The following is a 49,132-nucleotide window of genomic DNA, read 5'->3' as shown; positions in this document are numbered from 1 at the left end:
CCCGACCTCCCACAAGCCGCCGCACCACCACCACCCGGACTGCCCGCCGGATCACCACAAGCCGCATGGGCACCACCACCATCACCACGAGCCGCAGCTGGCGCACACCGGCGCGGACGCCAACATGGGTCTGGCCGGCGGGGCCAGCGCCGCGATGGTGCTCGGTGGCGCCCTGCTGATGCGCCGTACCCGCGCCTCGAAGGGCTGACCCGCACCACGAAGACAAGAAGCACGAATCACAGAGGTCCGTCGGTACAGCAAGTGCTGTACCGACGGACCTCTGCGGTTTCGCTCAGGTCCGGGACAGGCCCGCCCGGTCCAGGCAGGCCGCGATCGCGGCGGTCTCGGCCTCGTCGAGTCGTCGCATCGGCGGGCTCATCACATTGGTGGCGACGACCCCGCGCAGCATGAGGGCCGTCTTGAACGCGCCGAGCCCCGCGGCCGTGGCGGACGCCGTACCTGGGCGGGCCGCGCGCACCGTCGTCGCCGCTGAAGTCCTTCACCCCGGCCAGCACGCCGTCCGCGGCAAGTGGCAGGAGCAGTTCCGGGTCCAGCTTGCTGTGCACGCAGACCGGCACGTCGTAGGCGAGCACCGGTACGTCGAGGGCGGCGGCGATGTCACGGAAGTGGCGGTCGATCTCGGTGTCGTGGGTGCGGGTGTAGAACGGCGCCGTGACGACGACGGCGGCGGCGCCTAGCGCCTGGGCCGCGCGGGCCCGCTCGATCGCGCGGCCGGTGGTGGTCTCGATCGCTCCGACGAGGACGGGTACCTGGCTTGCGGAGGCCGCCGTGACGATCTTGATGACCTCGTCCTGCCGGGCCGGCGTGACATAGGCGGTCTCGCCGGAGCTGCTGAGGGCGAACAGTCCGTCGGCCCCGCCGTCGAGGAGGTGTTCCACGACCCGTTCCGGAGAGAGCTGGTCGATCTCTCCGTCCGCGGTGAGCGGGGTGACGACGGGCGGGATCACTCCGGAGTAACGCGGAGTCCGGGCGGTCATGCGGTGCTCCTTGCGGACGGTACGGGGGTCGGGTCCCCGGTGGAGGGGGCGGGGTTCTGGGGGTGGACGCAGTGCCACCGGTGCTCGTCCGGGCCCGAGGTCCGGGCGGGAAAGGCCGTGGCGCAGGCGTCGTCCGCCTTCCAGCAGCGGGTGCGGAAGGGGCAGCCGGACGGCGGGTTGGTGGCCGAGGCACCGGTCCGGTGAGCACGATCCGTTCGGTGGTCTCCAGCAGGCTGGGGGTCGCGGAGAGCAGTGCCTCGGTGTACGGGTGCGCGGGGGTACCGGCGACGTCCTTCGCACGTCCCTCTTCGACGATCCGGCCGAGGTGGAGAACGGCGACGCGGTCGGCGGTGACCAGCGAGCCGCCGTGGAAGGTGGCGCCCTTGCGGAGTGCGGCCCGGTAGGTGGTGGCGTTGATCTTCTTCGGCATCTCGGTGGCGAGCGCGGGGCGGGCCACGAGCGTCGCCGGGTCGAGGTCCACGAGGCCCTCGAAGAGGTGCATGTTGGCGGCGTACGGGGTCGCGCCGGAGGTGATCACGGGGTCGAGGAGCGCATCGGGGGAGCGCATCGGGGAACGCGGGGTCGAGAGATGCGTGGGGCCCACTGGACCCGAACATAAGACGTCAGATGTCTGATGCCTTGATAGCGTGGGAACGTAGCTTGACAATCGAGAAGGGTCAAGAGGTGGGGAGTTCACACATGTCCGGTACGAGGCCCGGCCGGCAGCTGCTCCGGCAGGAGGTCGTCGAGGGCATCAAGCGCTACATCCTCGCGGAGCGACTCCGCCCCGGGGACCCGCTACCCACCGAGCCGGCCCTGTGCGAGGCGCTCGGCGCCAGCCGTTCCAGCGTCCGTGAGGCGGTCAAGATCCTCAACGCGCTGGACATCGTCGAGGTGCGTCACGGGCACGGCACCTATGTGGGCAGGCTGAGCCTGTCCGCCCTGGTGGAGAGCCTGACCTTTCGCGGACTGCTCTCCCCCGACGACGACTTCCAGGTGATGGCCGACCTCGTCGACGTACGCGAACTCTTCGAACGCGGAATGGCCGACCGGATCGTCTCGCTGCTCACCGCGGGGCAGCTCGACGCACTGGACGGCCTGGTCGCCACCATGCGCGAGACCGGCTCGCAGGACGGGCACGGCTTCGTCGAGGCGGACCGGGCATTCCACGCGCTGCTGGTGGCACCCCTGGGCAATGAGCTGATCGGCCAGCTCTCGATGGCCTTCTGGGACGTGTACGCGATCGTCGCCCCGCATCTGGACGGCTTCACGCACGCCGACGAGATGGCCACGATCACGGCGCACCAGAACATCGTGGACACCGCGCGGGCCGGGGACACACCCGGTTTCATGAAGGCGCTGGGTGAGCACTATGCCCCCGTCAGGCGCCGGATCTCCGAGGCGCGCGCCCGCGACGCCGGCCGGGACTGACCCACCCGCGGACCCTCCCGAGGCACCGGATTCCGGCCCCTCCGGCATCTCCCTCCTCCCGACAGGGGCCTTGATGCTTGCCGCGAGCGCTGTCCAGGGTCCGCGTGCCGCAGGACATCTGACGTCTTCTGTCCTAAGAGTCGGCGTTCAGTATCCCGGTCACACCCAGGAGGGCACCTCCATGCCGTTGACGGATCTCCCGCTCGCGGACTGCCGCACCTATCGGCCCGATTTGCCGGTTCCAGCCGGTTTCGATGCCTTCTGGTCCGACACTCTGAGCCAGGTCACCGCAGGCGGCCAGGATCCGGTGGAGAAGCCGGTGTACACCCCTGTCGACACCGGGCTCCCGCAGATCCGTACGTACGATGTGACATTGTCGGGCTTCGCCGGGCGACCGGTCCGCGGCTGGCTGCGTCTGCCGGCCGCGGCCATCGAACCGCTCGGCTGCGTCGTCGAGTTCCTGGGGTACGGGCGCGGACGCGGCCTCGCCCACGAGAACCTGCTCTGGGCGTCCGCCGGCCACGCACACCTCGTCATGGACACCCGCGGTCAGGGCTGGTCGGCCGCGGAGGGCGCCACTGCCGACACGGACGCCGGTGCGGCAGGCGCCGTCCCCGGCTTCCTCACCTGCGGCATCGAGAGCCCCGAAACGTACTACTACCGGCGGGTGTTCACCGACGCGGTGCGGTGCGTCGAGGCGATGCGCACCCATCCCGAGGTGGATCCGGGCCGGATCGTCGTCACCGGCGTCAGTCAGGGCGGCGGCATCGCGCTGGCGGTCTTCGGTCTCGTGCCGGGGCTGGCCGGGGTGATGCCGGACGTGCCGTTCCTCTGCAACTTCCGTCGGGCCGCGGAGATTTCGGGCCTTCCGCCGTACACCTGCTTCACCGCCTACAACCACTACGCGGGCCCCAAGGACGTACGGGTCTACCCGTTCAACGGGCACGAGGGCGGCGCGGCGTATCAGCAGCGGGAGCAACTGGCCTGGGTGCGCTCCCTGTTCGCAGGCCCGCCGCCGGGGCTGGCCGGCCATTGGTCCGCAAGGATGCAGCCCCCAAGGGATACGGCGACCCCAGCCTGCTCGTCGACCGCGTGACCGGCCGGATCTCCCTCTCCTACGCGGCCTCTGTGAGCCAGGGGTTCTTCGGCTCGGGCACCGGCAACGACGAGGCCGATCCGGACATCATCCAGGCCGACTACAGCTACTCCGACGACGACGGGCCGACCTGGGCCCATCGCCGTATCACCAAGCAGATCAAGGACCCTGCCTGGGCGGGCATGTTCGCGGCCTCCGGGGAGGGCATCCAGGTGCGGCACGGCGCGTACAAGGGCCGGCTGGTCCAGCAGTACGCCGTCCGCATCAACGGCGCCAACTACGCGGCCGGCGCCTACAGCGACGACCACGGCGAGACCTGGAAAATGGGCCACCCGGTCGGTCCCGGCGGCGACGAGAACAAGACCGTGGAGCTCTCGGACGGCAGGGTGGTGCTCAACAACCGTTCCAAGCCGTACCGGACGATCGCGTACTCCACCGACGGCGGGGTCGGCTACACCCCGTTCGTCCAGGACACACAGCTCACCGACCCGGCGAACAACGCCTCGGTGATGCGGTACGACCCCCATGCCGCGCCGTCGGATCCGCACTCGTCGTGGCTGCTGTTCAGCAACACCGAGGACCCGGCGGCACGGCGGAACCTCACGGTGAAGATGTCCTGCGACAACGGGAGGACCTGGCCGATCAGGAAGGCCGTCGACCCGGGCGCCGCCGCCGGCAGGCGTCCGGCAGGCGTCCGGTAGGCGTCCGGCAGCAGGACGGTGACCGTGACTCCGTGACCGGCCCGGACCTCCGGGTGTGCCCTGTGCCTACCGGAGGTGCGGCGCGCCCCGGGAGGCGCCGAGTGCACGGGGAACGGAGCGCCGAGTGCCCCGGGAACGGATGGCCGTACGTCTCCTTCCGGCACCGGACCGGGTGCACGGTGCGACGATGAGGACGGTCAGTACCTCCCGGAGCCGAGAACAGGTGGTAGCACCGTGGCAGTGACAGGGTTACGCATCGGGGTGGTCGGCGGCAGCATCGCCGGCTGCGCCGCGGCGATCGCGGGAGCCAGGGCCGGGGCGGACGTCAGCGTCCACGAGCGCAGCGGCGCGGCGTTGCAGGACCGGGGGTTCGGCATCGTCATCCCGCCGTCGCTGCACCGGGAACTGGTGACGGGCGGCTACCTGGGGCCGGACATGCCGACCGCGCCCGTGGCCACCCGTATCTGGCTCACCCGGGTGTCCGGTGGGCGGTCGTCGCGTGAGCTGGCCCGGCAGGAAGCCCCGGTGACATCGTGCAACTGGGGTTTGTTGTGGCGGGCGTTGCGGGCGAACGTCGGGGAGAGCGTCTACCGCCGCGGGCTGCCCGTCGACTCCGTCGGCCGGACCCCCTCCGGGCGGGCCCTGATCCGTACCGAGGACGGGGAGGAGGAGTACGACATCGTCGTCGGGGCGGACGGACACCGGTCCGTCACCCGCGGTCTGATCGCACCGGACGTCCGGCCGGTGCCCGCCGGGTATCTGGTGTGGCGGGGCACGATTCCGCTGAGCGCGCTCCGCGACCATCCGAAGCCGCTGGAACTCCTGCGGAGCTCCTGGATCACGCTGGGGTTCCCGGGCGGACACGGCGTCTTCTACCTGATTCCGGGGACCGTTCCCGGATCGCGGCTGCTGGCCTACGCCATCTACGGGTTTCCCCCGAAGCCGACGGAGTCTCAGGTCCCGGTCTCCACCGCGTATGTGCGGTACATCGCCGAGGAACACTTTCCGGCGGAGTGGGCCGACATCGTCGCCCGTGGTGAGCACGCTGCCCAGGCGCTCCACCCGGTCGCCGATTTCGTCGTCCCCCGGGCCGCCGAGGCGCCGTTCCTGCTGGCGGGCGACGCGGCGAGCGTCACCAGACCGCACACCGCCAGCGGCGCGGTCAAGGCGCTGGGGGACGCGCTGTGTCTGGAGCGGGCACTGCGCGGCTCCTCGTCGGCGGCCGAGGCGCTGGCCCGGTACGCCGACGAGCGCTCCGCCGAGGGGGCCCGCCTGGTGGAGCTGGGCCGCAGGCTGGGGCGCGAGCTGGTGGAGTGCACGCCCGACTGGCCGGCGATGGGGCCCGCCGACGTGGACGCGTGGAGCCGTGGCACATTGAACGGTGCCAGGAGCTATCTGTACGGCAGCATGCATCGACGATGACGGGTCCTGTCACCCCTCTTTCAGCGACCGGTGACGGGGCCTGTTGCCGCCTTTCAGTAGCTGGCGACAGGACCCCTTACCCCCTTTTTCAGCGGCCGGTGACGAGTCCTGTCGGCGGCCCTTTCAGTGGCCGGGCCGCGCGGGCGGAGACGCGACGGCGGTCAGCCGGGCCAGGTCCACGATCCGGCCGGCAGCCTCTGCCACGGCCGGGTCGTGGGTGGCGACCACCGTGATGCAGTTGCCCCGGTGGGTGTGTTCGGCGAGGAGGGCGGTCACCGCGATCACGGGGGCAATCACGGAAGGGTGACCGGGGCCGGCCGGGGCGAGCCAAAGCGGGCCGGGGCCGGGCAGGACGGGCCGGGGCGGGGCAGACCGGGGCGAGCTAAAGCGGGCCGGGCAGGAGCGGGCGAGCACCGATCGGAGCAGGGCGGGCGGGGGCAGGCCGGAGCGGGCCGGGGTGACCGGAGGGCGTGGAGCCCCGGCCCCGCCTCCCCTCAGCCCGTCGCGTACGCGGTCACAGGGCCGGACCCGGTTCGAGGCGGGTGCGGATGCCGTCGAAGTGGGTACGCATGGCCCGCACCGCGCGGTCTCCGTCGGCGGCCGCGACCGCTTCGACGATCTCGCGGTGCTGGGCACAGGTCGTCACGGGGTCCTGATGGTCGTCGTCGAGGTCTTCGCGCACCCGGTCCATGGCCGCCCAGAATGCGTCCAGCACCTCGCTGAGCAGGTGGTTGTCGAGCGAGGCGTAGAGCGCGAGGTGGAAGGCCCGGTCGGTGCCGCGCGCCACCCGGCCGCCGTCGCGGGCCTCGGCCTCCATCGCCGCGACGAGGCCGCGCAGCACTTCGAGGTCCTCGTCCGGGATGCCGGCCGTGACGGCGCCGACGAGTCCCGCCTCCAGTGCCTCCCGCACCTTCATCAGCTCGAAGAGCCCAGGCTCGCCCTGCCGGTGCCGGACAGCGGCCCGGAAGGCGAGCCCCTCGGCGAAGGGTGACAGGGAGAGCGACCCGACGAAGGTGCCGAAGCCGCGGCGGATCTCCACGACATTCACGGCCTGGAGCGCCTTCAGTGCCTCGCGCACCGACACCCGGCCGACCCCGAAGAGCTCCATCAGCTCCGCCTCGGTGGGCAACGCGGCACCGGGGGCGAGTCTGCGTTCCAGGATCAGTTCCTTGAGCCGGCGCTCTATGTCCTGAGCCATGGTGGGGCGCGCCACAACGTCCTCCTGAGGTGCCATTGCCCCTTGACCGGTCGCAGGAGCATCTGTTTAAGGTGAGGTCAGACATAGGACATCTTACGTCTCATGTCTTGATCCGTGCAGTCGTCCCGCGCGCATGGATCGGCGCATCAACCGAGCTGGAGCCCTCACCATGTCTCTGACCGCACCGCTGCACGGCGTCGTCCCGCCGGTCTGCACCCCGCTCGACTGCCGGGGGGAGGTCGACACCCCGTCCCTCACCCGCCTCGTCGAGCACCTCATCGGCGGTGGTGTGCACGGCCTGTTCGCACTCGGCTCCACCAGCGAGGTCGCGTACCTCACCGACGAGCAGCGCGCCACAACACTGGAAACCGTGGTCGATGTGACCGACGGCAGGGTTCCGGTGCTCGCCGGTGTCATCGACACCACCACCGCACGCGTCGTCGAGCACGCCAGGTCCGCCGCCGCACTGGGCGCGGACGCCCTGGTGGCGACCGCGCCGTTCTACACCCGCACCCACGGCAAGGAGATCGCCCAGCACTTCCGGCGGCTGGGCGCGGCGGTCGACCTGCCGCTGTTCGCGTACGACATCCCGGTCGCCGTGCACAGCAAGCTCTCCACCGCGCTGGTGCGCGAACTGGCCGAGGACGGCACACTGGCCGGCCTCAAGGACAGCAGCGGCGACGAGGGCGGACTGCGCCGACTGCTGGTGGAGCTGGGTGGCCGCGAGGGCCGCAAGGTCGGTCCCGCACCGCGGTTCAGCGTGCTCACGGGATCCGAACTCACCGTGGACGCTGCCCTGTTGGCCGGTGTCGACGGTGTCGTACCGGGCATCGGCAACGTCGACCCGGCCGGATATGTCCGGCTGTACGACGCCGCGCGGGCCGGAAACTGGGAGCTGGCCGCGAAGGAGCAGGAGCGGCTCGTCGAGCTGTTCGCCATGGTCGACGTCGGGCCCGAGGCGGACATGGGCCGCAGCTCCTCGGCGCTCGGCTCGTTCAAGGCGGCGCTCCAGCTGCTCGGCGTCATCGATTGCGGTGACACCGCCTTCCCGCAGATCCAGCTGAGTGCCGAATCCATCGCCCTGGTTTCCCGGCGCCTGCGCGCCGCCGGTCTGCCGCCCGTCCGATGAACGCCCCCTCGCAGCCGACGGCCGACGGTGCCGGAAGAGAGGCCGACGTCGCCCCGGTCCATGGCCGATGCACCCCGGTGACGTGGGTGGATGCCGCACCGCACTGAGCACCGGCCTCGCGGACCGCACCGGTCTCCCGGTGGCCTGCGACAACGACGTACGGGCCACGGCCGGTCCGGAACTGGCCGCGCTGCGCGCCCCGAAGACGGATCGCGGCTCGGCGGAAGCGGCCGGTCAGAGCCGTACGGCACCGCCCCCACACGGCCCGGACCCCTCGGTACCGAGCACACACGGCCCGGCCTCCTCAGTTCCGAGACCGAGCACACACGGCCCGGCCCCCTCGACACCGAGCACACACGGTCCGCACTCCTCGGCCCCGAGCACACATGGCGAGGCGGGCCGCGGGTCGTTGCCGTACGTGGCACGGAGCAGAGTCCTGGACATCGTCCGAGGGGTGCCGTGGCCCCGCCGCTGCACCGCCCGAACCCTGTCCGACGCGTTCCTGGACCGCTGGCGCGGCGCCTCGCAGAGCACCATGCGCCGCACCTCCCGGGGCGCGGCACCCGCCGGACGCAGCGGCGCCGACTCGCGGCGGCACTGCTCGGCGGCGAAGGCCAGGAACTCACCTCATCCGGTGGGGCGAGTCCCGGTGTTCAGCCCCGGTCTCGACACGGGCGCGCGTGGTCTCGTCCGCCGAGGTTTCCACCGCAATGGTCCTGCTCCGGTTTCACCGACCGCCACTGGTCTCGATATGGAACCTCGTCAGCGCAAACACGATCACGAGGTCGAGTGTCATCATCGGGATGGCCCACGCCGGGTAGTACGGAACGAACATGAACTGGGTGATCAGGCTGATCCCCGCTACCGCTGCGCCGGCCCCGCGACCCCAGCTCTTGTTTGCCAGGACTCCCAGGCCGGCAACAACGAGCGCCACTCCGACCACGAGGTGAATCACGCCCCAAGAGGTTAGGCCGAACCGGTAGGCGTAGTGGGACGAGGAGGAGAACAAGGTGTCCTTTGCGATGCCGGAAGCGCCCATAAGAATGCTGAGTGGCCCGCTGAGCATCAGCGCGGCCCCGGCGAACATGGACACACCGCTGACCTTTTCGCTGTCGGGCTCACCGTGCCCCAGCCGTGTCTTGTCCGGCATCGCTGCCATGGCCGTCGCCTTCCTGTACAGCGCGGTCACCGACGCACGCTGCCCGTGCGAGGCCGGCCACGCTCCCCTGCCAGGATCACCGCAATCCTTCGTCGCCGCGACTGCAAACCGCCGCTGAGGAGACAGCGGACGGAGGGTGATCGATGACATGCTCCTGCGGCTGCGGACCGGCGTCCCGTGGCGACGTCCACCCTCCCGGTTCGATGCCCTCACATCACTTCGAGCCGTGGCGGCCCGCTGCGACGAGCGGACCTACGTCTTTCACGGCACCGTGACGATCGCTGCCCTCCGCCCTCTGGCTGCATCGGTGAGCCGCCAGGCACGCTGCACCGCGGCCCGTGCCGGCGGCAAGTAGGAGACGGTGACGGCCGCGAGTAGAGGGCCCCACAGGACCAGCGGTTGGTAGAGGATGCCGACCACGAGGTCGCCCGCGTCCGTCATGTCATCGTGCGGGTATGTCCACCGCCAGGGAACATTGGCCCACATCACGGTCAGTGCCACCGCACCGAGGGCCGCTGGGACGACGGCGGCCATCGGACGCACGGTGCGCCTTCCGATGAGCGGTGTCCAGCGCGGCACGACCTCGCCCCAGGGCCGCACCAGACCGATCGTCGGAACGGCGAGAAGCTCGCAGACCACGCTCAGCGTCAGCATCCAGACCTTCGCGCCGAGCGTCTCGAAGGCCGCGAAGGTCTCGTCCAGGTAGCCGGCCGGACAGCCGAGCACCAGGACGATCCGCCGCAGCCCGCTCGGCAGTACAACCAATGCGGTCGGATGCGCGGCCCAGACCGCCCAACGGGGCGGCGGTGCAACGGAGTTTGCGGAAGTGGCGGCGGCCGGAGTGCTCATGCGGCTTTCGGCCGCCGGGAGCAGCACGCTCGGCGGCCGGCCGTCCTCGGTGAGGGTCATGCGCTCGCCGGTCTCCACCACGAGAGCGACCGGGCGGGCGAAGTCCTCGCCGTCGTCGCTCAGTTCAACACTGTTCGTGAACGTCGACGCTACCGACCGTCGGGCCCGAGCGGCTGGCCGATCGGCACGGGTTCGCGCACGTACTCAGTGCGAAGCCCCGAATCGGCCGATGGCATCCGCACAGAATGATGGGGCGGACCTGTGATGCGCCGCCTGCCTCTACGGATGCGCGGCAAGCCGCCGGACCGGACCGGTACCCGACCTGTGGGTCACGCGAGCGTGCGGGAGAACCGGTCGCATCGTGAGCAGCCGACGGGCAGACCGCCGGTCACGGCCGGTATCGGTGAATCCGTGCGCTGGGCAGGGACTACGCCCTGCCGGAGGTGAGGTTCTGCGGCCTGGGGAGCAACTACAAGTGGCAGCTGTCGGTCAGGGCCACGAGACGTTGAGCGGCACATCTCGGTGGAAGACGGCCATGGCCCGGCCGGGGCCGTTGTAGTCGTCGACGATCTTCATGTCGAAGCCGAGGCTGCGATGGAAGGCGATTGATCCGGTGTTCTCGATCGACGTGATCGCCTTCAACCGCCGTGCACCGTGACGTTCCGCTGCTTCGGCGAACGCCGTATAGAGACGACGCCCGAGACCGGTGCCACGGGCGTCGTCCCGCGTGGCGATCAGATGCACGTACCCGGTGCCGTCCGGGGTGACGAACCCGAAGACGTACCCCCTGATTCCGTCCTCGGCTCGGGCAACCAAGCAGGTGGAACCGAACTCCTGCACCAGCGCCCGCAGGTGCAGCGACCGGAGGTCGCGTTCGCCCCAGTAACGGGAGTGATCGGTCAGGACCTGATGGAAGTCGGCCACTGCGGCCGGTGCGATGTGTATCCCCATGACAACGATCATGGCAGGCGCCTCGGCCGTTGCATGCGAAGGCCCGCAGGGTGATCCCGCACCTGGCGCGGCCAGAGCGCCGACGGGTTCTTCGCCGACTCCGTGTGCCCCGGCGCACTCCTCACCGAGGCGGCGCGCGCCGTCCGGACCGGGGCGCCGCGCGCGGTGGCGGTGGCTGGTGTGGGCAGCGTTGCGGAAGCGGTCGCCGCAGCCCCTCCTCGTTCGCATCAGGGGGTGGCGGGGCAGTGCAGGGAGCCGGCGAGCAGCTCGATCATGCGGCTGTACCGGGCGGGGAAATCGACGTGGGCGGCGAGCAGCGCGGGGTCCTCCACGGCCGCGACGACGGTGGGGCCGGGATGGGCGAGCGGCCACAGCCCGGCGATGAGCACGATGGTCGCCGAGGCCAGTTCCTTCGCGGCCGCCTGGTCCAGTTCGGGCATGCGGGCGTGGATGATGCCGGCGAGCCGGTCGTTGTTGGCGAGCGCCCGGCGTTTGTAGGCGCGGACCGTCTCCACCGAGACCGCACGTTCCAATACGCCGGCCAGCACGCTCGCCAGCTCGCACATCACCGGCCGGGCGACGAGTGAGGCGGCGTAGGCGTCGGCGAAGTCGCGCACCGGCGACGCCGTCCCCGAGCCGTCGCCGTCAGCGGGCGCCAGTTCTGCCGGGAGTGTGTCCAGCCAGGCGCCGTACTCCCGATTGAGGAGTTCCAGGAAGACCGCCTCGCGGTTCTCGAAGTACCGCAGCACGTTCGAGGTGGCGATCCCCGCCTGTCGGCCGACGTCGCGCAGGGTGATGTCGGCGACCTGCGCCTTGTCCAGCAGTCGCTCGGCCGCGTTCAGGATCGACTGCCTGCGCAACTCCCGGTTCTCAGGGCTGCGTGCGCGGATGAACCCTTGCGTGGACTCCTTCATGCCGCTCTCTCCGCCTGCCTCGGTCGCTTCGCTCGCTGTCACGTTTCAGTCCAGGATAGCGACCGGCCCACATAAGAGAACGACATTCTGTTACGGTCGAAGAGGTTAAGAGAACGGCGTTCAGCTAACCGGCCGGACCGGATTCGGGAGGACATCGTGATCACTTTCGACAAGCTGCTGGTGGGCGGGGTCTGGACTGCCCCCGCCGCCTCCGGCACTGTGCAGGTCCGCTCCCCGCACGACCAGTCCCTGGTGGGCGTCGTACCGGAGGCCTCGTTCGCCGACGTCGACCGCGCCGTGGCAGCGGCCCGCGTGGCCTTCGACCACGGCCCCTGGCCGCGGCTGGCGCCCCAGGAGCGTCAGCGGGTGGTCGCACGGTTCAACGAGCTGCACTCCGCGCGTGCCGACGAGCTGGCCGCACTCATCACCTCGGAGAACGGCTCGGCGATCTGGTTCACCAGCCGGCTGCAGCGCAGCCTGAAAGACCAGAGCAACGACTTCATCGACATCGCGGCCGGCTTCGACTGGGAGGCCGAGCTGCCCGCACGGGGCGCCCACCGCACCGTGGTGCGCCGCGCCCCCGTCGGGGTCGTCGCCGCGGTGATCCCTTGGAACGCACCGCACCAGTCCGCCCTGGTCAAGATCATTCCCGCGCTGCTGGCAGGCTGCACGGTCATCCTCAAGCCGTCCCCCGAGACGGCGGTCGACGGCCTGCGGCTCGCCGAGATCCTGGTCGAGGCGGGCTTCCCCGAGGGCGTGGTCAGCGTGCTGCCCGCCGACCGCCAGGTCAGCGAATACCTGATCGCCCATCCCGGCGTCGACAAGGTCGCCTTCACAGGCTCCACCACGGCCGGGCGCCGCATCGCCGCCCTCGCCGGTGAGCAGTTCAAACGCGTCAGCCTGGAACTCGGCGGCAAGTCCGCCTCCCTCGTCCTGCCGGACGCGGACGTGCCCCAGGTCGCGGCGGGCCTGAAGGGCCTGTCGCTGGGCAACAACGGCGAGGCATGCATCGCCCACACCCGCATCCTGGCCCCGCGCAGCCGCTACGACGAGGTCGTCGACGCGATCGCCGCCATGATGCAGAGCATCACCGTGGGCGACCCCTCGGACCCGGCCACCTGGATCGGCCCCATGGTCAAGAAGGCGCAGCAGCAGCGCGTCCACTCCTACATCGAGGCCGGCATCGCCGAAGGCGCCCGCCTGGTGTCAGGCGGCCCCGGCGCACCGGACACCCCGGGCCTGGAGAAGGGCTTCTACGTACGCCCCACCCTCTTCGCCGACGTCACCAACTCCATGAAGATCGCCCAAGAGGAGATCTTCGGCCCGGTCCTGGCGGTCATCCCGTTCGACACCGAGGACGAGGCCGTCGCCATCGCCAACGACTCCCCCTACGGCCTGTCCGGCGGCGTGTGGACCGCCGACCCGGAGTACGGCCTTGAGGTGGCGCGCCGTATCCGCACCGGCACGTTCACCGTCAACGGCGCGCCCCGCGGCATGCGCGCCCCGTTCGGTGGCTTCAAGGCCAGTGGCTTCGGCCGCGAGTACGGCCCGGCGGGCCTGAGCGCCTACACCGAGTACCAGTCCATCGGCATGTGATCACCTGAGGCGCCAGGCACCCCGTAGCGGCGCGACGGCACCGGGCACCGAGGGCCGGGCACCGGGGGCCGACCTCGACCAGGCAGTCGCCCCGCTTCGCCTCGACGTCCTCCCGCAGCAAGAGTTGCTCGCGCCGGTCGGCGTACTCCTCGCTCGCGCTCGCGAACGGCGAGGACGACCGGCGTCTCGGGCGCGGCTTCCTTGAACCGGCGGGCCGGCGCGACCGCCTTCCCCGGCTCGGGCCGCGCCTTGATACGCATGCCGATCTGCTCGGAGAGGACCTTGTGGCGCTCCGCGCGGCTGGAGGGCTTCGAGTCGCGAAGTCTCCTTGCCGCCGCAGCCGATCACACCGGAAGAAGCACTTCACCGCCCAGCCCTCGGAGCGATCCCAGTCCCGTAGAGCCCGACTGTCAGTGCTGGGTGGAAGACTGCCCAGCATGATCGAACCGAACCCGAAAGCAGACCTTCTCCGCTACCTGCAAGAAGGCCGTGACGCCCTGCTGTGGAAGCTCGATGGGCTCTCGGAATACGGCATCCGCCGCCCGCTGACCCCCACGGGCACGAACCTGCTGGGGCTGGTCAAACACATCGCTGGCGTGGAGCTGGGGTACTTCGGCGACACGTTCGGGCGGCCGTTCTTCGGCGAGGAGCCGCCGCCCTGGTGGTATACGGAGGACCCAGAACCCAACGCGGACATGTGGGCCACCGAAGACGAGTCGCGCGACGACATCGTCGGGCTGTACCACCAGGCGTGGGAGCACTCCGACAACACGATCGCGACACTGCCGCTTGACGCGATCGGTCACGTCCCGTGGTGGCCGGAGGAACGGCGAGAGGTGACACTGCACCACATCCTGGTGCGCGTGATCTCCGATACCCAGCGGCACGCCGGCCACGCCGACATCGTGCGAGAGCTCGTCGACGGATCCGTCGGGTGCCTGGAGGGCAAGGACAGCCTGCCACCAGCAGATCAGGCATGGTGGGAGAAGTACCGGCGCCGACTGGAGCGCGTAGCGCGAGAAGTCGGCAACGGCTGACCCCGACCTGCTGCCGCCGACCACACCAGTTCCGGGGCCGGCCGTGCAGCCGCCCTTCGGACTCGGTGCCCGGGGAGGTGGGCGGTGGAGAGAGGTTCGTCCCCGAGGGCGAACGCCTCGGCTCCGTCAGGCAGTTCGAGCACTCCCACGAAGGTCCGTCATTTCGCAGGCCCGGTCGTGATCGCCCTCCGTTCCCGTCCAGTGCGACAGCGCGGCGTGGGGAACCACGATGAACGGGCCGCCCTCGGGCCCTTCCCGCGCACGGGCGGGAGCACGACGCCCTGGACGAGGACGTTGCCTCGCGTCTCCCCGCTCAAGCACACCGGCCTCAACTGCCCGAGCCGCTGCGCCTTTGCCGCGCGCCCACCGCGCGAGGGGCCGCGGCCCTTGCGCGACCGGGATCGGTCGAGCTGGACGATGACGAGAGCGGCGGCGAGGACGTGTAGTTGTCGTCGGTGCGCCGGTCGTGTCTTCAGTCTTCCCCGTGGTCGAGGGCGGCGACCTCGCGTACGGCCTCGGCGATGGCCGGGGACTCCTTCCTCAGGATCGCACCGTGGTTGCCGGCGACCTTCGCGCCGATCCGGATGTTCGCGTTGCGGGCGGTCACCGCGTCGAGACTGGCGCGTATCCGTTCCTGCTCGTCACCGCGGCTCCCGAAGGACGTTCCCGAAGCGACCACATACCGCACCGGGACGGTGATGTTGTCCAGCACGGGGCCGAGCTCGCGCTCGCGGGAGATCACGCCGATCTCGATGTTGCTGTCCGCCTGCTGTTCGGCCGTCATCCGCGGGGTCAGGCCCGTCGGGCGCAGCAGCGGCAGGAACCAGCCCAGCCGCCGGAACAGCTTCCGGATCCGCCGTTCCATGGCCTCGTCGAGCCAGTCGTACGGGAATGCGCCGTCGACCAGGACCGCACCCACGGCACGGTCCGGATTCCGGGCGGCCCAGTGCGCCGCGACGAACGCTCCGTAGGACCACCCCACCAGCAGCGCCCGGTCTGCACCCCTGGCCGCGAGGACGGCGTCGACGTCCCGGACGGCTGCCTCGAAGGAGTAGTCCGCCGAACGCTTCGATTTGCCGCGGGCCCGCTCGTCGTACGTGATGTGCCGCCACCCCGTCCCCAGTTCGGTGAGGACCCGCCGCCAGTACCCCTGGGTGGCGAACTGGCCGTTGAGGTAGACCACGGGGATGCCGGGACCGCCGGTGTCGGTGACGGCCAGGGCCGTATCGTCGACCGGCACCATGCCGGTCCACGTCGAACCGGTCGAGGAAGTGCGCTTCTTCGTCATGTGTTCCACCTGTTCGCGTGAGGCGTGGCCACGTTCGTCCCGGTTCGGTGCCCTCAGAGGCTGCGGGCGGTGATGTCGCCGTGGGAGGTGGTGGCGCGGATGTCGAGTTCGGCGGTGCCGTCGTTCTTGAGGGCGTTGCTGATGCGGCCGTGGTCGGTGCCGGCGTCCAGAGCGGCCGAGACGCCGGCGGCGGCACCGACCGAGATGTCGCCGGACTGGGTGCGGAGCACGACCGTGCCGCGCACGGCCTCGGTGATCCGGATGTCGCCCCTTTCGGTGCTGATCTCCGCGGGGCCGTTGAGCCGGCCGACCTCGACGTCGCCGTCGACCGCGATGAGGCGGACGCTCTCGGCCTCGTCGATCTTGATCTGGCGGTACGCGCCTTCGAAGGCGATGTCGCCGAGGCGGCCGACGCCGCGGAGCTCGGAGCCGGCGGTCTTGGCCTCGATGCGGGAGCCGGCGGGCAGTTGGACGGTGACCTCCAGGGATCCGGAGGGGCCGAAGAGCTGGTTCGTGGTTTCGGAGGTGTGGATCCGCAGGACGCCGTCGGCGTAGGCGACGGTGGTCCGCTCAGCGGCCTTGGTGTCGTGGCTCTTGGAGGGGTTGGTGGGCAGGACCTCGACGGTGGTGTCCGCACGGTTGGCGGCGATGAACTGGATGCGTCCGGCGGGGATGTCCAGGACGGCGGAGATCGGGGCGGGGGTGTCGAACTTCTGCATCGTGCTCTCCCGTGTTCGTTCGCTGTTTCCGACACCAGAAACGCTACGTTGCTTTCCATAACTCGACAACACACTTGTTGCATCGAAGTCACATATATGCAGGTGAGAGCAGAGAATCTGTTGCAATAACCTTCAGAACAACGCAACGAAGTCTCCTGCGATCATTGCAATGGAGTAGGGGGTGAACGCTATGGTGAGAGATCAGGGACCGCTACGAAGGATCACCGAGGAGATCGCGATGCCGGGAGGCAGGCTCACTCAGCAGGAACGTCGGCAGATCGCGCTGGGGCTGGCCGACAGCCTCCCCTACGCCGAGATCGCCCGACGCCTCGACCGTCCGACCTCGACGATCACACGGGAGGTGATGCGCAACGGCGGCCCCACCGCCTACCGGGCCGACCTGGCCCACCGCGCCACCGAACGCCGCGCCCAACGGCGCGGGCCCGCCTCTTCCCGAGCGGCAGGGTCGGTTCCCCAGCCGCATGGACGCGACGCCAAGGCTGTGGCCGAGTACGAGGAGACGCTCACCACGGTCCTCATGGCCACGGGCCTGCCCAAGATGATGGCCCGGGTGCTGACCTGCCTGTTCACCAGCGACGCGGGCAGCCTCACCGCGTCCGACCTCGTCCAGCGCCTCCAGGTCAGCCCGGCGTCCATCTCCAAAGCGATCGCCTTCCTGGAGAGCCAGAGCCTCGTCCGCCGAGAACGCGACGAACGCCGCCGCGACCGCTACGTCGTCGACGACGAACTCTTCTACCAGGCGACGATCGCCAGCGCCCGGTCCAACGACCAGCTCGTCGCCACCGCACGCCAGGGCGTCGCCGTCCTCGGCCCCGACACCCCGGCCGCCACCCGCCTGGAGAACGTCGCACGCTTCCTCGACTTCATCAGCGAAAGCGTCGTCCGCGCCGCCGAACAGGCCCGCGAAGTCCTCCACACCCAACCCGAGGCTTCACCGAGTGACGCCTCGACGACGCCGAGCGGCGCTCCTGACCGCGCTGCGGGTCCGGCCCCGGCTCCTCGCGCCGCCCGCTGGTCGGCGCGTGGGTGACGGCGGTTGCGGCGCCGGCCGGGACCTGGAGCGGTCCGATACCGAATCGCCGGTGCGGTGAGACGCCGGGCCCGTCCCACCGCACCGGGCCGCCTCAGGCCGTGATGCGCTCGAAGATCGCGGCGAGGCCCTGCCCGCCACCGATGCACATGGTCTCCAGGCCGTACCGGGCCTCGCGGCGGCACAGCTCGCGGGTCAGCGTGGCGAGGACACGGGCGCCGGTGGCGCCGACCGGGTGGCCGAGGGAGACGCCGGAGCCGTTGACGTTGATGCGCTGCTCATGGTCCGTGTCACCGAGGCCCAACTCCCTGGTGCAAGCGAGCACTTGGGCGGCGAACGCCTCGTTGATCTCGATCAGGTCGAGATCAACGAGGGTGAGCCCGGCGCGGTCGAGCGCGGCCAAGGTCGCCGGGACGGGGCCGATTCCCATCGTCGCGGCGGGCACCCCGGCGCGGGCGAAGGAGACCAGCCGGACCAGCGGGGTGAGGCCGAGACGTTCGGCGGTGGCCGCGCTGGTCACCAGGCAGGCCGCGGCCGCGTCGTTCTGACCGCTGGCGTTGCCCGCGGTGACGGTCGCCTCCGGGTCGGACTTCGCCATGATCGGGCGCAGCGCGGCAAGTTGTTCGGCGGTGGTGTCCGGGCGGGGGTGCTCGTCGGCGGTGACGACCGTCTCGCCCTTGCGGGTCCGCACCGTGACGGGGACGATCTCCGCGTCGTACCGCCCCTCCGCCGCGGCCCGGCCGGCGCGCTGCTGCGAGCGCAGGGCGAGGGCGTCCTGATCGGCGCGGCCGATGCCGTACGCACGGCGCAGGTTCTCGGCGGTCTCGATCATGCCGCCCGGTACGGGGTGGTTGACACCGCCCGCGGTGACCCTGCCCCGGGCCAGCGCGTCGTGGAGCTGGAGACCGGGGCCCTTGATGCCCCAGCGGCCGTCGTGCGTGTAGTACGGGGCGGCGCTCATCACGTCGACGCCGCCCGCGACGACGACCTCGCTGAAGCCGGCCCGGATCTGCATCGCCGCGTCGAGGACGGCTTGGAGGCCGGAGCCGCAGCGCCGGTCGATCTGGGCGCCGGTGACGGTCTCGGGCAACCCCGCGTCGAGGGCGGCGACCCGGCCGATGGCGGGGGCCTCGGCGGACGGGTAGGCGTGTCCGAGGATCACCTCGTCGACCGCGGCGGGGTCGATGCCGGTACGGGCGACGACCTCGGCGACGACGCGTGCGGCGAGCGCGGCCGGCGTCTGCTGTGCGAACACTCCGCCGAAACGGCCGATGGGAGTGCGCAACGGTTCACAGATGACGACATCGAGCTGCTGGTCGGGCACGGCGTGACCTTTCGGTGGCGAGGGCGTGTGCTGCCCTTCCGGTGGTGTATGCCGCCCTTCCGGTGGCGAGGGCGTGTGCCGCCGACCCTTGCACCCGGTGACTGAGCCGGTCCAATATCCAGTTCACCCTGGTTCAAGACGTGGCGCGTCTCAATGGCGGCTTGCGGTGGCTCGGTCCCCCACCCGGCCCGTCCGCCCCACCGGACCCGCCGCACCCGCCGGACCTGTCGGACCCGTCGGACCTGTCGGACCCGTCGGGGTGGGCGGACGGACCGGGGTGGGCAGGGCTTCCTCCGCCACCGCGAGCACTGTCCGGAGAGCGGCGGAGGGGGTGTCGGCCCGCCAGGCCAGCGCCGCTTGGAGCCGGATGGGCGGCCCGGACAGCGGCCGGTAGACGAGGCCGCTCTGCTGGATGTGCTGGACGGAGGTGACGGTGAGGGTGACACCGACTCCCGCGGCGACGAGCGCCAGGATGGTGTACGAGTCGGGCGCCTCCTGGACCACGCGCGGGTTGAACCCGGCGGCCTCGCAGGCCCCGACCATGGCGTCGCGCACGGTGGAGCCGGTGTTGGCGGGGAAGGAGACGAAGGGCTCCTCCGCCAGGACCCCGATAGGGACACTCTCCAGACGGGCGAGCGGGTGGTCGGAGGGCAGCGCGCACACCAGCTCCTCCTCGTCGATCACCCGGTACGCCACGCCCGGCTGGGTCACCGGCAGCCGGACGAACCCCAGGTCGAGCGAGCCGTCGGCGACCCGGTCGAGGGCGACATTGGCGTACGTCTGCCCCTTCATGACCAGTTCGAGCGCGGGGTGGGCGGCGCGTACGGCACGGGTGAGGAGCGGCAGCGTCTCATGGCTGGAGGCGCCCGCGAAGCCGATGGTGACCCGTCCGTACTCACCCCGGCCGGCCGCCTTCGCCGCACGCACCGCGGTGTCGAGGTCGTCGAGCACGGTCCGTACGGGCTGGAGGAAGGACTCGCCCGCGCTGGTGAGCCGCACGGACCGGGTGTTGCGTTCGAAGAGCTGGACGCCCAACTCCTTCTCCAGCTGCCGGATCTGCTGGCTCAGCGGCGGCTGGGCCATCTGCAGCCGTTTCGCGGCCCGCCCGAAGTGCAGTTCCTCCGCCACGGCGACGAACGCGGACAGATGACGCAGCTCCATGCCCGCTCCTCGATTCATTACTGGAACGTCTTGATGTGACCTTAATTTGGTATTGGACAGCAATCAATAGCCGCTGACACGGTGGGGCGACGCGCATACACAGGGCGCACGCAGAGCCGGAGGAGCACCGTGGCCACGACGGACCGGAAGGACAAGACGAGGTCGATGAAGGCCGCGATCGCCGCCTTCGTCCACGACGGTGGCACCGTCTGCCTCGAAGGCTTCACCCATCTCGTCCCCACCGCCGCGGGCCACGAGATCATCCGTCAGGGCCGCCGGGACCTCACCGTCGTCCGGATGACCGCGGACATCGTGGTGGACCAGATGGTCGCCGCGGGCTGTGTCTCGCGGCTGGTCTCCTCCTTCGTGGGCAACTCCTCCGCCGGGTCGCTCGGCGAGCTGCGGCGCCGCATCGAGAGGGGAGACCCTGCGCCGCTCGCCCTCGAGGAGTACAGCCACTACGGGATGATCTGCCGCTACCTCGCCGGCGCCCAGCGGCTGCCGTTCCACCCGCTGCGCAGCTACGGCGGCAGCGATCTGCCGTCCGTCAACAGCGCCCTGCGCAAGGTCACTTCGCCGTATCCGGGCCCGGACGGCGAGGCCGAGGAGATCTATGTCGTACCTCCGGTCAACCCGGATGTGACGATCATCCACGCCCAGCGCGCCGACCGCAGCGGCAACACCCAGATGTGGGGCCTGACCGGCATCCAGGCCGAGGCGGTGTACGCGGCGGACAAGGCGGTCGTCGTCGTGGAGGAGATCGTCGACGACGAGGTGATCCGTTCGGACCCGAACCGCACGCTCGTCCCCGCCCACGCGGTCGACGCGGTCGTCCTCTGCCCGCGCGGCGCCCACCCCTCCTTCGCCCAGGGGTACTACGACCGGGACAACGCCTTCTACCGGGCCTGGTCGCACATCAGCAAGGATCCGCAGCGCCTGCAGGAGTGGTTGGACGAATGGGTGCGCGGGACGGCCGATCACGCCGAGTACGTCGACAGACTCGGCGAGGACTTCTGGGCGGGGCTGGCTGTCGGCGAGGCGCTGAGCCGCCCGGTGAACTACGGACGGCGTCTGTGAGTACGGCGCAAGCAGGTACGGCAGACCCCGACGAGGCAGACCTCAGCACGGCAGACCCGACGGCAGACCTCAGCACGACGAACCCCGGCACGAGGGCTGCGACGACGGAATCGGGACGCACGAAGGAGCGGACCATGACCACCACCGCACCGGACACCATCACCTCGTCGGAGCTGCTCTCCGTCGTCGCGTCCCGCGAACTGGCCGCGCACCGGACGGTGTTCGCCGGGATCGGCCTGCCGACCCTCGCCACCGAGCTGGCACATCTGACCGTCGCGCCGGAAATCGAGGTCGTGTACGAGTCCGGGGTCTGCGGCGCCCATCCCTCGCATCTTCCGGAGACCATCGCCGACGCGGTGCTGATCACCGGGGCCGAGGCGGTGCTCTCGATGCCCGCGCTCTTCGGCTGCGTCCTGCAGGGCGGCCACATCGACGTGGGGTTCCTCGGCGCAGCGCAGATCGATCGCTGGGGCAACCTCAACACATCCGTGATCGGCGACTGGGACAGCCCGTCGGTCCGGCTGCCCGGATCCGGCGGCGGCATCGAGGTGATGGCCAACTCCCGCGAGGTCTTCGTGGTGATGCGCCGCCACAATCCGCGCTCCTTCACCGGCACCCTCGACTTCTGCACCACTCCCGGACCCGACCGTGCGCTGGCCGAGGGCATCCGCCCGCTGGGCGCCGGTGTCACCCGGGTCATCACCGAACTGGGCATCCTGGCCCGCGCGGGCGTCGGCGAGGAGCTGCGGCTGGTCGCCGTCCACCCCGGCGTCACCGTCGAACAGGTGCGGGCGGCCACCGGCTGGGACCTGAAGGTCGCCGACACGGTCGGGACCGTACCGCCGCCGACCGCGGCCGAACTCCGGCTGCTGCGCGAGGACGTGGACCCGGACCGCGTCTATCTTCGCTGAGACGGATCACATGTCACCCCCCGAGAGGACCGCAACCGCCATGCGTATCAGGATCGTCGGCGCCGGGGCCATGGGCCGCGGCATCGCCCAGTGGGCGGCAACCGCCGGACACACCGTCGAGCTGTGCGACGTACGCACGGAGGCGGTGACAGCCGCCGTGGAGTTCGTACGGTCCATGCTCGAACGGGCCGTGCAGAAGGGCAGGATGTCCGCCGAGGGCTCCGCCGCCGCCCTGGACCGGCTGATCCCGCTCGACGACCCGTGGGCAGGGGGACCGGACGTCGAACTGGTCATCGAAGCCGTGCGGGAGGACCTCGACACCAAGACGGAGGTCTTCGTCCGACTGGAGCAGGCGCTGCCCGCGACGGCGGTCTTCGCCACCAACACCTCGTCCCTGTCGGTCACCCGGATCGCCGCGGCGCTGAAGGACCCGACCCGCCTGGCCGGGCTGCACTTCTTCAACCCGGTTCCGCTGATGAAGATCGTCGAGATCGTGCCGGGCGCGGCCACCCGCCCGGAGATCCTGCCGGCCCTCACCGCACTCGTCGAGAGCTGCGGACACCGCGCGGTCACGGTCGCCGACACCCCCGGCTTCCTGGTCAACCACGCCGGCCGCGGTCTGGTCACCGAGGCGTTGGCGCTGCTGGAGGAGACGGTCACCGACCCGGCGGGCATCGACCGGATCGCCCGTGACGTGCTCGGCCTGCGGATGGGACCGTTCGAGCTGATGGACCTCACCGGTCTGGATGTGACGGCCGCGGTGATCGACTCGATCTGGCAGGGATTCCGGTACGCGGACCGGCTCCGCCCCTCCTACCTCACCCCGAACCGGGTGGCCGCCGGACTGCACGGCCGCAAGACCGGACGAGGCTGGTTCGACCACGGCCCCGAGGCGCCCGCCCCGGCCCCGGAACCGCCGGTCACGGGCGACGTGGACCGCCCGGTGTTCGTCCACGGCGCCGCGCCGCAGAACCAGGACGCGGCCGCGCTGCGTGCGGCGCTGACCGCCGCAGGCGCCGTCGTCGAGACCGGTGCGGAGCCGTCCGCCGATGCCGTCGTCCTGGTTCCGGTCTGGGGCACCACGGTGGCCTCGGAGGTCGCCGCGCACGGGCTGCCGGCCGGGCGCACCTTCGGCGTGGACCCGCTGCTTCCGGTCGGCCGGCGGCGGGTGCTGGCCGTGACCCCGGCGGCGGACCCGGCCGCCGCGCGCGACGCCCGCGCGGTGCTGGCAAGGGCAGGCGGGGACGGAGACGGGCCCTGCGCGGTCTCGGTGGTCCGGGACACGGCGGGCTCGGTCGCGCAGCGGCTGCTCGCCTCGATCGTGTCGGTCGCGGCATCGATCGCGGAACGTTCCCTCGCCGCCCCCGCCGATATCGACCTGGCCGTCACGGCCGGGCTCGGCTACCCCGTCGGTCCGCTGGCCTGGGGCGACCGGATCGGCGCCGCGCGGATGCTGGAACTGCACCGGGCGCTGCACCGCACGACGGGCGACCCCCGCCACCGCCCGAGCCGCTGGGTCACCGAACGCGCCCAGCTCGGTCTCCCGCTGACAGCCCAGGGGACATCCCCCGCCGACTGCACGGCCCGCACCGCGCCGTCGTAACAACGAGACGGGGTCTGCCCGGGTCCGGCCACGGCCCCGGGCAGACCCCGACAGGCTCCGGCAGATCCGGCCACAGCCCCGGCGGGTCCCAACAAGTCCCGGCCGACCGGCTCCGACGAGTCCTGCGGCCCCGGGCGGCCCCCGGTGCGTCCGCGACGGCTCGGAGACCGTGGCCACGTCCGTTTCGTACAAGACCCGGGGCGGTGACCGGCCTACGGTCGGAGCATGACACCACGCATGGACGCGATCGGCATCATCACCGCGGATCTGGCCGCATCGCTCACCTTCTACCGCCGGCTCGGCCTCGACATCCCCGCCGACGCGGAATCCGCACCCCACGTCGAAGTGACCCTCCCGGGCGGGCAACGCCTGCTGTGGGACACCGAAGAGGTCACCCGGTCGTTCGACCCCGAATGGACCCCGCCGCGCGGCGGGGAACGTCTCGGGCTCGCGTTTCTCTGCGACAGCCCGGCAGAGGTGGACGCGGTGTACGACGATCTGACCGGCGCCGGGTACCGGGGACATCTGAAGCCGTGGGACGCGGTGTGGGGGCAGCGTTACGCGGTGGTCCTCGACCCGGACGGCTGCGCGGTGTCGCTGTTCGCAGGCAACGGCGGCTGAGTCCGGAGCGTCCGTCCGGCCCGTTACGGGGGCGGCGTGAGGTAGGCGGTCAGGGTGGTCCCGGCCAGGTCGCGCATCTCCCGCGCGAGATGGGCCTGGTCGGTGCAGCCCGCTTCGACCGCCGCCTCGGCGTACGGCTTCCCGGACCGGGCGAGCGCGAGCGCGCGCTGGAGCCGCAGGACCCTGGCGAGCGTCTTGGGCCCGTAGCCGAAGGCCGCCAGTGAACGGCGGTGCAGCTGGCGGGCGCCGAGGCCGACCGCCAGCGCGGTGTCGGCGACGGACCGGCCACCGCCCAACTGTGCGGCGACGGACCGCATCAGCGGGTCCGGCGGTGCGGTACCCGCCGCCCGCCGCAGGGCGACGGCCTCCAGTGCGGCGGCGGGATCGGGGGCTTCGGCGAGGCGCTCGGTGAGTACGCGGACCAGCGCGCCGGGCCACAGGTCCGCGAGGGCGACCCGGCGGTCGCGCAGTTCGTGCGCCGGTACGCCGAGGAGCGCGGGAGCCGTGCCCGGCGCGAAGCGGATCCCCGCGTACTGCCCACCGGTCCCGGCGGCCGACGTCCCGGCGTGGGTGTCGGGGCCCGCGACGAGCAGCCGTCCGCCGATCCAGAGCAGGTCCATGCACCCGTCGGGCAGCACCGGGTGGACCGCCCCTTCCGGCACACTCAGCGTCCACACGGTCGCACCGTCGAAGCGCGACACCCACTCTTCGTACCTGGCGCCCATGCCCCACACGCTAGTCTCGTCCTCATCTCGTCGGAGAACGGAATCGGCTTCCCGGGGGCAGGTCATGACAGCACTCATGGAGTTCACCACCGACAGCGGCGCGACGGTCACGGTCGAGGTCGACCGTCATACGCCGGGTGCGCATCTGGTCGCGTTGGGCGACGACAACACCCTGGCCAGGGCGGGCCGCACGTTCGACAGCGCTCTCACGGGAATCCGTTCGGCCGCCGAGTCCGCGCTCGCCGTGTTCCGGGACGGCGCTCTCAAACCGGACGGTGTGGAGCTGGAATTCGGGGTGAAGATCACCGCGGAGGCCGGGGCCGTGATCGCCAAGAGCGCGGTCGAAGGCCACCTCGTGGTCAAGCTGTCCTGGTCCCCCGGAGCGGCATCGGAGACACCAGCTGTTCCCGCGCCTCCCGCGCCTCCGGCAGCCGCCCCCGCACCGGCCCCACCCGCCCCGGCCTCGGCCCCGCCGCCCGCCGGGTAGCCGGCGGCATCCTCAGCCCTCGGACGTGTTGTCCGGCTCGCCGGAATCCGGCTTGCCGGAGTTCGGTCCGTCCGACTCCTTCTCCTTGTCGCGGCTCGGCTGCAGCCTGGACTTCACGTCCTCCGGAGGAAGGAACCTCGACCAGCGCTCCGGGAACTCGGACGGCATATAGGGACTCTCGCCGCAGTCGTCATCGTCGTCATCATCGTCGTCGTCGTCCCAGTCCCCGTCCCCGTCCCGGTTCTCCGCCTGCGTCCTCGCGACGAACTCCGCGGCCTGGGCCGCCCGTACCCGGTCATTGGCCGCACGCGCCGCGGCCGTCGCCAGCGACGGCCACACCCGGTCGATGGCCGCGTTGACCGCCGCTCCCACCAGCACCGCAAACGCGGAGATCCCGATCCACAGCAGGACGGCGATCGGGGCGGCCAACGAGCCGTAGATCGTGGGGCCCTCGACCGTACTGGTGAGATAGATCCGCAGCAGGAAGCTGCCGAGCACCCACATCGCGAGCGCCACCAGCGCCCCCGGCATGTCCTCGATCCACGGCGAGCGGACCGGTACGGACACGTGGTAGAGCGTCGTCAGGAACGCGATCGACAGCAGGATCACCAGCGGCCAATACAGCACGCTTATGAGCTCGGTGCCCCACGGGATGAACTCCACGACCCGGTCCGGGCCGACCACGAGCAGCGGCAGCACCACCGCACCGAGCAGCAGCGCGACGACGTACAGCAGGAAGGAGAGCAGCCGCGTCTTGACGATGCCGCGCTGGCCGTCGAGGCCGTACATCACCGTGATCGTGTCGATGAAGACGTTGACCGCGCGGGAGCCGGACCAGAGGGCGATCGCGAAGCCGATCGAGATGACATCGGGCCGGGCGCCGGTGGTGACGTCCGCCAGGAGCGGTTTGGCGAAGTCGTTCACGCCCCGCTCGCTGAGCACCGTCTGCGCGGCGTTGAGGATGTTGCGCTCGATGGAGGCGACCGTGGTGGTGCTGGTCCACTCGTCGACGTATCCGAGCAGCCCGATCAGCCCGAGCAGCAGCGGAGGCAGGGACAGCAGGGTGAAGAACGCCGCCTCGGCCGCGAGTCCCAGAATGCGGTACTCCATGCACGAGTTGACGGTGTCCTTGAGCAACTGCCAGACCATCTGCCGCTTGGACACGTTGCGGTAGAGGACTCTGGCCCGGTGGAGCCGCCCCGATGGCCGCTCGGGTGTTTCATTTGCTGCCTGCACATCCTTACCGTATCGGCATGGCAGCCACCACCCACACAGTGTTCAACCAGGTACCGCCGCTGGTCGGCTACGACGTCTTCGCCGCCGACCTCGCGCTCACCGAGGCGGTACGACGTCACCTGCCGGCCGAGCTGCTCGCCGAGGCCCGGGGCGAGCTCGGCGAACTCGGCAGATCCGCGGGCTCCGCGCAGGTGCAGGCCTGGGGCGCGCAGGCGAACGAGAATCCGCCGGTGCTGCGCACCCACGACCGGTACGGAAATCGCATCGACGAGGTGGAGTTCCATCCGGCCTGGCACCGGTTGCTGGGTCACGCGGTCACCGCGGGCCTGACCGACGCCTGGGGCAGGCCCGGCGGCCATGTGCGGCGGGCGGCCGGCTTCCTGGTGTGGACGCAGGCCGAGGCGGGGCACGGCTGCCCGCTGTCGATGACGCACGCGGCGGTGCCGGCGCTGCGCACCGATCCGGCGCTGGCCGCCGAGTGGGAGCCGCTGCTGACCTCGACGGTGTACGAGCGGGGGCTGCGGCCCGCCGCGCAGAAGGCCGGTGTGCTCTTCGGGATGGGCATGACGGAGAAGCAGGGCGGCACGGACGTACGGTCCAACACGACGCGGGCCGAGCCCCTGTCCGCGGCGGGCGAGTACCTGCTCACCGGCCACAAGTGGTTCTGCTCGGCGCCGATGTCCGACGGGTTCCTGGTGCTGGCGCAGGCGCCCGGCGGGCTGACGTGTTTCCTGCTCCCCCGGGTGCTGCCCGACGGCACCCGCAACCCGTTCGCGATCCAGCGGCTGAAGGACAAGCTGGGCAATCGGTCGAATGCGTCGGGCGAGGTCGAGTTCGACGGGACCTGGGCCCGCCGCGTCGGCGACGAGGGGCGCGGGGTGCGCACCATCATCGAGATGGTGGCGGCGACCCGGGTGGACTGCGTGGTCGGGTCGGCGGCGCTGATGCGGCAGGCGGTGGCGCAGGCGATCCACCACTGCACGTACCGCAGCGCGTTCGGCGGGGTGCTGATCGAGAAGCCGCTGATGCGCAATGTACTGGCCGACCTGGCGCTGGAGTCGGAGGCGGCGACGGTGCTGGCGCTGCGGCTGGCGGCGGCGTACGACGCGGGTACCGAGAGTGAGCAGGCGTTTCTCCGGATCGCGGTGCCGACGGCGAAGTACTGGGTGACGAAGCGGTGCGCACCGGTGGTGGGTGAGGCGCTGGAGTGTCTCGGCGGCAACGGCTACGTCGAGGAGTCCGGGATGCCGCGGCTGCTGCGGGAGGCTCCGCTCAACTCGATCTGGGAGGGCTCGGGGAATGTGCAGGCGCTGGACGTCCTGCGGGCGCTGCAGCGCGAGCCGGGGGCGCTGGACGCGTTCCTCCGGGAGATCGGCGGGTCGCGCGGCGCCGACCACCGGCTGGACGCGGCGGTCAAGGACATGCTGACGGAGTTCGCGGATCTGACCGGGATCGAGGCACGGGCCCGCAGGCTGGTCGAGCGGATGGCTCTGGTGCTGCAGGGCTCGCTGCTGGTGCGCTGGGCGCCGCCGGAGGTCGCCGACGCGTTCTGTGCGTCGCGTCTGGGCGGGGACTGGGGCGCCGCCTTCGGGACGCTGCCGCACAGCCTCGATCTGGCGTCGGTGGTGGAACGGGCGCGGCCCGTCGAGCGTTAGCCGCCCGTGCAGCGACGGAGGGTGGTGCTGCGCCGACACGGCACCACCCTCCATGCTGGGCACATCGAGCGGCGGGGCACAGGCTCCGCCGTACGGTGTTCCGTCACTCTCGTACGGACCCGCACCCCCTCGCCAGAGTTGCAAAGGGTTGCAACCATTGTGTGGAGTGCGCGCTATCGGCCCCCTCGTAACCGGCAGGATGGGGCCTCGGACCTTCGAGCCGGCTCTGGCATCTGGGGGGAATGAGTGGAGACAAGCGCCGCCGGGGTGACGCGATCGGCCGTCCCGGAGTCCGTCCGGGCCCTGCGCCTGACCCACCGGGCCAGGGAGGCCAGGCTCGCGGGCGAGCATTCACCGGTCGCCCCGCGGGCGGAGATCAGCGCCTCGTGGGACCGGGCGCTGCGCAGCGGTGTCGATCCGGACCAGTCCACCGAGAGTGTGCTGCTGGAGATGGACGAGATCGAGCACCGGCGCAGGACCTCGACGCTGAGCGAGGTGATGCCGCTGCTGGACGAGTGCCTGGTCTCGCTCGCGGACGCCGCCCAGCAGATCGTGGTGGTCACCGATGTGGAGGGCCGGGTGCTGTGGCGCCGGGGCAACACGGGGGTGCTGCGCCGGGCGGACGGCATCTGCCTGGCGGAGGGCGCGGCCTGGGCGGAGGCGGACACGGGGACGAACGCGATCGGTACGGCGCTCGTCTCGCGCACACCGGTCCAGGTCCACTCGTCGGAGCACTTCGTGCGCAGTCTGCACCACTGGACATGCGCGGCGGCCCCGGTCCGTGATCCGCGGGACAGCCGGCTGATCGGCATCGTCGACATCAGCGGGCCGGCGTCGACGTTCCATCCGGCCTCGCTCGCCCTGGTCGGTTCGGTCGCCAAGCTGGCCGAGAGCGAGATCAGGAACCGGCATCTGCAGGCGATCGACCGGCTGCGTGCGGTGGCCGCGCCGCTGCTGTGCCGGCTGGGCGGACGGGCGCTGGCGGTGGACGCCCACGGCTGGCTCGCCGCGGTGACGGGCATGCCGCCGGTCGACCGGCTGCCGCTGCCGAAGTCGTTGCGGCCGGGCCCGGTGTGGCTGCCGTCGCTCGGCATGTGCCAGGTCGAGCCGCTGCACGGCGGCTGGCTGGTGCGGGTCACCGACGGACCGGCGGAGGGGCCGCAGCGGAGGGTGGTGCTGGATCTGAGCCGGCCGCGCGGCCTCACGGTCAATGTGGTGGGCGCGGTGGATACGTGGACGCAGCGGCTCTCGCCGCGCCATGCGGAGCTGCTGTACACCCTGGCGCTGCACCGCGAGGGGCGTACGGCTTCGGAGCTGGCGGAGGACGTCTTCGGCGACGCGACCCGGACGGTGACGGTGCGGGCTGAGATCTCGCGGATTCGCCGCCATCTCGCGGAGGTGCTCGCGCATCGCCCGTACCGTTTCGGCGAGGGAGTCGAGGTCGAGGTGATCCACCCGGATCACCCGGCCGATCTGCTGCCGCGCTCGACGGCTCCGGCGGTGGCCGAGGCGCGCAGGACCTTGTCCGCTTCCGCGTAGGGCCTTCCCCGCCGCTCGCGAACGGTCCCGGGGCCGCTTGCGGACAGAGCCGGGACCGCTGCTGGGCGGAGCCGAGGCCGCTGGTGGGCGGAGCTGGGACCGCTTGCGGACAGAGCCGGGACCGCTGCTGGGCGGAGCCGGAGCCGCTGGTGGGCGGAGCTGGGACCGCTGGTGGCCGGTCCCACCCGTCCGGGCCGCGGGACCGGCTTTGGTCCGGGACGTGCGGCATGGTTCCCTGGCACTCATGAGCAACCCCGCACCCGCCGCCGACGCCACCACCGAGGTGACCGTCTGGTCCCTGGAACAGACCTCCCCCGACGATCTGCGCCCTGCCGCGGTCCCGGAGGGCGATGTACGGATCGTGCGGGCGGGGGTGCCGCTGCCCGAGTTCAGCCGGTTCCTGTACACGGCGGTCGGCGGTGACATCCGGTGGACGGACCGGCTCTCGATGACGTACGCGCAGTGGCAGGAGGCCCTGGACCGGCCCGGGGCGGAGACCTGGGTGGCGTACGCGAACGGCACCCCGGCCGGATACATCGAGCTGGACCCGCAGGACGACGGCATGGTCGAGATCATGTACTTCGGGCTGATACCGGCCTTCCGGGGGCGCCGGATCGGCGGCCATCTGCTGTCGTACGGGGTCGCCCGCGCCTGGGACCTGGCGGAGCGCTGGCCGGAGCGGACGCCGACGAAGCGGGTGTGGCTGCACACCTGCTCCAAGGACGGTCCGCACGCCATGGACAACTATCTGCGGCGCGGCTTCCGGCTCTTCGACACGAAGGTGGAGCTGGAGCCCGAGGCGGCGACGCCGGGGCCGTGGCCGGGGGCACAGCGGTAGTACGCCGCCGACGGGGCGGCAGCCTCCGGCGACAGATGGGGTGATTGCGGCCATTACGGGCGGCCCGACCCGAAGGCGTGGAGTGTCGGACACCACGCCGTCTCGCATCACGGGACACTCTCGTCCACATCATGGATAGTGGTGGACTGCTCGGAGATTCGCGTGACACGCTTCCGTCATGTCTGGAACTGGAATTGCCTTGGTGAGTCGACGCCACGTCGATCTCGGCCGCATGTCCAGCGCCATCTGTCCGGCGAGCTGAGAGTCCCAGCACCGCCGCGTTCCCCCTTTTCTCTGCCATCCCTGCGCACCGCCGCGCCTCAGCGCGAGTGTGCAGCTCAGAGCCGCCCTCCTGCAGTCCCGAAGGACGTACTGTCATGGCCGCTACCCCGGAACAGCCTGCGACCACCACGCCCCGCCGCAAGGCCGGACGCCACCGTGGCGAAGGCCAGTGGGCCGTGGGGCACCACACTCCGCTCAACGGCAATGAGCAGTTCAAGAAGGACGATGACGGTCTCAATGTGCGGACACGCATTGAGACGATCTACGCCAAGCGCGGTTTCGACTCGATCGACCCCAACGACCTTCGTGGACGCATGCGTTGGTGGGGTCTGTACACCCAGCGCAAGCCCGGCATCGACGGCGGCAAGACCGCGGTCCTGGAACCGGAGGAGCTGGACGACACGTACTTCATGCTGCGCGTCCGCATCGACGGCGGCCGGCTGACCACCACGCAGCTGCGGGTCATCGGCGAGATCTCGCAGGAGTACGCACGCGGCACCGCGGACATCACCGATCGGCAGAACATCCAGCTGCACTGGATCCGTATCGAGGACGTCCCGGCGATCTGGGAGAAGCTGGAGGCCGTCGGGCTCTCCACCACCGAGGCCTGCGGTGACTGCCCCCGTGTGATCATCGGCTCCCCCGTGGCGGGTATCGCCGCCGACGAGATCGTCGACGGCACCCCCGCCGTCGACGAGATCCACGACCGCTACATCGGCAACAAGGAATTCTCCAACCTGCCGCGCAAGTTCAAGACCGCGATCTCCGGCTCGCCGGTGCAGGACGTGGTGCACGAGATCAACGACATCGCGTTCGTCGGCGTGGTCCACCCCGAGCACGGTCCGGGCTTCGACGTCTGGGTCGGAGGCGGTCTCTCCACCAACCCGCGGCTCGCCGAGCGGCTGGGTGCCTGGGTGCCGCTCGACGAGGTCCCGGACGTCTGGGCCGGAGTCGTCGGCATCTTCCGCGACTACGGGTACCGGCGGCTGCGAACCCGCGCCCGTCTGAAGTTCCTGATGGCCGACTGGGGTCCCGCGAAGTTCCGCCAGGTCCTGGAGGACGAGTACCTCAAGCGCCCGCTGGTCGACGGGCCCGCACCCGAGCAGCCCAGCAGCCGCTGGCGCGACCACGTGGGTGTGCACCAGCAGCAGGACGGCCGTTTCTACGTCGGTTTCGCACCCAGGGTCGGCCGCGTGGACGGCTCCACACTCGCCAAGATCGCCGACCTGGCCGCCGCACACGGCTCGGACCGGCTGCGCACCACCGTCGAGCAGAAGATGCTCGTCCTCGACGTGGCGCAGGACCGGGTGGACTCCCTCGTCGCCGGGTTGGAGGCGCTCGGCTTCCAGGTGAACCCGTCGCCGTTCCGGCGCGGCACCATGGCCTGCACCGGCATCGAGTTCTGCAAGCTGGCGATCGTCGAGACGAAGGCACGCGGCGCCGCGCTCATCGACGAACTGGAGCGCCGCCTGCCGGACTTCGACGAGCCGCTCACCATCAACATCAACGGCTGCCCCAACGCCTGCGCCCGCATCCAGACCGCCGACATCGGTCTCAAGGGCCAGCTCGTCCTCGACGCCGACGGCAACCAGGTCGAGGGCTACCAGGTGCACCTGGGCGGCGCCCTGGGCCTGGAGGCCGGGTTCGGCCGCAAGGTCCGCGGCCTGAAGGTCACTTCGGCCGAACTGCCCGACTACGTGGAGCGGGTCCTGAGCCGCTTCCAGGAGGAGCGCGAGGACGGCGAGCGGTTCGCGACCTGGGCGGCGCGGGCCGGTGCGGAGTCGCTGTCATGAGCGAACGCGCCGCGCCGTTCTACTGCCCCTACTGCGGCGACGAGGACCTGCGCCCGCACGAGGGCGGCCACGGCGCCTGGGAATGCGCTTCCTGCAACCGCGCGTTCCGGCTCGGGTTCCTGGGCCTGCTGACCCGGGGGCTGCGGCGCAACGACGGTGAGGGGGACGGGACATGACGGGCACTCTGCGGGGGGAACCCACGGCGGAGGAGCTGGAGCGGCTGGCCGTGCGGGCGGGCCGGGAGCTGGCGGACGCCTCCGCGCCGGACATCCTGCGGTGGGCGGCCGACACCTTCGGCAGCAGGTTCTGCGTCACCTCGTCCATGGAGGACGCGGTCGTCGCCCACCTCGCCTCGCGCGTCCTTCCCGGCGTCGACGTGGTCTTCCTCGACACCGGCTACCACTTCCCCGAGACGATCGGCACCCGCGACGCGGTCGAAGCCGTGATGGACGTCCATGTCATCACGCTCACCCCGCGCCGGACCGTGGCCGAGCAGGACGCCGCGTACGGGCCGAAGCTGCACGACCGCGACCCCGACCTGTGCTGCAGGCTGCGGAAGGCCGAACCCCTTGAGGAGGGGCTGACTTCGTACCTGGCCTGGGCGACCGGGCTGCGCCGCGACGAGTCCCCCACCCGGGCGAACACCCCGGTCGTCGGCTGGGACGAGAAGCGGCACAAGATCAAGGTCTCGCCGATCGCCTTCTGGACCCAGGACGACGTCGACGCGTACGTTGCGGAGCACGGCGTCCTCACCAACCCGCTGCTGATGGACGGCTACACCTCGGTGGGCTGCGCGCCCTGCACCCGCCGGGTGCTGGAGGGCGAGGAGGCACGGGCCGGGCGCTGGGCCGGGCGCGGCAAGACCGAGTGTGGGCTGCACAGCTGATGACGACTGATCAGGAGACTTCGATGAGCGTGACGGAGACGGGCGCCACCATCTGGCTGACCGGTCTGCCGAGCGCGGGCAAGACCACCCTCGCGTACGAACTCGCCGGGCGGCTGCGCGGCGAGGGCCACCGGGTGGAGGTACTCGACGGCGACGAGATCCGGGAGTTCCTCTCCGCCGGTCTCGGCTTCTCCCGCGAGGACCGCCACACCAACGTCCAGCGGATCGGCTTCGTCGCCGAGCTGCTGGCGGCGAACGGCGTGAAGGTGCTGGTCCCGGTCATCGCCCCGTACGCGGACAGCCGGGACGCGGTCCGCAAGCGGCACCAGACCGAGGGGACCGCGTATCTGGAAGTACATGTCGCGACCCCGGTCGAGGTGTGCTCCGAACGCGATGTGAAGGGGCTCTACGCCAAGCAGGCGGCCGGCGAGATCAGTGGGCTCACCGGGGTCGACGACCCGTACGAGGCGCCCGAGTCGCCGGATCTGCGGATCGAGTCGCACCGCCAGACCGTGCAGGAGTCCGCGGCGGAGCTGTACGCGCTGCTGAGCGAGAGGGGTGCGGCATGACGACCGTCGCGACCGTGTCGGAAGGCACCGGCAATCCGTACGCACTCAGCCACCTGGACTCCCTGGAGTCCGAGGCCGTGCACATATTCCGGGAGGTGGCGGGCGAGTTCGAGCGGCCGGTGATCCTGTTCTCCGGCGGCAAGGACTCGATCGTGATGCTGCATCTGGCGCTCAAGGCGTTCGCGCCGGCGCCGGTGCCGTTCGCGCTGCTGCACGTCGACACCGGGCACAACTTCCCCGAGGTGCTGGAGTACCGCGACCGGACGGTGGCCCGGCACGGGCTGCGGCTCCATGTCGCCTCCGTGCAGGAGTACATCGACGCCGGGAAGCTCCGCGAGCGCCCGGACGGCACCCGCAACCCGCTGCAGACCGTGCCCCTGACCGAGGCGATCCAGCAGCACCGCTTCGACGCCGTGTTCGGCGGCGGACGCCGGGACGAGGAGAAGGCCCGCGCCAAGGAGCGGGTCTTCTCGCTGCGCGACGAGTTCTCCCAGTGGGACCCGCGCCGCCAGCGCCCCGAGCTGTGGCAGCTCTACAACGGCCGGCACGCCCCCGCCGAGCACGTCCGGGTCTTCCCGATCTCCAACTGGACCGAGCTGGACGTCTGGCAGTACATCGCCCGCGAGGGCATCGGACTCCCGGAGATCTACTTCGCCCATGAGCGCGAGGTCTTCAGCCGCTCCGGCATGTGGCTGACCGCGGGCGACTGGGGCGGTCCCAAGGAGGGCGAGCGGGTGGAGACCCGCCAGGTCCGCTACCGCACGGTCGGCGACATGTCGTGCACCGGCGCCGTCGACTCGGACGCGACGACGCTGGACGCCGTGATCACCGAGATCGCCGCCTCCCGGCTCACCGAGCGGGGCGCGACGCGTGCCGACGACAAGATGTCCGAGGCCGCGATGGAAGACCGCAAGCGCGAGGGGTACTTCTGACATGACCGCACCCACCCGGCACCCAGAGCAGTTGTCGACCACCACCCTGCTGCGGTTCGCCACCGCGGGCTCCGTCGACGACGGCAAATCCACCCTCGTGGGACGCCTTCTGCACGACTCCAAGTCGATCCTCACCGACCAGCTGGAGGCCGTCGAGCACGCCTCGCGCAGCCGGGGCCAGGAGGCGCCCGACCTGGCGCTGCTGACCGACGGTCTGCGGGCCGAGCGCGAGCAGGGCATCACCATCGATGTCGCCTACCGCTACTTCGCCACGTCACGCCGCCGGTTCATCCTGGCGGACACCCCGGGGCATGTGCAGTACACCCGGAACATGGTGACGGGCGCCTCGACGGCCGAGCTGGCCGTCGTCCTCGTCGACGCCCGCAACGGTGTCGTCGAGCAGACCCGCCGCCATGCCGCCGTCGCCGCGCTGCTGCGGGTGCCGCATGTGGTGCTGGCCGTCAACAAGATGGACCTGGTCGACTACGCGGAGCCGGTGTTCGCCGCCATCGCCGAGGAGTTCACCGCGTACGCCGCCTCGCTCGGCGTCCCGGAGATCACCGCGATCCCGATCTCCGCACTCGCCGGTGACAATGTCGTGGAACCCTCCGCGCACATGGACTGGTACGGCGGTCCGACGGTCCTGGAACACCTGGAGACGGTGCCGGTCAGCCACGACCTCACCGCCTGCCACGCCCGCTTCCCCGTCCAGTACGTCATCCGGCCGCAGACCGCCGAGCACCCGGACTACCGGGGCTACGCGGGCCAGATCGCAGCCGGCGTGCTCCGCGTCGGCGAGGCCGTCACCGTGCTGCCCTCGGGCCGTACGTCGACGGTCTCCGCGATCGACGCGCTCGGTGAGAGCGTCGATATCGCCTGGGCGCCCCAGTCCGTGACGATCCGGCTGGCCGACGACATCGACATCTCGCGCGGCGACCTGATCGCACCGTCCGGCGACGCGCCCGCGGTCACCCAGGACGTCGAGGCGACCGTCTGCCACGTCGCCGACCAGCCGCTCACCGTCGGCCAGCGGGTGCTGCTCAAGCACACCACCCGCACCGTCAAGGCGATCGTCAAGGACATCCCCTCGCGCCTCACCCTGGACGACCTCTCCCCGCACCCGGCGCCGGGCACGCTCGTCGCCAACGACATCGGCCGGGTCGTCGTGCGCACCGCGGAGCCGCTCGCGCTCGACGCGTACGCGGACTCCCGGCGCACCGGCTCCTTCCTGCTGATCGACCCGGCGGACGGCACCACGCTGACGGCCGGCATGGCCGGTGCCTCGTTCACCGCCGCGGCCGGGCCCGAGGCCGCCGCCGCCGACGACGCCGCATGGGACTTCTGATGACCACCGACATCTACTCCACGTTCGCGAAGGAGGGCGGCCGCGTCGGCAGCGGCGCCCTCGGCAGCGGCCAGGGCGGGGTCGCGCGATGTGCGCGATGACGTACGCGCACCGCCTGCGCGCCCTCCCGTACCAACCGCACCGCCCGATCAGCCAGTTCATACGAAGACCTGCCGACTTCCCGGCCGCGTCCCCGTAGTTCCGAAGGACGCGACAACCGGGCCAACGAGAGGAAAGCCTCCCGTGCCTGCCCCCCGTACCACGCTGCGCCGCGGCCTCGCCGCTGCCGCCGCCCTGCCGCTGCTCGCCGTCGCCCTCACCGCCTGCGGCTACGGCTCCGAGGCGAAGAAGGACGACGCCGGGAAGGCGAACGTCTCCGCCGACGGCAAGAAGCTGTCCGCCGACACGGTGAGGATCGGCTACTTCCCGAACCTCACGCACGCCACCGCTCTGGTCGGTGACCAGGAGGGCCTCTTCCAGAAGGAGCTCGGCGGCACCCGGCTGAAGACCTCGCAGTTCAACGCGGGACCGTCCGAGATCGAGGCGCTGAACGCCCAGGCGATCGACATCGGCTTCATCGGGCCTTCGCCCTCCATCAACGGCTACACCAAGTCCGAGGGACAGAACCTGCGGATCATCGGCGGCTCGGCCTCCGGCGGGGTGAAGCTGGTCGTCGACCCGAAGAAGATCAAGACCCTGGACGACCTCAAGGGCAAGAAGATCGCCACCCCGCAGCTCGGCAACACCCAGGACGTGGCGTTCCTCAACTGGATCTCCGAGAAGGGCTGGAAGGTCGACGCCCAGAGCGGCAAGGGCGACGTCTCCGTGGTCCGTACGGACAACAAGGTGACCCCGGACGCCTACCGGTCCGGCTCCGTCGACGGCGCCTGGGTCCCCGAGCCCACCGCGTCCAAGCTGGTCGCCGAGGGAGCGAAGGAACTGCTCGACGAGTCGACGCTGTGGCCGGACAACAAGTTCGTGATCACGAACATCATCGTGTCGCAGAAGTTCCTCAAGGATCACCCGGACGTGGTCGAGGCGGTGCTGCGCGGCTCGGTGAAGACCAACGAGTGGATCAACGCCAACCCGGACGAGGCGAAGGCCTCCGCCAACGCGGCGCTGAAGAAGCTGACCGGCAAGGCACTGCCGGCCGAGATCATCGACCCGGCGTGGAAGTCCATCCGGATCACCGACGACCCGCTGGCGGCCACGCTCGACGCGCAGGCCGAGCACGCGGTGAAGGCGGGACTTCTGAAGAAGCCGGACCTCCAGGGCATCTACGACCTGAAGCCGCTGAACAAGATCCTCAAGGCCGCGGGCAGGCCCGAGGTGGCCGACGCCGGTCTCGGCGTCAAGTAAGCACCCGCTCGCAGACTCCCAGGAGGTGACGACCATGGCGACCACTCTCACCAAGGCCGAGGACCGTGTCTCGGCCGGGCACGCCGCTCGTATCGCGCAGGTCTCGAAGTCCTTCGGCGGGCCGACGGGGCAGCAACTCGTCCTGGACGGCATCACGCTCGATGTCGCGCCGGGCGAGTTCGTCACCCTCCTGGGAGCCTCCGGCTGCGGAAAGTCGACGCTGCTCAACCTGGTGGCCGGACTCGACCGCCCGACCGCGGGGTCCATCGAGACCCCCGGCGGGCGGCCCGCCCTGATGTTCCAGGAGCACGCCCTGTTCCCGTGGCTGACCGCGGGCAAGAACATAGAACTCGCCCTGCGCCTGCGCGGCATGCCCAAGTCCGACCGCCGCACGGAGGCGGAGCGGCTGCTCGAACTCGTACGGCTGGGCGGGGCGTACGGGAAGCGGGTGCATGAGCTCTCGGGCGGTATGCGGCAGCGGGTGGCAATGGCCCGAGCCCTCGCCCAGGACAGCCAACTGCTGCTGATGGACGAGCCGTTCGCCGCGCTCGACGCCATCACCCGGGACGTGCTGCACGACGAGCTGACCCGGATCTGGCGCGAGACGAACGTCTCGGTCCTCTTCGTCACGCACAACGTGCGCGAGGCGGTACGGCTCGCCCAGCGCGTCGTCCTGCTGTCGTCCCGGCCCGGCCGGATCGCCCGCGAGTGGACCGTCGGCATCGAGCAGCCGCGCCGCATCGAGGACACCGCGGTGGCGGAGCTGTCCCTTGAGATCACCGAACAACTGCGTGGGGAGATCCGCCGCCATGGCCAGCACTGACACCAAGCCCGACGATCTGGCCGGGCTGGAGGCCGGGCTCGACGCGCTGGACACCGTGCAGGTGCACCGCACCCCGGTGCGCGAGGTGCTGCTCCGCAAGGTGCTGCCACCGCTCCTCGCGGTGGCCCTGGTGGTCGTCGTCTGGCAACTGCTCGTCGCGGCCCGGGTCACCGACGACTACAAGCTGCCCTCACCGGCGGCGGTGTGGGACAGCGCGGCCGACATGTGGCTCCAGGGGACGCTCCTGGAGGTCGTCTGGACCAGCATCTCCCGCGGGCTGCTCGGCTTCCTCATGGCCGTGGCCATCGGTACGCCGCTGGGCCTGCTGGTCGCCCGGGTGAAGCTCGTACGCGCGGCGATCGGCCCGATCCTGTCCGGGCTGCAGTCGCTGCCGTCGGTCGCCTGGGTGGCGCCCGCGGTGATCTGGCTCGGGCTGAACGACAGGATGATGTATGCGGTGATCCTGCTGGGCGCCGTCCCCTCGGTCGCCAACGGGCTGGTCTCCGGCATCGACCAGGTGCCACCGCTGTTCCTCAGGGCGGGCCGCACGCTCGGCGCGACCGGGCTGCGCGGGACCTGGCACATCGTGCTGCCGGCCGCGCTGCCCGGCTATCTGGCCGGTCTCAAGCAGGGCTGGGCGTTCTCCTGGCGCTCGCTGATGGCCGCCGAGATCATCGCGTCCTCCCCGGACCTCGGGCTCGGGCTCGGCCAGTTGCTGGAGAACGGCCGCAACAACGCCGACATGCCCGGCATCTTCCTGGCCATCATCCTGATCCTGTTCGTCGGCATCGCGATCGATCTGCTGATCTTCAGTCCGCTGGAGCGGTGGGTGCTGCGCAGCCGCGGTCTCCTCGTCAAGAACTGAGCCGCGCCATGTCCGCCCCGGTCCTCCTTGTCATCGCCCACGGCAGCCGCGATCCGCGGCACGCGGCGACCGTGCACGCGCTCACCGCACGGGTGCGGTCGCTGCGGCCGGGCCTGCGCGTGGAGACCGGCTTCCTGGACTTCAACGCGCCGTCGGTACCCAGGGTGCTGGAACGGCTGGCCGCGCAGGACGCGGGGGACGTCATCGCACTTCCCCTCCTCCTCACCCGGGCCTTCCACGCCAAGTCCGACGTCCCGACGGTCCTGCACGAGGCCCGGACCAGACTGCGCCGGCTGCGCATCCGGCAGGCCGAGGTGCTCGGGCCGTCACCGCTGCTGAACTCGGCGCTGGAGCGGCGGCTGTACGAAGCCGGGATCCGTCCCGGCGACCGGAGTTCGACCGGGCTCGTCCTGGCCTCGGCGGGCTCCACAGACCCGGAGGCGATCGCAGTGATCGCTGAAATCGCGCGGGAGTTGCGGCACACCGGTTGGTGTTCCGTGCGGCCTGCGTTCGCCTCCGCTTCCCTCCCCCGGACCGAGGACGCGGTGCGGGCGCTGCGGGCCGAGGGGGTCCGGCGGGTGGCGGTGGCCCCTTATGTCATCGCGCCCGGCCGGCTCCCGGACCGTATCGCCGCGGGTGCGGCCGGCGCGGACGTACTGGCCGATGTCCTGGGCCCCTCACCGGAGTTGGCGCGGCTGCTGCTGACCCGGTACGACGAGGCCCGCGTCCCGTTCGCCCGGCCGGCGCCGCTCAGCGCGTAGCCCGGCCCCGCTCACCCCACTTCCGGGCGCGGACGGGCCGCTCTCAGGCTCCGGTCCAGTGCGGGTCGCGTCCGCTGCGGGCCAGTGCCCGTTCGAACACGGACGCCGGTCCGGGCACCGTCACCTCGCTGGCGAAGCCGTCGTACTGCCGGTAGAGGGCGGCGTACCTGTCGACGACATCGAGGAGGTAGGCGGACGCGGCGTCGGAGAGCCGGAGCTCCTCACCGACGGCGCGGGCCACGTCCCAGGTGTGCAGGGCCGTCTCCTCGATGAGCATCGCGGCGGTCTCGGAGGCGGGGGTCGTGGAGCCCCCGAGGTCGACCTCGCCCTCCCAGACCGCCGGGTCCGACCAGGCGGCGACGGCCCGGTCCAGTTGTGCCGCGTACTGCTGCGCCCAGTCGGCGTCGGCGGTGAAGTCGCGGGTGGTGAGCTCCTCGGGGAGATCCTTGCGCAGGGCGCGGTGCTCCAGGCCGTGGGAGGTGTAGAGCACCCAGTGGTTGACGAGTCCGCGCAGGTCCCAGTCGCCGCAGGGCGTGGGCAGGTCGAGCTGTTCGGGGCTGATGGAGCGGGCGATCCGGGCCGCTTCGCCGGCGCATTCGGTCATGTGGGCGTGCTCGTTCTTCATGCGCTCCACGTTAGGACGGGCCGCTGACAGCGGTCTTGAAGAAAGGCGACGCGGCCGGTCCGGTCGGTTCAGGAGATACCGGCGTCGACGAGCGCGACGAGATCGGCCACGGCCGTCGAGCCGGGCTCCCGGCCCTCGCGCGCGAACGTGTTCGCGGTGTGGCGGAGTACGTCGTTGACCGGTGTGGGTACACCGTGGAGGCGGCCGAGCAGCACGATCTCGCCGTTGAGGAAGTCGGCCTCGATCGTGCCGGTGCCCCGGCTGAGGCTCTGCCAGGACGAGCCGCCGCCGTGCGAGGAACCGTCGAACGGTTCGAAGCTGATCCGGCCGTCCCGCGCCTCGGCCTGTTCCTCCTGGCCGACCGGGTCGATCCCGGCGGCCGCGAGCACGGCTTGGCCCTCGGCCAGCGCCCGCTCGAACAGCGCGAGCGCGTCCTGTTCGGCGAGCGGGCCGGTGACGGCCTCGATCGCGTTGGCGAGGTTGGAGAGCAGCTTGCCGTACTTCCAGCGCATCACGTCCGGCACGACGGGCGCGAGCAGCTTCGACTTCTCCAGGTCGGCGGCGATCAACCGGACCGTCCCGTCGGTTCCGGTGGGGTAGCGGCCCAGGTGCAGGATGCCGGTCAGTGGCGTTCCGGCGGCCGAGACCTCGCCGGGTTCGACGAAGGTGGCGGGCAGCCAGACGCACATGCCGTACACCTGCCGGAAGCGGCGCAGCGCGAGGCGCTCGCTCTCCACCCCGTTCTGCGCGCAGACCAGCGGCAGCCGTTCGCCCGCCGTGGAGCCGCCCTCGACGGGCCGGACGCTCCAGGCGTCGAGCGCGGCGGCGCTGTCCTGCGTCTTCACGGCGAGCACGAGGACGTCGTCCGCGGTCAGGTCGAGTGCCTCGGGGCGGTCGACGACGGGGAGCCGGTGGGTGCGCGGCCCGTCGGGTGTGACGAACCGCAGCCCGCCGGTGCGCAGTGCCTCGTACTGCGCACCGCGTGCGACGAGCACGACGTCGTGGCCGGACTCGGCCAGCCGCCCCCCGATGGCGCCGCCGACGGCACCGGCCCCGACGATGATGTAGCGCATCCCGACTCCCGTTCCGCGGCCGCACAGATCAGCACGCCGGTTCCCCGGCGGGCCGGCGGCACCTCAGCTTAGGGCGAGGGGCCGGGGCGCCGACGGGAACTAGTGTTTCTGTCATGTCTTCCACATCACAGCCGCTCGGCGAAGTGTTCCTGCTCGGTGGCGAGCTGCCCGTACGCCGTCTCGGTTACGGCACCGCCCAGCTGACCGGCCCCGGATACTGGGGCCCGCGCGGGGAGCGGCAGGATGCCGTGGCCGTGCTGCGCGCGGCCGTCGAACAGGGTGTCACGCTCGTCGACACCGCCGACAACTACGGTCCCGATCTGGCCGAGGAACTGGTCGCCGGAGCCCTTCATCCGTACCGCGAGGACCTGGTGATCGCGACCAAGGGCGGTGTGGTGCGGACCAGTGACAGCGCCTGGCACATCGCCGGCCGTCCCGAGCAGCTGCGGGCGATGTGCGAGGCCAGTCTGCGGCGGCTGCGGACGGACCGGATCGACCTCTACCAGCTGCACCGGCTGGACCCGGAGGTGCCGATGGCCGACCAGTTGGGTGCTCTGGAGATGCTGAGGCAGGAGGGTAAGATCCGGTACATCGGTCTGGACACCCTCACCGCCGACCAGCTGGAGCAGGCTCTCTCCCTGACCGGGATCGCCTCGGTGCAGAACCGCTTCAATCTCCTCGACCGTTCGTCGGATGCGGTGTTGAAGCTGTGCGAGGCCCACGGCCTGGCTTTTCTGCCCTGGTTCCCGCTGGCGAACGGCGCCCTGACCGGCGAGGCAGCTGCGGCGCTCGCCGGTATCGCCGATCGGCACGGTGCCACCCGCGGGCAGATCGCCCTCGCCTGGCTGCTGCACCGCTCCCCCGTGCTGTGCCCGACGCCGGGCACCGGTTCGACCGCCCATCTCGCGGAGAACCTGGGGGCTCGGGAGATCCGGCTGTCCGCCGAGGACATGAGCCGCCTGGAGGCGCTCGCACCCGCATGAAGGAGTGCCCGCATGAAGGAGTACCCGCACGTGACCACGCCTGCCACCACCCCCGTTCCCGCCCCGGCCGGTGCCCCGCGTTCCCCGGCCGCCGTTCCGGTGATCCGGGCCGACGGCGTCTCGCTCGTACGGGACGGCAACGTCCTGCTCGACGCGGTCTCACTTACCGTGCGCGGTGGTGAGCACTGGGCGCTGCTCGGCGCCAACGGAGCCGGGAAGAGCACGCTGCTGGGGCTGCTCGGCGCGGTCAACCACCCCACCCGGGGCACGGTCGAGGTGCTGGGGCGCACTCTCGGGCGGGTCGACCTCCGGGAGCTGCGGTCGCTGCTCGGGCATGTCAATCCGCGTCATCCGCTGCGTTCCCCGCTGCCGGTGCGCGAGGTGGTGCTGACCGGACTGACCAACTCGGTCGAACCGGTGCCGCGCTGGTCCGCGAGCGACGAGCAGCGGGCGCAGGCGGAGCGGCTGCTGAAGATGCTGGGCATGGGCGGCAAGACGGAATCCCGGTGGCCGGCGCTCTCGCAGGGTGAGCGGGGCCGTACGCTCATCGCCCGCGCCCTGATGCCGCGACCGCGGCTGCTGCTGCTCGACGAACCGGCCACGGGTCTCGACCTCGCCGCCCGTGAGCAGTTGCTCGACAGCCTGGACACGCTGCGCGAGGAGCATCCGGAGCTGGCGACGGTCCTGGTCACGCACCACCTGGAGGAGCTGCCCGCTTCGACCACGCACGCGATGCTGCTGCGGGGCGGCCGATGCGTGGCATCGGGTCCGGCCGACGGGGTGCTGACCACCGACCGGGTCAGCGACTGCTTCGGACATCCGGTGCGGATCTCCCGTACGGACGGGCGGTGGACGGCGCGGGCGCAGCGTGTCGCCCGTCGCTGAACGGGCTCAGCCTCCGTCGCCGGGACGGGCGCTCGTGTCGTGGGCGAACGGTGTGGCCTGGTGGAAGTAGAGCAGCCAGCCCGTGCCGGTCAGTCGCCACAGCGAACTGCGGTGGGCGAGGTTCCCCTTCGTCTCGGTGTCGTAGGTGAGGTGGACGAGTTGGTCGTCCAGCTGGTCTCCGCGCATGCGGGACGCGGTGAGCGGGCCGGGATGCGGGGCGTCGTCCCCGGTGAGCGAGGCGATCATCGTGTCGCGGTCCCAGACCCGGCCGGAGGAGTCGATCTCGCGGTATTCGGGGTGCAGCACCTGGGAAAGGAGCTCGGCAGAGGCCCGGACCACCGGGTCCAGGAGGCGGAGCTCTCCTTCCACGGCCGCGGCCACTGCGGGGGACGGTTCGCTCATGTGCGGGCTCCGTCGTGTGCGGTCATCTCCACGAGCTTGGCCACGGTGTTCCAGTTGCGCGAGGTGGCCGTGACGCCCTTGGTGAGGGTGGGCCGGGACAGTGCCTCGGCGAGCTTGGAACGGCCCAGGCCGTCGGGGGCGTAGAGGTAGAGCGCGCGGTCGCCGAGCCGGAACGCCTCGGGGAGGTAGGCCGCCGGGTCGATCCGGGCGAAGCGTTCGGCGTCGACCGGCTGTCCGTAGTAGGTGACGTGCAGCTGCCTGCCTTCGAGTTCGGCGGCCGGGAAGGGACAGGCCGCAGCAACTGCCGCGAGGTAGGCGCCGTCCCGGACCAGGCAGGGCACGGGGAACCCGAACCGTTCCTCGATGGCCTGCTCCAGCTCGGTGGCGAGTGCGTTCTCGTCGTCCGACGCGCTGCTGAAGACGGCGTTGCCGCTCTGCAGGTGGGTTCGGACGCCGCCGTGGCCCAGTTCGGTGAGCAGTGTGCGGAGTTCGGCCATAGGAACCTTCTTGTGGCCGCTCACATTGATTCCGCGCAACAGCGCCGCGTACATCGTCATGGGCACACCATAGGACGGTCTCTTCACGCGGTGCGGCCGCCGCGCCCCGTGGGGGAGGGCGCGGCGGCCGCCGATTCCGTCGCGCCGGGCGTCCGCCGCCCGGTCACGTCTGCCGGCGAGCGGCTACTCGACGATCTTCAGCAGCTTGTTCGGCGTGCCCTCGGTCGCGTTGGAGATCGCGTCGGGGGTGGCACCGTCGGTCAGCGCCGTGGCGACCTCTTCCGGGGTGGCGTCCGGGTGTCCGGAGAGGTAGACGGCGGCGGCACCGACGACGTGCGGGGTCGCCATGGACGTGCCGGAGATGGTGTTGGAGCCGTCGTCGCTGTCGTTCCAGGACGAGGTGATGTCCGAGCCGGGGGCGTAGATGTCCACGATCGAGCCGTAGTTGGAGAACGACGACTGCTCGTCGTCCACGGTGGACGAAGCGACCGTGATCGCCTCCGGGACGCGGGCCGGGGAGCTCTCGCTCGCGTCGGCGGAGTCGTTTCCGGCGGCCACCGCGAAGGTGACTCCGGAGGCGATGGCCTTCTGGACCGCGGAGTCGAGCGCCTCGTCCGCGCCGCCGCCGAGGCTCATGTTGGCGACGGAGGGGCCCTCGTGGTGCTCGGTGACCCAGTCGATACCGGCGACGACCTGCTCGGTGGTGCCCGAGCCGGAGTCGTCGAGGACCCGGACGGCGACGATCTTCGCCTTCTTGGCGACCCCGTAGGTCGCACCGGCGATGGTGCCCGCCACGTGGGTGCCGTGGCCGTTGCCGTCGTCTGCGCTGTCGTCGTTGTCGACGGCGTCGTAGCCCGAGCTGGCCCGGCCCTCGAACTCGTTGTGCGTGGTGCGGACACCGGTGTCGATGACGTACGCGGTGACGCCCTCGCCGGCGCTGTCCGGGTAGGTGTACGCGTTGTCGCCGGCCGTCTCGGTCTGGTCGATCCGGTCCAGCCCCCAGGACGGCGGGTTGTCCTGGGTGGCGTCGATGTGGAACTTCTTGTTCTGGACGACCTTGGAGACGGCCGGGTCGGCTGCCAGGCGCTTGGCCTCGGTCAGCGAAAGACCGCTGGCGGAGAAGCCGTTGATGGCGGAGCGGTAGTTCCGCTTGAGCTTGCCGCCGTACTCCTTGGCGAGCTTCGCCTTGTCGGCCTTGTGGTCCAGCATCACGATGTAGCTGCCCGGGACGGCGTCCGCCGCGTCCGCACCGTAGACGGTGCCCATCGCGGGAGCGGGGGCCGCTCCGGCCAGGGAGCTGCCCATCAGGGTGACTCCGGCGGCTGCGGCCACCGCGGTTGTCGCCGCGGTCAGCTTCATTCGGCGTGCGCGCTTGTGAATTGCCATGAAGAGGGGTCTCCTCGTCATTCTTTGTGGGGGGATTGGCCTCCGGCCGGAATATCTCCGGGGGTTGGCTCGAAACCCTCGCCGATTGACGCGCTCAGATCAAGACCCTCATGCGGCTGTGACTTACTCAACAAGGTTTCGTCATAAGAAACCGGCCAGCCGCTCCCAAGTCGGGCACGCCCGTCGCAACGCCTGCCCCATATACAGGCATCGCCGCTCCCGCAACAACGACCGGCATGGTTCGCAGACGGGAAGACGGAGTGGGGCGGCGCCTCCGGGCGGGCGAGGAGTCGGCTTGATTCCACCCCCGCCCGCCACAGGGGGAGTTCGGCCCCGACAGGCCCGACGGGCCCGGCCACCGTGAGCCGGGGTTTTCAACCCCGACGGGACCGGCGGCCGTCAGCCGGGGAGTTCGGCCTCGATGAGGTCGGCCGCCCGCATCGTGCCGCCCTCCTCCGCCATCCGTTCCCGCACGGCCGCGGCCCGCTTCGCCACCTCGGGGTCCCCCACCAGGCCGAGCACGGCCGCACGCAGCGACTCGGGGGTCGCCTCGGCCATCGGGAGATGGCGGGCGACGCCGAGCGCCTGGAGCATGTCGGCGTTGCCGAACTGGTCGACGGCCTGCGGTACGGCAACCATCGGGGTGGCGGTGGCGAGTCCCTCCTGGCTGCCACCCGCACCCGCGTGGGTGATGAAGGCGTCCGCCTGCTTCAGCACGGAGAGCTGCGGCACCCAGGAATGCACCTCCACCCGGGCCGGTACGTCGCCGAGTGCGGCGGCGTCGACCCAGGCGCCGATCTGGAGCACGACGTGCCAGCCGGGCAGATCACCGAAGGCCGTGACGCAGTCGCGGTAGAAACCGGGCTGGTCGGTGAAGGTCGAGCCGAGCGAGACCAGCAGCACCTTGTCCGCTCCGGCGGGGCGGTGCCACTCCCCCTGATCCGCCCGGTCGCCCTGACAGGCGCCGACAAAGGTGTGAACCGCCCTGTCGACGCGGTCGGCGTTCGGCTGGAGCACCTCGGGGATCAGGACGATCGACCGCGGCGGCCGGCCGACGAACGGGTCCGGGTGCTGATCGATCCCGTTCTCGGTGAGCCACTCCTGGAAGCGCCGGTAGTACGCCCGTCCGCGCTCGGACCGCTTCAGCTCGGCGGTCATCGGCTCGCCGACCTCCTCCTCGTATCCGTCCCAGGCGACCAGGTTGGGCGAGAGGGAGACGGCGGGGACACCCCAGCGGCGGGCGAGGACCCGCGCCGGGTAGGAGGTGATGTCGTGCAGGACGAGGTCGGGCTCGTCCCCGTCGAAGGCTCTGATCAGCTGGGGCAGGGCCTGCACGGCGTCGTCGAGAAAGGGTTCGAGGTTGTCGATCAGTTCGGTGCCCCAGGCGTCCGGCGTCTCTTCGGTCGGCAGTACCGAGGTGTAGAGCACCGGTTCGGCGCCGGTGGCGGCGACCTTCTCGGCGAAGGACGCCGGGATGGCGTAACTGACGCGGTGCCCACGGGCGACGAGCTCCCGGACGACTTCCAGGCTCGGGTTCACGTGACCGTGGGCGGCGATGGAGAACATGGCGACATGGGCACGCGCGGGATTCGGCATGCCCACACCCTAAGCAAGACGAGACGTCTCGTCTATTTAATTTTCGGGCACCTCAGCGCTGATAGCGAGCCAGCACCCGGTTCCCGTCGTCCACCAGACGCCTCCTCAGCTCGTCCGCGCCGATCGCCCCGCTGTAGTACTCCTGGAGGGCGGGCGTGGCGACCTTGTCCTTCCATTCCGGATAGCCGCGGACCGACTGGGCGGGCGCGGGCCGGAGCCCCTTCGCGACCGCTGCACCGGTCGACCAGCCGTCCTTGTCGGTGTGCAGTGCCGGGTCCGCGAGGGCCGTGGTGCCCGTCGGGAGCATCCAGTCCCCCTTGGCGAGGCGCACCATGTTCCGCGGGCGCAGCAGGAAGTCGATGAACTGCGCGGCTTCCTTCTTGTGCGGGCTGGCCTCCGAGACGGAGAGGGTCTGCGGACTCACCCCCTGGGCGAGTCCTCCGCTGCCCGCGGGGGCGGGCAGGACCGTCCACTCGAAGCCTTCGAGGGCTTGCTCGACGACCTGCTGGCGGTACGAGAAGCCGAGCGGAACCATCGCGTACTTGCCGCCGAAGAACCCGGGGAGGGTGTCGGAGCCGCCCATGCCGAGCGCGGTGGGGGCGGCGCTGCGGTCGGAGCCGACCTGGTCGCGGATGGTGCCGAGGACGACCTGGTCGCCCTCGTCCGCGCGCAGGGTCACCCGGCCGTCGGCGCCACGGTGGAAGAGCCGGCCGCCGGCGGAGAGCCCGAGGTTGAGGGTGACGGAGACCGGCTCCTTGAGCGGCCAGGCCACGCCGTATCTCCCCCTGCCCGTCAGCTCCTTGGCGACCTGCCGGAATTCGGTCCAGCTCCAGGGGCTGCCGGGGGTCGGGATGCGGACCCCCGACTCCTTGAGGATCTTGGTGTTGGCGAGCAGGACGCGGGGCTCCTGGAGGAACGGCACTCCGTAGACGCCGTCGCCGAAGGTGGTGGTCTGCCAGCTCTGTTGCGGGATGTCGGCGGTCAGCCGGTCCGGAAGGAGTGTCCGCAGGTCGGCGAGGTAGCCGCCGTACGCGAAGTCGGCGAGGTCGTCGGAGGCGTCGTGGATGACGTCCGGCGCCTCGTCGCCCTCGAAGGAGGTGAGCAGCTGGTCGTGCACGGTGTCCCAGCTTCCTTGCACATACGTGACATGGATGCCGGGGTGGGTCTCGTTCCACTCCTTCACCAGTTGCTTGTTGGCGTCGACGGACTCCTTCTGCCAGGCCAGCGACTGGAAGCTGAGCTCGATCCGCCCGCCGTCGCCCCTTCCGTCCTCCGTCCCCGTGCAGCCGGTGAGCAGCAGGGCCAGCGCGGTGGCCGCGGCGGCGGCCGCCCTCCGTACCGGTGCGCGCATCAG

48 protein-coding genes and 5 pseudogenes (1 of these 53 cut by a window edge) are annotated in these 49,132 nt (G+C 71.0%); 31 read left to right on the top strand and 22 right to left on the bottom strand.

Annotated elements, in window-relative coordinates; all coding sequences use genetic code 11:
* The coding region (locus ACFVT1_RS23895; RefSeq protein WP_389798762.1) for an LPXTG cell wall anchor domain-containing protein at window positions 1-208 on the top strand (208 nt) is incomplete at its 5' end.
* A gap of 84 nt (window positions 209-292) precedes the next feature.
* On the opposite strand, the pseudogene ACFVT1_RS23890 reads toward ACFVT1_RS23895, so the two are convergent.
* Together ACFVT1_RS23890 and ACFVT1_RS23885 are read right to left on the bottom strand one after the other, a co-directional pair.
* A pseudogene (locus ACFVT1_RS23890) lies at window positions 293-998 on the bottom strand (dihydrodipicolinate synthase family protein).
* A pseudogene (locus ACFVT1_RS23885) lies at window positions 995-1,347 on the bottom strand (oligopeptide/dipeptide ABC transporter ATP-binding protein); the annotation flags it as partial. The pseudogenes ACFVT1_RS23890 and ACFVT1_RS23885, both read right to left, overlap by 4 nt.
* Before the next feature lie 350 nt (window positions 1,348-1,697).
* Between ACFVT1_RS23885 and ACFVT1_RS23880 the strand changes: the two are divergent.
* From ACFVT1_RS23880 to ACFVT1_RS23865, 4 genes and pseudogenes are all read left to right on the top strand, one after another.
* The gene (locus tag ACFVT1_RS23880; protein ID WP_389798760.1) at window positions 1,698-2,429 is read left to right on the top strand and encodes a FadR/GntR family transcriptional regulator; all 732 of its coding nucleotides are present in this window, start codon (window positions 1,698-1,700) and stop codon (window positions 2,427-2,429) included.
* A gap of 181 nt (window positions 2,430-2,610) precedes the next feature.
* Window positions 2,611-3,525 (top strand): acetylxylan esterase, encoded by a 915-nt coding sequence (locus ACFVT1_RS23875; protein WP_389798757.1) that lies wholly within the window; start codon window positions 2,611-2,613, stop codon window positions 3,523-3,525.
* Window positions 3,462-4,199, top strand: a pseudogene (locus ACFVT1_RS23870) (exo-alpha-sialidase); the annotation flags it as partial. The gene ACFVT1_RS23875 and the pseudogene ACFVT1_RS23870, both read left to right, overlap by 64 nt.
* 267 nt (window positions 4,200-4,466) lie before the next feature.
* Window positions 4,467-5,648 carry an FAD-dependent monooxygenase gene (locus tag ACFVT1_RS23865; RefSeq protein ID WP_389798754.1) on the top strand — a complete coding sequence of 394 codons (1,182 nt, stop codon included), beginning with the start codon at window positions 4,467-4,469 and terminating at the stop codon, window positions 5,646-5,648.
* A gap of 123 nt (window positions 5,649-5,771) precedes the next feature.
* Here the strand turns inward: ACFVT1_RS23865 and ACFVT1_RS23860 are convergent, their stop codons facing one another.
* Window positions 5,772-5,945 (bottom strand): hypothetical protein, encoded by a 174-nt coding sequence (locus ACFVT1_RS23860; protein WP_389798752.1) that lies wholly within the window; start codon window positions 5,943-5,945, stop codon window positions 5,772-5,774.
* A 217-nt stretch (window positions 5,946-6,162) separates the two neighbouring features.
* The gene (locus ACFVT1_RS23855; protein WP_389798750.1) at window positions 6,163-6,861 is read right to left on the bottom strand and encodes a FadR/GntR family transcriptional regulator; all 699 of its coding nucleotides are present in this window, start codon (window positions 6,859-6,861) and stop codon (window positions 6,163-6,165) included.
* A gap of 154 nt (window positions 6,862-7,015) precedes the next feature.
* Between ACFVT1_RS23855 and ACFVT1_RS23850 the strand changes: the two genes are divergently transcribed.
* Together ACFVT1_RS23850 and ACFVT1_RS23845 are read left to right on the top strand one after the other, a co-directional pair.
* Window positions 7,016-7,975, top strand: coding sequence for a dihydrodipicolinate synthase family protein (locus ACFVT1_RS23850; RefSeq protein ID WP_389798747.1), 960 nt, complete (start codon window positions 7,016-7,018; stop codon window positions 7,973-7,975).
* Between the two features lie 85 nt (window positions 7,976-8,060).
* Window positions 8,061-8,168, top strand: a pseudogene (locus ACFVT1_RS23845) (ROK family protein); the annotation flags it as partial.
* Between the two features lie 534 nt (window positions 8,169-8,702).
* On the opposite strand, the gene ACFVT1_RS23840 reads toward ACFVT1_RS23845, so the two are convergent.
* The 4 genes from ACFVT1_RS23840 to ACFVT1_RS23825 all read right to left on the bottom strand — a co-directional run bounded on the left by ACFVT1_RS23840 (window position 8,703) and on the right by ACFVT1_RS23825 (window position 11,890).
* Window positions 8,703-9,164 carry a hypothetical protein gene (locus tag ACFVT1_RS23840; protein ID WP_389798744.1) on the bottom strand — a complete coding sequence of 154 codons (462 nt, stop codon included), beginning with the start codon at window positions 9,162-9,164 and terminating at the stop codon, window positions 8,703-8,705.
* Window positions 9,165-9,395: 231 nt separating this feature from the next.
* Entirely contained in the window at window positions 9,396-10,043 is a 648-nt protein-coding gene (locus tag ACFVT1_RS23835) for a hypothetical protein (protein WP_389798741.1), read from the bottom strand.
* A 429-nt stretch (window positions 10,044-10,472) separates the two neighbouring features.
* Entirely contained in the window at window positions 10,473-10,946 is a 474-nt protein-coding gene (locus ACFVT1_RS23830) for a GNAT family N-acetyltransferase (protein WP_389798738.1), read from the bottom strand.
* A gap of 215 nt (window positions 10,947-11,161) precedes the next feature.
* Window positions 11,162-11,890: a TetR family transcriptional regulator gene (locus tag ACFVT1_RS23825; protein ID WP_389798735.1), complete on the bottom strand. Its 729-nt coding sequence runs from the start codon at window positions 11,888-11,890 to the stop codon at window positions 11,162-11,164.
* Window positions 11,891-12,004: 114 nt separating this feature from the next.
* Between ACFVT1_RS23825 and ACFVT1_RS23820 the strand changes: the two genes are divergently transcribed.
* Window positions 12,005-13,444: an aldehyde dehydrogenase gene (locus ACFVT1_RS23820; protein WP_389798733.1), complete on the top strand. Its 1,440-nt coding sequence runs from the start codon at window positions 12,005-12,007 to the stop codon at window positions 13,442-13,444.
* A gap of 437 nt (window positions 13,445-13,881) precedes the next feature.
* Window positions 13,882-14,481 (top strand): DinB family protein, encoded by a 600-nt coding sequence (locus ACFVT1_RS23815; protein WP_389798732.1) that lies wholly within the window; start codon window positions 13,882-13,884, stop codon window positions 14,479-14,481.
* A 472-nt stretch (window positions 14,482-14,953) separates the two neighbouring features.
* Here ACFVT1_RS23815 and ACFVT1_RS23810 read toward each other — a convergent pair whose 3' ends face one another.
* Both ACFVT1_RS23810 and ACFVT1_RS23805 read right to left on the bottom strand, forming a co-directional pair.
* Complete coding sequence (locus ACFVT1_RS23810; RefSeq protein WP_389798730.1) at window positions 14,954-15,769, bottom strand: alpha/beta fold hydrolase; 816 nt, start codon at window positions 15,767-15,769, stop codon at window positions 14,954-14,956.
* A gap of 53 nt (window positions 15,770-15,822) precedes the next feature.
* Window positions 15,823-16,488 carry a DUF4097 family beta strand repeat-containing protein gene (locus ACFVT1_RS23805; RefSeq protein WP_389798727.1) on the bottom strand — a complete coding sequence of 222 codons (666 nt, stop codon included), beginning with the start codon at window positions 16,486-16,488 and terminating at the stop codon, window positions 15,823-15,825.
* A gap of 238 nt (window positions 16,489-16,726) precedes the next feature.
* Here ACFVT1_RS23805 and ACFVT1_RS23800 point away from each other — a divergent pair, with 238 nt between their 5' ends.
* Window positions 16,727-17,539, top strand: coding sequence for a helix-turn-helix domain-containing protein (locus tag ACFVT1_RS23800; RefSeq protein ID WP_389799113.1), 813 nt, complete (start codon window positions 16,727-16,729; stop codon window positions 17,537-17,539).
* A 94-nt stretch (window positions 17,540-17,633) separates the two neighbouring features.
* Here the strand turns inward: ACFVT1_RS23800 and ACFVT1_RS23795 are convergent, their stop codons facing one another.
* Both ACFVT1_RS23795 and ACFVT1_RS23790 read right to left on the bottom strand, forming a co-directional pair.
* Window positions 17,634-18,863 carry an acetyl-CoA C-acetyltransferase gene (locus tag ACFVT1_RS23795; RefSeq protein ID WP_389798724.1) on the bottom strand — a complete coding sequence of 410 codons (1,230 nt, stop codon included), beginning with the start codon at window positions 18,861-18,863 and terminating at the stop codon, window positions 17,634-17,636.
* 150 nt (window positions 18,864-19,013) lie between these two features.
* Window positions 19,014-20,024 (bottom strand): LysR family transcriptional regulator, encoded by a 1,011-nt coding sequence (locus tag ACFVT1_RS23790; RefSeq protein WP_389798722.1) that lies wholly within the window; start codon window positions 20,022-20,024, stop codon window positions 19,014-19,016.
* A gap of 165 nt (window positions 20,025-20,189) precedes the next feature.
* Here ACFVT1_RS23790 and ACFVT1_RS23785 point away from each other — a divergent pair, with 165 nt between their 5' ends.
* From ACFVT1_RS23785 to ACFVT1_RS23770, 4 genes are all read left to right on the top strand, one after another.
* A complete protein-coding gene (locus ACFVT1_RS23785) occupies window positions 20,190-21,101 on the top strand; it encodes a CoA transferase subunit A (RefSeq protein WP_389799110.1) in 912 nt (303 codons plus the stop codon).
* Between the two features lie 134 nt (window positions 21,102-21,235).
* The gene (locus ACFVT1_RS23780; RefSeq protein WP_389798719.1) at window positions 21,236-22,012 is read left to right on the top strand and encodes a CoA-transferase subunit beta; all 777 of its coding nucleotides are present in this window, start codon (window positions 21,236-21,238) and stop codon (window positions 22,010-22,012) included.
* A gap of 40 nt (window positions 22,013-22,052) precedes the next feature.
* Entirely contained in the window at window positions 22,053-23,615 is a 1,563-nt protein-coding gene (locus ACFVT1_RS23775; RefSeq protein WP_389798717.1) for a 3-hydroxyacyl-CoA dehydrogenase, read from the top strand.
* A gap of 225 nt (window positions 23,616-23,840) precedes the next feature.
* Entirely contained in the window at window positions 23,841-24,236 is a 396-nt protein-coding gene (locus ACFVT1_RS23770; protein WP_389798714.1) for a VOC family protein, read from the top strand.
* Here the strand turns inward: ACFVT1_RS23770 and ACFVT1_RS23765 are convergent.
* Window positions 24,173-24,961: pseudogene (locus tag ACFVT1_RS23765) on the bottom strand (DUF6597 domain-containing transcriptional factor). The gene ACFVT1_RS23770 and the pseudogene ACFVT1_RS23765 sit on opposite strands and share 64 nt — an antisense overlap.
* A gap of 64 nt (window positions 24,962-25,025) precedes the next feature.
* Here ACFVT1_RS23765 and ACFVT1_RS23760 point away from each other — a divergent pair.
* Complete coding sequence (locus ACFVT1_RS23760) at window positions 25,026-25,448, top strand: CU044_2847 family protein (RefSeq protein WP_389798711.1); 423 nt, start codon at window positions 25,026-25,028, stop codon at window positions 25,446-25,448.
* A 12-nt stretch (window positions 25,449-25,460) separates the two neighbouring features.
* On the opposite strand, the gene ACFVT1_RS23755 is transcribed toward ACFVT1_RS23760, so the two are convergent.
* Entirely contained in the window at window positions 25,461-26,684 is a 1,224-nt protein-coding gene (locus ACFVT1_RS23755; RefSeq protein WP_389798709.1) for a YihY/virulence factor BrkB family protein, read from the bottom strand.
* Window positions 26,685-26,701: 17 nt separating this feature from the next.
* Here ACFVT1_RS23755 and ACFVT1_RS23750 point away from each other — a divergent pair, with 17 nt between their 5' ends.
* The 14 genes from ACFVT1_RS23750 to ACFVT1_RS23685 all read left to right on the top strand — a co-directional run bounded on the left by ACFVT1_RS23750 (window position 26,702) and on the right by ACFVT1_RS23685 (window position 40,331).
* A complete protein-coding gene (locus tag ACFVT1_RS23750; protein ID WP_389798707.1) occupies window positions 26,702-28,339 on the top strand; it encodes an acyl-CoA dehydrogenase family protein in 1,638 nt (545 codons plus the stop codon).
* A gap of 246 nt (window positions 28,340-28,585) precedes the next feature.
* Window positions 28,586-29,878, top strand: a complete 1,293-nt coding sequence (locus ACFVT1_RS23745; RefSeq protein ID WP_389798704.1) for a GAF domain-containing protein — start codon at window positions 28,586-28,588, stop codon at window positions 29,876-29,878.
* Between the two features lie 244 nt (window positions 29,879-30,122).
* Window positions 30,123-30,716, top strand: coding sequence for a GNAT family N-acetyltransferase (locus ACFVT1_RS23740; RefSeq protein ID WP_389798702.1), 594 nt, complete (start codon window positions 30,123-30,125; stop codon window positions 30,714-30,716).
* A gap of 178 nt (window positions 30,717-30,894) precedes the next feature.
* Window positions 30,895-30,978 (top strand): putative leader peptide, encoded by an 84-nt coding sequence (locus ACFVT1_RS23735; RefSeq protein WP_309486338.1) that lies wholly within the window; start codon window positions 30,895-30,897, stop codon window positions 30,976-30,978.
* Window positions 30,979-31,093: 115 nt separating this feature from the next.
* The gene (locus ACFVT1_RS23730; protein WP_389798699.1) at window positions 31,094-32,791 is read left to right on the top strand and encodes a nitrite/sulfite reductase; all 1,698 of its coding nucleotides are present in this window, start codon (window positions 31,094-31,096) and stop codon (window positions 32,789-32,791) included.
* Entirely contained in the window at window positions 32,788-32,967 is a 180-nt protein-coding gene (locus tag ACFVT1_RS23725) for a hypothetical protein (protein WP_389798697.1), read from the top strand. The genes ACFVT1_RS23730 and ACFVT1_RS23725 overlap by 4 nt, the downstream gene beginning before the upstream one ends.
* Window positions 32,964-33,677 carry a phosphoadenylyl-sulfate reductase gene (locus ACFVT1_RS23720; protein WP_389798695.1) on the top strand — a complete coding sequence of 238 codons (714 nt, stop codon included), beginning with the start codon at window positions 32,964-32,966 and terminating at the stop codon, window positions 33,675-33,677. Before ACFVT1_RS23725 ends, ACFVT1_RS23720 begins: the two co-directional genes overlap by 4 nt.
* Before the next feature lie 23 nt (window positions 33,678-33,700).
* The gene (gene cysC, locus ACFVT1_RS23715) at window positions 33,701-34,246 is read left to right on the top strand and encodes an adenylyl-sulfate kinase (RefSeq protein ID WP_389798693.1); all 546 of its coding nucleotides are present in this window, start codon (window positions 33,701-33,703) and stop codon (window positions 34,244-34,246) included.
* A complete protein-coding gene (gene cysD, locus ACFVT1_RS23710; RefSeq protein WP_389798691.1) occupies window positions 34,243-35,178 on the top strand; it encodes a sulfate adenylyltransferase subunit CysD in 936 nt (311 codons plus the stop codon). Before cysC ends, cysD begins: the two co-directional genes overlap by 4 nt.
* A gap of 1 nt (window position 35,179) precedes the next feature.
* Complete coding sequence (locus tag ACFVT1_RS23705) at window positions 35,180-36,523, top strand: sulfate adenylyltransferase subunit 1 (protein WP_389798689.1); 1,344 nt, start codon at window positions 35,180-35,182, stop codon at window positions 36,521-36,523.
* A gap of 243 nt (window positions 36,524-36,766) precedes the next feature.
* Window positions 36,767-37,882, top strand: a complete 1,116-nt coding sequence (locus ACFVT1_RS23700; RefSeq protein WP_389798687.1) for an aliphatic sulfonate ABC transporter substrate-binding protein — start codon at window positions 36,767-36,769, stop codon at window positions 37,880-37,882.
* A gap of 34 nt (window positions 37,883-37,916) precedes the next feature.
* The gene (locus ACFVT1_RS23695; protein WP_389798684.1) at window positions 37,917-38,705 is read left to right on the top strand and encodes an ABC transporter ATP-binding protein; all 789 of its coding nucleotides are present in this window, start codon (window positions 37,917-37,919) and stop codon (window positions 38,703-38,705) included.
* On the top strand, window positions 38,692-39,570 hold the full coding sequence (locus ACFVT1_RS23690) for an ABC transporter permease (RefSeq protein ID WP_389798682.1): 879 nt from the start codon (window positions 38,692-38,694) through the stop codon (window positions 39,568-39,570). Before ACFVT1_RS23695 ends, ACFVT1_RS23690 begins: the two co-directional genes overlap by 14 nt.
* An 8-nt stretch (window positions 39,571-39,578) precedes the next feature.
* Window positions 39,579-40,331, top strand: a complete 753-nt coding sequence (locus ACFVT1_RS23685) for a sirohydrochlorin chelatase (RefSeq protein ID WP_389798680.1) — start codon at window positions 39,579-39,581, stop codon at window positions 40,329-40,331.
* A gap of 43 nt (window positions 40,332-40,374) precedes the next feature.
* On the opposite strand, the gene ACFVT1_RS23680 is transcribed toward ACFVT1_RS23685, so the two are convergent.
* Together ACFVT1_RS23680 and ACFVT1_RS23675 are read right to left on the bottom strand one after the other, a co-directional pair.
* Complete coding sequence (locus ACFVT1_RS23680) at window positions 40,375-40,956, bottom strand: TIGR03086 family metal-binding protein (protein ID WP_389798677.1); 582 nt, start codon at window positions 40,954-40,956, stop codon at window positions 40,375-40,377.
* A 68-nt stretch (window positions 40,957-41,024) separates the two neighbouring features.
* The gene (locus ACFVT1_RS23675) at window positions 41,025-42,029 is read right to left on the bottom strand and encodes a ketopantoate reductase family protein (protein WP_389798674.1); all 1,005 of its coding nucleotides are present in this window, start codon (window positions 42,027-42,029) and stop codon (window positions 41,025-41,027) included.
* Between the two features lie 113 nt (window positions 42,030-42,142).
* Between ACFVT1_RS23675 and ACFVT1_RS23670 the strand changes: the two genes are divergently transcribed.
* Window positions 42,143-43,012 carry an aldo/keto reductase gene (locus ACFVT1_RS23670; protein WP_389798672.1) on the top strand — a complete coding sequence of 290 codons (870 nt, stop codon included), beginning with the start codon at window positions 42,143-42,145 and terminating at the stop codon, window positions 43,010-43,012.
* Window positions 43,013-43,024: 12 nt separating this feature from the next.
* Window positions 43,025-43,897: an ABC transporter ATP-binding protein gene (locus tag ACFVT1_RS23665; RefSeq protein WP_389798670.1), complete on the top strand. Its 873-nt coding sequence runs from the start codon at window positions 43,025-43,027 to the stop codon at window positions 43,895-43,897.
* A gap of 6 nt (window positions 43,898-43,903) precedes the next feature.
* On the opposite strand, the gene ACFVT1_RS23660 is transcribed toward ACFVT1_RS23665, so the two are convergent.
* The 6 genes from ACFVT1_RS23660 to ACFVT1_RS23635 form a co-directional block, all read right to left on the bottom strand.
* Window positions 43,904-44,299 carry a DUF4440 domain-containing protein gene (locus ACFVT1_RS23660; RefSeq protein WP_389798668.1) on the bottom strand — a complete coding sequence of 132 codons (396 nt, stop codon included), beginning with the start codon at window positions 44,297-44,299 and terminating at the stop codon, window positions 43,904-43,906.
* On the bottom strand, window positions 44,296-44,856 hold the full coding sequence (locus tag ACFVT1_RS23655; RefSeq protein ID WP_389798666.1) for a DUF1697 domain-containing protein: 561 nt from the start codon (window positions 44,854-44,856) through the stop codon (window positions 44,296-44,298). Before ACFVT1_RS23655 ends, ACFVT1_RS23660 begins: the two co-directional genes overlap by 4 nt.
* Window positions 44,857-44,979: 123 nt before the next feature.
* On the bottom strand, window positions 44,980-46,182 hold the full coding sequence (locus ACFVT1_RS23650) for a S8 family serine peptidase (RefSeq protein ID WP_389798665.1): 1,203 nt from the start codon (window positions 46,180-46,182) through the stop codon (window positions 44,980-44,982).
* A 399-nt stretch (window positions 46,183-46,581) separates the two neighbouring features.
* Entirely contained in the window at window positions 46,582-47,778 is a 1,197-nt protein-coding gene (gene mgt / locus ACFVT1_RS23645) for a macrolide-inactivating glycosyltransferase (RefSeq protein ID WP_389798662.1), read from the bottom strand.
* 52 nt (window positions 47,779-47,830) lie between these two features.
* Window positions 47,831-49,129, bottom strand: a complete 1,299-nt coding sequence (locus ACFVT1_RS23640) for an ABC transporter substrate-binding protein (RefSeq protein WP_389798659.1) — start codon at window positions 49,127-49,129, stop codon at window positions 47,831-47,833.
* On the bottom strand, window positions 49,129-49,132 hold the 3' portion of the coding sequence (locus ACFVT1_RS23635; RefSeq protein WP_389798656.1) for a carbohydrate ABC transporter permease. The gene runs 839 nt beyond the window's last position; the window shows 4 of its 843 coding nt (coding positions 840-843); the start codon falls outside the window, past its right edge — the gene reads right to left on this strand; the stop codon is at window positions 49,129-49,131. Before ACFVT1_RS23635 ends, ACFVT1_RS23640 begins: the two co-directional genes overlap by 1 nt.

Source organism: Streptomyces sp. NPDC057963, assembly GCF_042887155.1.
In the GTDB taxonomy this organism is placed as follows: Bacteria; Actinomycetota; Actinomycetes; order Streptomycetales; family Streptomycetaceae; genus Streptomyces.
Note: the sequence above shows the minus strand (reverse complement) of the source record. Positions and strands in the feature narration are given on the sequence as shown.

Coding starts and splice junctions, on each gene's coding strand:
- ACFVT1_RS23880 (WP_389798760.1), top strand. CDS start 1,698: ATGTCCGGTACGAGGCCCGGCCGGCAGCTGCTCCGGCAGGAGGTCGTC.
- ACFVT1_RS23875 (WP_389798757.1), top strand. CDS start 2,611: ATGCCGTTGACGGATCTCCCGCTCGCGGACTGCCGCACCTATCGGCCC.
- ACFVT1_RS23850 (WP_389798747.1), top strand. CDS start 7,016: ATGTCTCTGACCGCACCGCTGCACGGCGTCGTCCCGCCGGTCTGCACC.
- ACFVT1_RS23835 (WP_389798741.1), bottom strand. CDS start 10,043: ATGACCCTCACCGAGGACGGCCGGCCGCCGAGCGTGCTGCTCCCGGCG.
- ACFVT1_RS23830 (WP_389798738.1), bottom strand. CDS start 10,946: ATGATCGTTGTCATGGGGATACACATCGCACCGGCCGCAGTGGCCGAC.
- ACFVT1_RS23815 (WP_389798732.1), top strand. CDS start 13,882: ATGATCGAACCGAACCCGAAAGCAGACCTTCTCCGCTACCTGCAAGAA.
- ACFVT1_RS23810 (WP_389798730.1), bottom strand. CDS start 15,769: ATGACGAAGAAGCGCACTTCCTCGACCGGTTCGACGTGGACCGGCATG.
- ACFVT1_RS23805 (WP_389798727.1), bottom strand. CDS start 16,488: ATGCAGAAGTTCGACACCCCCGCCCCGATCTCCGCCGTCCTGGACATC.
- ACFVT1_RS23800 (WP_389799113.1), top strand. CDS start 16,727: ATGCCGGGAGGCAGGCTCACTCAGCAGGAACGTCGGCAGATCGCGCTG.
- ACFVT1_RS23790 (WP_389798722.1), bottom strand. CDS start 20,024: ATGGAGCTGCGTCATCTGTCCGCGTTCGTCGCCGTGGCGGAGGAACTG.
- ACFVT1_RS23785 (WP_389799110.1), top strand. CDS start 20,190: ATGAAGGCCGCGATCGCCGCCTTCGTCCACGACGGTGGCACCGTCTGC.
- ACFVT1_RS23780 (WP_389798719.1), top strand. CDS start 21,236: ATGACCACCACCGCACCGGACACCATCACCTCGTCGGAGCTGCTCTCC.
- ACFVT1_RS23775 (WP_389798717.1), top strand. CDS start 22,053: ATGCGTATCAGGATCGTCGGCGCCGGGGCCATGGGCCGCGGCATCGCC.
- ACFVT1_RS23770 (WP_389798714.1), top strand. CDS start 23,841: ATGACACCACGCATGGACGCGATCGGCATCATCACCGCGGATCTGGCC.
- ACFVT1_RS23760 (WP_389798711.1), top strand. CDS start 25,026: ATGACAGCACTCATGGAGTTCACCACCGACAGCGGCGCGACGGTCACG.
- ACFVT1_RS23750 (WP_389798707.1), top strand. CDS start 26,702: ATGGCAGCCACCACCCACACAGTGTTCAACCAGGTACCGCCGCTGGTC.
- ACFVT1_RS23740 (WP_389798702.1), top strand. CDS start 30,123: ATGAGCAACCCCGCACCCGCCGCCGACGCCACCACCGAGGTGACCGTC.
- ACFVT1_RS23735 (WP_309486338.1), top strand. CDS start 30,895: ATGTCTGGAACTGGAATTGCCTTGGTGAGTCGACGCCACGTCGATCTC.
- ACFVT1_RS23730 (WP_389798699.1), top strand. CDS start 31,094: ATGGCCGCTACCCCGGAACAGCCTGCGACCACCACGCCCCGCCGCAAG.
- ACFVT1_RS23725 (WP_389798697.1), top strand. CDS start 32,788: ATGAGCGAACGCGCCGCGCCGTTCTACTGCCCCTACTGCGGCGACGAG.
- ACFVT1_RS23720 (WP_389798695.1), top strand. CDS start 32,964: ATGACGGGCACTCTGCGGGGGGAACCCACGGCGGAGGAGCTGGAGCGG.
- cysC (WP_389798693.1), top strand. CDS start 33,701: ATGAGCGTGACGGAGACGGGCGCCACCATCTGGCTGACCGGTCTGCCG.
- cysD (WP_389798691.1), top strand. CDS start 34,243: ATGACGACCGTCGCGACCGTGTCGGAAGGCACCGGCAATCCGTACGCA.
- ACFVT1_RS23705 (WP_389798689.1), top strand. CDS start 35,180: ATGACCGCACCCACCCGGCACCCAGAGCAGTTGTCGACCACCACCCTG.
- ACFVT1_RS23695 (WP_389798684.1), top strand. CDS start 37,917: ATGGCGACCACTCTCACCAAGGCCGAGGACCGTGTCTCGGCCGGGCAC.
- ACFVT1_RS23690 (WP_389798682.1), top strand. CDS start 38,692: ATGGCCAGCACTGACACCAAGCCCGACGATCTGGCCGGGCTGGAGGCC.
- ACFVT1_RS23685 (WP_389798680.1), top strand. CDS start 39,579: ATGTCCGCCCCGGTCCTCCTTGTCATCGCCCACGGCAGCCGCGATCCG.
- ACFVT1_RS23680 (WP_389798677.1), bottom strand. CDS start 40,956: ATGAAGAACGAGCACGCCCACATGACCGAATGCGCCGGCGAAGCGGCC.
- ACFVT1_RS23675 (WP_389798674.1), bottom strand. CDS start 42,029: ATGCGCTACATCATCGTCGGGGCCGGTGCCGTCGGCGGCGCCATCGGG.
- ACFVT1_RS23670 (WP_389798672.1), top strand. CDS start 42,143: ATGTCTTCCACATCACAGCCGCTCGGCGAAGTGTTCCTGCTCGGTGGC.
- ACFVT1_RS23665 (WP_389798670.1), top strand. CDS start 43,025: ATGAAGGAGTACCCGCACGTGACCACGCCTGCCACCACCCCCGTTCCC.
- ACFVT1_RS23660 (WP_389798668.1), bottom strand. CDS start 44,299: ATGAGCGAACCGTCCCCCGCAGTGGCCGCGGCCGTGGAAGGAGAGCTC.
- ACFVT1_RS23655 (WP_389798666.1), bottom strand. CDS start 44,856: ATGACGATGTACGCGGCGCTGTTGCGCGGAATCAATGTGAGCGGCCAC.
- ACFVT1_RS23650 (WP_389798665.1), bottom strand. CDS start 46,182: ATGGCAATTCACAAGCGCGCACGCCGAATGAAGCTGACCGCGGCGACA.
- mgt (WP_389798662.1), bottom strand. CDS start 47,778: ATGCCGAATCCCGCGCGTGCCCATGTCGCCATGTTCTCCATCGCCGCC.
- ACFVT1_RS23640 (WP_389798659.1), bottom strand. CDS start 49,129: ATGCGCGCACCGGTACGGAGGGCGGCCGCCGCCGCGGCCACCGCGCTG.